Origin of the sequence: Paenibacillus sp. J5C2022, from assembly GCF_025567625.1 — a bacterium.
GTDB lineage: Bacteria > Bacillota > Bacilli > Paenibacillales > Paenibacillaceae > Pristimantibacillus.
This window is the reverse complement of the sequence record NZ_JAOQJC010000020.1, coordinates 57,672-115,342: the sequence shown is the minus strand read 5'-3', so window position 1 is coordinate 115,342 and position 57,671 is coordinate 57,672. Positions and strand designations below refer to the sequence as shown.

The following is a 57,671-nucleotide window of genomic DNA, read 5'->3' as shown; positions in this document are numbered from 1 at the left end:
GGAGCTGGCTGCCATCTGGCGGAATGCTTCCGTCATCTTGTCCAGCCCGTTCTTGCCCGAGAGAGTCAAGTCCACCATCTCGACGGACGCTTCTTCGCCTTGCACACTGGAATGCTGCACGCTGCTGATGCCTTGCTCAATCTCGTTCATTCGGGTAACCACAGAAGCAACGACGCGCATCTGCTCTTCCATCGCCTCTTGCTGAAGCTCCTGCGACAGCTTAAGCATATGGGACATCGTGAGCGCTCCAACCACCCTCTCCCCATGGGTGACGATAACGCAATCGTAGATCGTGTCGTCGCTCCTGCTCAGCGCCATGTCAATGACGGCTTGTGGCGGCATGGACGCATCCACGACAAGGGGGGAAGCATCCGCCAGATGCGTAACCGGCTTCTCATAATAGAGATCCGCGCTGAACCGGTGGCCCAGCTTCAAGTAAAATTTATTTCTCATCAACATACCGATCGGTCTTCGTCGTTCGTCGGCTATAACAATACACTCGCTATGTCCGTTCCGGCGAAATACAGCAATGGCTTCTCTGCAGGTCAGTTCGGCAGGGACTGCAGGAACCTCTTGCACATGCTCCCGCAGTCTCCCGTTCATGGATGTCGTCGCTATCGTGTCCCGAGCTGCCGCATCGATCGAACTCTGCTCCCTTGCTCTCTCCACAATCGTTGCAGCCACCAGCCCACACCCTTCCAATTGATTTTCCATTCCTATCTAATTGTTACTATAGGACCTAAGAATCATCCCAGTGGCAACGCAATGTAAACGCAATGTTAAAATGTGAAGGAGCGGATTATGCTATAATGAAACCATCTTGTCGAGACAACCGGGCAGCCGCAAAGAAAGGGGCAAGTGCGCTTGGATTTCAGAGCATTTCCCACATTGACGGAATTGGACGAGCGCTTGCCCGTCTATCTGGTCAGCGTCGGTCACTGGGACCATCAAGAGACCACGTATCGGGAGAACGGCCATCCCGATTATCAATGGCTGCAGACCGTATCCGGAAGGGGCAAGCTTCAGGCTGGAGACAGGGAATGGACGATCTCACCCGGCCAAGGATTCTGCCTCTATCCGCACGAGCCCCATGCGTACTTCGCTGTAGAAGGGGATTGGGACGTCTATTGGATCAGCTTCCGGGGCAGTCTCGCTTCTCCGCTGCTGCAGCGGGCAGGTCTGGCAGGCACAGGCATTCATCATGTGTCGGAGCCGGAACGGATTGCCTCGCTAATCGGCGATATCTATAATATGACGCAAGCCGGCAAGGACTATGGCGGGATCGACTATTCCCAGCTCCTCTACACGCTGCTGCTGGAGTTGTTGAAGACGACCGGCCCCGGCTCTCAGGCGGCGGAATGGGGTTACGCGAAGCTTAGACCCGTATTGCAATATATGGAACGTCACTATGACCAGCCGGTCACGATCAAGGAGCTGGCTGACCATATCGCGGTCACGCCGCAATACTTGTGCCAGTTGTTCAAGCGGGCGCTTCATATGCGGCCGATGGAATATATGAACCGGGAACGAATTAACCGGAGCAAGGAATTGATGTTCCGTGAGGGCGGCATTCGGCTGTACGAGGTGGCAGAACGCGTCGGCTTCGAGTCTGCCAGCTACTACAGCTCCGTCTTCAAGCGCCTGGAGGGGATGAGCCCGGATCAATTCAAGCGAATACACGGATTGAAGTAATGGGCTTGGATGGAGGGAAGCAGGAATGGAAGCTTACAACGAGAAGGTGCGCTACGAGAATCCGCTATTGTCTCTGCGCACATTTCGCTCGAGACGCAATCAGTCCGACTATATTCATTGGCATTATCACAAGCAGCTGGAACTGCTGCTCGTGCTGCATGGCAAGCTGGAGCTCTGCCTGATGGACGAAGTGTTCCTGCTTAAGCCGGGCGACATCGTCATCGTCGGGGCGCATGAGCTGCATCGCGACCGCAGCTTTAACGAGCTGGATTATATTGTGCTTCAGTTCGATCTGGAGCAGTTCTTCGATCATGGCTCCATCCCTTATATGCGCTACTTCTCGGAGACCCATACGCCGCTCAGCAAGGCGAATTACATCTATCGGGACAACGAGGAGGCGCGGCGCGGGACCGCCGCATGCATGCAGCAGATTTTGAACGAGGCTACGCACAAGGAGAGGGGCTACGAGCTCGCGGTCAGCATTCTGATCAAGCAAATTCTGCTGATTCTGCTTCGCAACGACCACCGCAAGGTTCTGATGGAGCAGGACAGCTTCGATACCGTTCGCTTGAAGCCCGTGCTGGACTATGTGGAGAATCATTTGACAGATCGTATCCAGGTGGAGGAAGTGTGCCGCATCGCCAATATGAGCTATTATTATTTCGTCAAGTACTTCAAGAAGGCGATCGGCATGTCCTTCACGGAATATGTCAACTACCGGAAGGTGAAGTGGGCGGAACGCATACTGCTGACGAAGGATCTCAGCATCTCGCAGGTCGGCGAAGAGATTGGCATGCCGAATATGGCCCACTTCTACAAGATGTTCAAAAAATACAACGACTGCTCGCCCAAGCAGTTCCAGCGCAAAATGCTGTCCTGGCAGCCCAAATAAAAGAAGCTCTCAAGTCCGTCACTTCGGACTTGAGAGCTTCTTCGGCATCACGAGCTTGTAGCCGACGCCTCGGATGGATTCAATCTGAACGGACTGCTGGCCGAGCTCCAGCTTCTTGCGCAATGAGCTGACATGCACATCGACCGTACGCTGTCCTCCGATGTAATCGAATCCCCACACGACATTCATCAGATCGTCGCGGGTAATGACCATGCCTGGACGCTGCACCAGATACAGCAGCACCTCGAACTCCTTCGGCCGCAGCGGAATCGGTTCGCCGTGGACGATCACCTCGTATTTCTCCGGATAGATGGATAATTCTCCCGCCGTAATGACCTTCTCGTTCGTCACGACAGGCTCCGCCTCATCCTGCTGGGTGCGTCGCAGCACGGCCGACACGCGAGCCAGCAGCTCCGCAACGCCGAACGGCTTCGTAATGTAGTCATCGGCGCCGTGCTTCAATCCCTGCACGACCTCCTCTTCCGCATTGCGAGCCGTCAGAATAATCACCGGTGTGCGCACCCCGTTCTGGCGCAGCCGGTTCAACACTTCAAATCCGTTCATGCCGGGCAGCATAATATCCAAAACGATCAGGTCGAAGTTGCGCTGCAATGCAGCCTGCAGCCCTTCTCCGCCGTGATCAATGACGGTCGTCTCGTAGCCTTCCTGGCTAAGATTGTAGGATAGCAGTCTCGCTAATGTGGGCTCATCTTCAACGACTAAAATTTTATGCGACATGATGACCTCCAACTGATAAGAGGCAATTCGTACGAATAGCCTCTCGCGGTTTCTATAAGTAAAGCCAACAATAGTTTACCATGGATTCATGAAGAATAGGTAAACCTTTTTAATGCCAGTCCCCAATTCCACATTCCGGATGAAGCTGGCCGATCGTTACAGTCTACTGAATGACCGGTAAATCAATCGTAAAGGTCGTACCTACGCCAACTGTACTCTCTACGGTAATCGTTCCTTTGTGCAGCTCTACCAGATGCTTCACGATGGACAAGCCAAGACCCGTTCCGCCTGAGCTGCGTGAGCGCGCCTTATCCACCCGATAGAAGCGCTCGAAGATGCGCGGCAGGTCCTTCTTCGGGATGCCGATTCCGGTATCGGATATTTTCATCCGGATCAGGTCGTCGTTGAGCGCATGAATATCGATCGATACGCGCCCGCCCTCCATCGTATAATTGATGCCGTTGGACAGCAGATTCATGATGATTTGCCTTAGCCGATCTTCGTCCGCTTCTACGAACAGGCCGGACTCCACTTTTTGATGCAGTTGAATCCCTTTCCGGTTCGCTTCGGCTTCCAGCAAGGTCAATGTTTTGTCCACGAAGCCTTCAAGCTCCACAGGCGAGAAGAGCAGCGGCACACGGCGCGATTCGATCTTGGACAATTCCAGTATGTCTCCGATCAGACGGTTCAGCCGGTCGCTCTCATCATAGATGATTTTCAGGAAAGAGCTGGCCGTCTCTTCATCTTTCACCGCGCCGCCAAGCAGCGTCTCCGCGAAGCCTTTGACAGCGGCAATCGGCGTCTTGAGCTCATGCGATACGTTGGCGACGAATTCGCTTCTCATCCGCTCCAACCGGCGAATCGCCGAGACGTCCTGAAGCACGAGCAGTATGCCGCTGAACTCCTGTCCGCCTTGGCTGATGGGCACAAGATTCAACTCCAGCAGCCGTTCCTCGGGATAATAGAAGGTAACCTCTTCCTTCAGATGCTGTCTCGTCTGGAACGCTTCTTTAATAATCTGCGACAGCTCGTATTGCTGCTTCGCATCCGAGTAGTGCCGGCCGACCAACTCGCGCGCCGAGAAGCCCAGCACCTCCTCCGCTCTCCGGTTCATCAGCAATACTGTGCCGCTGGCATCGATCATGACGACGCCGTTAATCATATTGGCAAGGACGCTTTGCAGTTGGCTCTCATTTTGCTTGATGCGTCCCATCTGCACTTGCAAGCTGTCCGCCATCGCGTTGATCGCCGTGCCCAGCTCCCCGATCTCGTCCTGCTTCGTTACTTTGACACGCGCCCGGTAATCCATATTTTTGATCCGCTTCGCTACCTTCGTAATCTGCTCCAGCGGTCTGGTCATGCTGAGAGCGATGCGATAGCTGATCAGAGCGGCAATGACGAACAGAATGAGCAAGCCGCCCGCCAGCACCATCGTCAGTCGCGCAACCGAACGGTCAACCTCGTCCAGTGTAACGGCGAGTCTAATAATGTACGGCTTCTCCGTCGGAATTTGCTCGATCGGTATCGCTACATACATCATGCTCTGATTGACCGTGTCGCTCTTCCGGATGGAGCGGCCTACACCGTTCTTGATAGCTCCTTGCACTTCTTCCCTCTCGTAATGGTTGTCCATCTTGCCGGCATCGTAATCCGAATCTCCGATGACGACACCGTCATTGCGGATGAACGTAACCCTCGCTTCAGTGAAATGCTTGAGCTCGGCAGCTTCTTGCGTATAATAGTCGAGCACAGACTGGCTGTCGCCTGTACGCCACTCCATCTTCGCCGCAATGAACTGCATCTCGCGCACCATATTGTCCTGCAGCGCATTAATATGATTCTCTTTGAACGTCTTCATCATGAACAATCCGGAAGCGGTAACGGACAAAGCGATCATGGCAATAATAATGACCGTTAGTCGGGTTCGAAAGCTGTTCAAGTGTATCACCCCTTATCCTGCAACAACGTCTATCGTACATTTCGGCTCATTCTTTGGCTAGTGTTCCTATTGTGAAGTTTTTGTAAAACATAATGATGCAATGTTGCCAGCGGCTGCTGAATGAGAATCGACAGCACGACGGGGACAGCAGCCAATGGACTGAAGTAGCCGAGTGCAAGCACCGTACCCAGCGAAATGTTGCGCATCCCCGCCGCGAACGATACGGTCACCAGCTGTTCGCGATCGACACGCAGCATCCTTGCCGGCAAATAGCCGAGTGCATAACAGATGCCGACCAGCGCGATAACGAGCGGCACGAGCGTAAGCATATCCCCCTTCAGCTCGTGCATGTACGGCGCAATCGCCGATGCATTAAGCGTAACGACGGCAGCGAAGCACAGCTTGGACACGGGAGCCGTATACGGCTTTACCTTGGCCTGTATTTTCCCGCCGGTTAGTTCATAGAGTGCGATTCCGACGATCGTAGGAAGCACGATCAGTATCGTCAAGTCCAGCATAAGCGGTCCCGCTTCCACTTCAACCGCCGTATCGAACAGGAAGGCGATTCCCGCCGGCACAACCAGCGGGCTGAGCATGGAATCCAGGACGACCATCGCCAGTATGAGGGGAACGCTGCCGCCCGACATGCCGACCCAGAGCACCGTCGATACCCCCAGCGGAATGATCGTGAACAATACCAGCCCGATCACATATGGCGAATCCGTACCGAACAGCAGAACGCCCATCCAGTAAGCGATGAACGGCGATACGATATGCGCAATGAGAAATGTCAGCCCCATTATGCCTGGCTTCTTCATGACCTCTCTCAACTGCCCCAGCCCGCATCCGATCGCCATCGTCAATGTCACGTAGGCGAACAGGAACGGTATCCAATCGACGAATCGCTGGAGTACCGGAGCTGACAGAAATCCGGCTACCAGCGAGCAAGGGATGATCAGAAACATCCATTTTTCGAACCAGTCATTGAACGCAAGCCCAAACCTTCTCATCATCATCCCCCCCTCTCTACAGCCCAATTTATACGATAATTCATACAAAATTCGTCCCTATAAGGTTAACTTTCATTTTTTGTACGGTTTTTCATACAAACGCAGCTGATTTGTCCTAGAATCCGAGCATTTTGTACGTTTTTTCGTTCAAATGCAGCTGTTCCACAGCAAAACGCGATCATTTTATACGATTTATCATACAAACGTTAATATGAAGCATCTGTAGTCGTTCGCAACAATAAATAATATAATAGCATGAAGCATCGTTTTGTTCATAGCGTTTTTAAGATGGGGAGGAAGGCCGTATGAATAATAGCAGATTTACAAGCGCCATAATCGGCATGCAATATGTATCCCGCTGGAATGAATATTGCCCACGCTACAAGGATAACGCGGCAAGCCATAGCTTTCGCTGCGCTTCCATTGCCATACTCATCGGAATAATTGAAGAGAACGTGTGCGGCAACGAGCTGGACAAGCTTGATCTGATCGGCCGCGCCTTGCTCCACGACCTTAACGAGACAGTGACAGGCTCCATAAAGCATGTGACGAAGAAAGAAGCGACATTAGTCGGACATATCCGAAGGCTGGAGAACGAGGTAAGCAGAGATATCGTATCCCGGCTATCACGATCGCTGCGGCCTCACTTCACCCAATTCATCGTCCATGCGGAAGATGACAGCTATATTGGCGGTCTGGTCAAAGCCATCGATTCATTCGATGCGATGCTGTTCTGCATGAGAGAACACCAGCTGGACGGCAATCCCTACTTCCGAACAAAATATGAATCGCTCCGAACGGAGTTAGCCGCCTCCGCTTACTCCTCCATCAGGTGGCTGTTGCAGGCGTCGGAAGATAATGAAGGCGTACGCCAGTTCCTTGACCATATCCTCAATCTTGATCTGATCGAGCGGTGGGGAGGCAGCTTCAATCTTATACCGGATAACGACGCTACCCATTCCTTCCGAGTGGCGGCCATGTCCCTGTTCAATGGCTTGCTGGAGAAGGAGCGCTTCGGCAGAGAAACTATCGATCTGTATCGGCTGCTTGGCAAAGCCATTCTGCATGATATCGTAGAAGGCGTAAGCGGCGATGTGGCTTCACCGATCAAGAAGTCCTCGGCGATCGTTCAGGAAGCCTTCAAGCAATATGAGGAGCAAGTGGCGCAGCAGATTGTGTCCGCTCTTCCGGACATGTTCCATCCGCAGCTGACGGATTTCATCGTTCATGCGAAGGACGATACATATGAAGGGGAATTAGTGGACATTGCCGATAAAATCGATGCGCTCATCAAGAGCAATCTGGAGATGCGCAACAACCCTCACTATGCCGAGAAATATTACCAGCAGCTGCTTCATATCCAGCACCATTACGAGAACCCTTGCGTCATCTTCTTCCTCGCTTACATCTTGCACGACCTTACCTTCGACAACTTCGTCCGATGAATAAGCCACAAAAAAAGGATGCTGAATGGTGAGCTATCGTCTAGCCTCACCTCTCGCATCCTTACTTTGTTTTCAGCTGTTCTCACCTATGCTCTAGCGTATGCCACATACACTCCTTCAGCTCAAACCGGCCTTTTCGCTTCTTCAATGTATGCCGCATACACTCTTTCAGCTCAAACCGGCCTTTTCGCTTCTTCCATGTATGCCGCATACACTCCTTCAGCTCAAACCGGCCTTTTCGCTTCTTCAATGTATGCTACATACACTCCTTCAGCTCAAACCGGCCTTTTCGCTTCTTCCATGTATGCCGCATACACTCTTTCAGCTCAAACCGGCCTTTTCGCTTCTTCCATGTATGCCACATACACTCCTTCAGCTCAAACCGGCCTTTTCGCTTCTTCAATGTATGCCACATACACTCTTTCAGCTCAAACCGGCCTTTTCGCTTCTTCAATGTATGCTACATACACTCCTTCAGCTCAAACCGGCCTTTTCGCTTCTTCAATGTATGCCGCATACACTCTTTCAGCTCAAACCGGCCTTTTCGCTTCTTCAATGTATGCCACATACACTCCTTCAGCTCAAACCGGCATGCTCGCACTTACTCCGCACTCCAGCCGAACGGGTATGCCGGCGATATCTCCAACGGCAGCTTGCCAGCCGGCTTCAAGTCGCCCAGCAGCACCTTCGCGGCCGATGACAAAGCTAGCGGCCTGCACTCATAAGTGGCCACATAAGCTTTCGCTTCGGGATAGAGCAGCAGATCGAGCGGATTGCGGACAGATACCGCGACAACGCGGTCTCCCGCAAGCTTCATCGCCGCGCGCGCCATCTCACGCTCCACTGCATGCTTGGAGGCATCGTACGTGATGACGACGATCTGTCCGAATTCCTCCGCATCGGCCAGCGCTCCCTCATCGCTCATGCTCCGCTCCACGACATTGGCGCCGTATTGCGCCAGGAAGCCTCCCAGCGTACCGTCTCCGGCGAGCATCTCGTCCGCCACGGATACCGGAACGATATCCGGCCACAATACCAGCGTGCGCTCCTCTCGCTTCAGCGGCAGCAGTGCGCCTTCGTTCTTCACCAATGTGACAGACGACTCGCTCCACTTGGCTGCGACGGCTCCGTGCTCCGGCGTACCGATCGCCGCTTCCACCTCGTCCCAAGGCGCTATCGGCTCCTGCAGCTGAAGCTTCCCCTTCAATTGCATAATGCGGCGAAGCGCTTCATCAATTCGCCCTTCCGGCAGGTCTCCGCTCTCTACGGCGGCGATAACCGCCTCCAGCGCAGCGCGCTGCTTCCCGATCGTATGGCTGACCAGCACCATATCTGCGCCAGCGGCAATGGCCTTCACCGCGCCTTGACCGGGACCGTAATGCTCGTCAATCGCGCTCATCTCCAGACAGTCCGTTACAACGACGCCTTCATATCCCAATTGTTCCCGCAGCAGTCCCGTCAGTACCGGCTTCGACAAGGTGGAAGGCACTCCGGACGGGTCGATGACAGGCAGGCATACATGCGCCGTCATGACGAGATCCGCCCCCGCCGCTGCAGCCGCTCGGAATGGAACGAGCTCCACCGCTTCCAGCCGTTCCATGCTATGCGGCAGCACCGGCAGCGCATGATGCGAATCGACCGAGGTGTCGCCATGTCCGGGGAAGTGCTTCACCGTTGCTGCTACGCCTTCTGACTGGTATCCCTTCACCGCCGCAGCGCCCAGTTCGGCGACGACATCTGCCCGATCGCTGTACGAACGCACATTGATGACCGGATTGTCCGGGTTGTTGTTCACATCGATACACGGCGCATAATTCATCGTGATGCCGAGCTTGCGCAGCTCCTCGCCGCATATTTTCGCTGTTTCGTAGGCCGCTTCCGCCGTACCCGTCGCGCCTAGCGCCATGTTGCCAGGCATTAATGTAACGCCGTCTACCAGACGTGCGACCATTCCGCCTTCCTGATCGATCGCGATGAAGAGCGGCGGCCTGCCTGCTTGATTCGCGAGCTCCTGCAATTTCACCGACAATCCATGCACTTGCCTGGCATCCTTCACATTGCGCGTGAAGTAGATGGTTCCCCCGACACCGTATTCCGCTATCAGTTCCGCTATGGCGTTCTCAGGCTCATGACCATGGAAGCCGAACACGAACAATTGTCCTACCTTTTCCTTTAAGCTCCATTGCTCCAACTTGCGATTTTCCATCACCATGTTCCTCCCCATCCTATATAAATTCAGTTGTTTCCTCGCTCCAGCTGATGCGACTGCGCTTGCAACCTCGCACTCAGCTGTCTTCCACTCTACTGCCGATGCCTCATCGCCTGCAGCTTCGCACTCCCGCACGTTCAGCCTACTCCCCATCCCCTTGCTGGTGCTTCGCGCGATAATCGCTGGGATTGTCGCCCGTGTACTTCATGAATACCTTCGTGAAGTAGCGCCGTTCCGCATAACCGATCTCCTTGGCAATCGACGTGATGCTCATCTGCGTATTGGCAAGCAGCTCCTTCGCCTTCTCCATCCGGTTGCGGGTAATGTATTCGATGAAAGTAACGCCGTACGTCTGCTTGAACAGCAGGCTGAAGTAAGAAGTGCTGAGCCCGACATGCATCGCCGTCTCGTCCAGACTAATATCGCGGAACATATTGCGATCGAGGTATGTCTTCGCTTCCAGCATCGTATTCTCCGACTGCTTCTTCTTGTCCATCGACTTGTCGGAGACAGCCGTCGTCACCCCCCGGATCAGCTCCATCAAGTCCTTGATGCTGAAGCGCCGGTCCAGCTTGCGCCATAGAGACTCCTCCTGCTCCTTCGTGAATACCGCCATCTCCTTCAACTCCCTCATCAAGTGCAGCAGGAAGAAGTGAAGTAACGGCTCCACCTTGGATATATGCTGATCGTTCATACATTGCAGTTGCTTGGAGAGGTCGTCGCATTCCCGCTCGACCGATTCGTGATCGCCCCGCTTCACGCTATCGATGATCCTACCCAGCGCTCCCCAGAACAGCTGATCCGTCTGATCGCTCTGCCCGACGGCATCCGGATAGAAAGTGACGGGCGCATGCACGGGCGTCAGCTGCATGCATAGCTGAAGCTTGCGGTAGGCTTTCGCCAGATTGCTCACCTCGACGAACCCCCGGTAAATGCCCGCATTCAACGACAATTTAATATGCTCCTTCACCGCGGAAAGCAGCGTATCCGCACACTCCTTCACTTTGGCGTAATCGAACTCCGATCCGTCCGCAGGTTCGATAAGTACGCACCATTCCCCGTCGCGCATGCCGATTACAGCGTGCTGAAGCCCTTCCACCTGCAGCTTCTCGCGCAAGACATTGGACACTGCGAAATTCCATAACTTCCTTTCCTTGTCCGACCATTCCCTCCAATCCTTCGTATGCTCCGAGCTGACATCGAAGTCAAGCAGGATCATACTGAATTGCTTCATCTTCAAATGCGACTCGTCATGAATGAACAGCCAGTGGCCTTCCGAAAACTCCGTGTAATCCATCATCAGGTCGTACAGCAGCTTTTCACTGGCCAGATCCATGATTTTTTCCAGCTTCTTATTCTCTTTGCTCTGCTGCTTCGCTTTCTCTCGCTGAGCGGCCATTACTCTGGCAATTACGCCCGTCAATTCATCATACGGGATCGGCTTCAGAATATAATCCTTCACGCCGTACTGAATCGCTGTTCGCGTGTAAGCGAAGTCCTGATATCCGGACAGCATAATAATATCGCAAGGGAACTCCCGCTCTCTCACCTCCCTAACGAGCTCAAGTCCGTCCATGACAGGCATACGAATATCGCACAGCAGCAGCTGAATGGACTCCTTCTCCATCAAGGCGAGCGCATCCACCCCGTTTTTAGCTGTAGCCGCAACTTCCAGACCTAGCATTTCCCAGGGAATAACCTTCTCCAAATTTCTTGTGATGTGTGCTTCATCATCAACCAAGAGCACTTTATCCCTCATAGTTCCTCACCTCTTCTTATGGGAATGACCAGCCGTATCGTTGTCCCCTCATCTGCGCAGCTGCATATCATCATCCCATAACGCGGACCGTAGTGAATTTTCAACCGATCCGCCACATTGCGCAAGCCCAAGCCTCTTCGCTCGCCAAGTTGCGCCGCATCCTTCTCCGGACCGGAAGATGACGCTTCCCTCGATAGACAGCGCAGAACATCTTCGTGAATGCCATGACCGTTGTCGCGCACGAATATGACGATTCGTCCGTCGTCCATCTTCACGATGATATCAATTTTGCCTTCTCCGTCCCTATAACCGTCGAAGCCGTGCTGAATACTGTTTTCAACGAGCGGCTGGAGCGTCAGCTTCAGTATCGGCGACGGAAGAGCGTCATCGCTCACAGCAATGTCATATGAGAAAAGCTCTTCGAAGCGGTACTTTTGAATTTCCAGATAGCTTCGGACATGCTCAATCTCTTGCTGAACGCTTATTTCCTCCGACTGATGCATGCTTGTCCGGAGCAGATTGCTCAGCCTTCTCACCATAAGCATAATTTTATGCCCTTCGTTCTGAGCAGCCAGCGCATTAATGGATTCCAGCGTATTGAACAGGAAGTGGGGCTTGATCTGCGCTTGCATCAGCATCATCTCGGCATGCTGCTTCCGTTCTTGCTCTTGCCTTACTTCGCGGAGCAAGCCGCCGATTCGCTCCACCATGCTGTTGAAGCTTTTCGCCAGCAGCACCGTCTCATCCTTGCCGCGCATCGTTATGCGCGTCTCCAGCGCGCCTTGCTCGACCAGCCTCATTTTGCGCACTACTTTAATAATGGATCGGGCTACCCGATTGACAAAGAACACATTGAACAGCACCGCAGACAGCAGCCCCAGCACTGTAATCATGCTGATCCACTGTACGAAGCGCATATTCTCATTCGTCAACGCGTTCCATGGCTGCACGGACATCATAATCCAGCCGTTACGGTCTAACTGATAAGAGGAGACGAGCGAGTCCACCCCGTCGAATTTCATTCTTGTGCTATCGTATTCCACCGTGAAGCGCGGCAACTTCTCCGTATAGAGGGACAGGAATTTCCCGTCCAATTCCTTGTTGCTGTCCAGCATCGCCAGACCGTCCTTATTCACGATGAAATATCGGGCTCCCGGCGCCGTCGCATCGGGATGCTGGAATCCCTTCAGCATGCTTAGAATCTCATCCGACTTATACTGGACGACCATCAATCCGATATCGTTCAACGACTCCAAATCCTTGACGACGCGCAGCATAGTGAACAAGGGCGGCACTACGCCGGTAAGATCCCTGTGCTCATAAGGTCCGATCCAGATGGGCCGCCCTTGCATCGCGATGACATCGTCGTATAGCGAATGGCGCTGCAACTCCTCGAAGGTAAGCGGCCTGAACGTGGTAGGATCGTTGCGATTGGCACGCAGCATCTTGCCGTCGGGACCGTACAAGACAACGTAGCTGACAGCCGGATGCTGGAACAGGATGCCGCTCATCGCCTTCTCCGCCTGGGCGAGACGGATCATCCAGCCGGGATCGTCCTTGCCTCTTCCTATAATTTTAAGCGTCTCCTGAATCTCCGAGCTAATGACGTTGCCATTGGACAGACTGTCCAGCTCACGGAAGAAGTAACGGATATTGCCGCCAACCGCCTTCAACGATATTTCAGATTGCGCACTGTACTTTCTTTCCAGTAATGATTCAGAGTTGACGAACGAGAAAATGCCGAGACCGATCATCGGGATTATAATGAGAATGATAAAGGCAAGCATAAGCTTCGGTCTCAAATTCATGTCTATGCTCCCCCTATTCCTTATCCGGCGACGGCCCGCTTTCCAATGTAAATTGCTTCATGGCGGCATTCGCCCTGTCCTGTACCTTCTGAATGTCCCGCGCCACCTCTTCAGGCGAGCTTACGCCCCCGATCAGCTCTTGCAAGCCCACGCCAATCTGAGCGCCCACGACAGGCTGCACGATAGCATCGTAAGCGGGCCACTTGCCGGACGCTTCCGACATCTCGGTCAGGATCTCGTTCATAAGCGGCGTAACGCCGGACATATCCTCCAGCTTGAAGGAAGGAAGCAGCTTCCCTTCCTGCAGCGCCCACTTCTGGATGTCCTCCGTAAAGTAATTGGCGATGAACAGCTTCACCGCTTCGATCTGATCCTCCGACAGCTGCGAAGAGAAGCCCACTCCGTTCGAGAATGAAGCGTTGATGGAATGCTGATCGCCCTCTCCTCCCGGAATGGAAGGGAACAAGAAGAAGCCGATGCCCTCTCTCGTCACATGGGAATGAGAGGTTGCGAAGTAATGCGCATCCCACGAACCGGTGTAGACCATTGCCGCCTTGCCGTAGGCCAGCTGCGTCCCCTGATCCGCATACGTCAGCGATAGCGCCTCCTTCGTGAAGGCCTCTCTCTCTATCAGCTCGGCGTAGGCTTGAAAGCCCCGAATGAATGCCGGATCGGTCCACTTGGTCTCGCCCGTGACGAGCCCGTAGAACGCCTCGATGCCTACATGCCGCTCCATGATGACGTTCCATATCATCCCCGCCACCCAAGCGTCCTTCGCCGTCAATCCGAACGGCGTATAACCTGCAGCCTTCAGTTGCTCCGCCGCGTCCAACAGCTCGTCCCACGTTCGCGGTATGTCCAGTCCCAGCTTCTTGAAGATCAGCTTATTATAGAAGATGCCCTCGCTGTACCCTCCGTGGGGAATGCCATAGATGCGCCCGTCAATGATGAATTCTTCCAGACTTTCGAATTTGTCGACAAGATCCAGCTCCTGCAATATATCGGTCAGATCAAGCATGCGCCCCGCTTTCACATAGAGCTGCAGATCGGCGCCGCCGAACACTTCGAATATGTCCGGGGGATTGCCTACGACCATTTCCTGCTTCAGCTTCGTGTCCCTGTTGACGATTTCATCTATACCCTCCAGCTTGAAGGTAATCCAATCGTTCTCCGACTCTGTCTTGGCCAGTACGTCTTCCAATATCCGCAGCCGCGTCCTGTTCGTTTCTTTAATCTGCGTATGACGCAGCGAGAGTGTCACCTTCCTGTAACTGTCCCTCTCTTCATCGTCCGCCCGGCCTGTGCCACCGCAAGCGCTCAGTACCGATGCAAGCATAATCAGCTTCAAGCTTAACAGCAAGCTTCTTCGAAGCATAGAACCGCCTCCCAGCGAGCGTGTACGCTTCCTGTTATTCATCTCCATCCTATTATAACCAAGAACGCTTACAATGCAGTAGGTCAAAAAAATAACGAAAAAGGGGGACAATTCTCTTGTCCTCCCCTGAATTGACAGCCTGGCGGGCATACCGTTTTCTGTCGCCGCGCCCGCCTTCACTCCCTCATATGAATCGTCATTCGCCTCACGACCGCATAAAATTGCTTCCACTTCTCATTCGCGCCCGCGGGAGGCGCTTGGTCGCCGCCCTCAGCCTCTACGCGATCGTTGACCGTCGCATTCGCTTCATGTATGACACCCTTCCTGTCGCCGCTGCCCGATCTCCCATCCTTGTCGTCACGCACCAGCTCCTGGCCGGCTCCGCTTCCACTCTCCCGCAAAGCCGCTTCAGCTTCTCTCATTCGCGCCCTCCTTTACCCCTTCAGCCATGTCTCCCGCAGAGCGAACAGCTCTCTAAGCTCTTCTGTGCCCATCTCCGTAATCCAGTTCTCGGATTGGCCCACGATCTGGTCGTTCAACGATTGCTTGCCTTCGATCATCTCGTCAATCTTCTCCTCCAGCGTGCCGAGCGTAATGAACTTGTGCACCTGCACCTGTCTCGTCTGACCGATACGGAAGGCCCGGTCGGTCGCCTGATTCTCTACGGCGGGATTCCACCAGCGATCGAAGTGGATCACGTGATTGGCCGCAGTCAGATTAAGACCGATTCCTCCCGCCTTAAGCGACAAGACGAAGGCGCCAGGCTCCTCTTGCTTCTGGAATGCCTCGATCATCTCGTCGCGCTTCCCCTTCGGCACACCTCCATGCAGGTAAGGCACATCCCTGTCGAACTGACGCTCCAGATGATTGCGCAGTTGCTCGCCCATCTCCACATACTGCGTGAAGATCAGACATCTCTCGCCTTCGGCGACGATCTCGTCGCACAGCTCCAACAGCCGCGCCATCTTGCCGGAGCGCTTCGCCTCCCAGCTTCGCGCCCCCTTCTCCTGCAGCAGCAGCGCGGGATGTCCGCACACTTGCTTCAGCTTTGTCAAGGTTGCCAGTATAAGGCCTCGCCGCTGCATAGGCGGCAGCTCAGCCAACTTCTCCATCAGATCCGATACTATATTCTCGTACAACGCTCCCTGCTCTGCCGTCAATGCAATGTAGCTCTTGGACTCGATCTTGTCGGGCAGCGCCAGTTGAATCGCGGGATCTTTCTTCACCCGTCTGAGCATGAATGGCTGAACCCAGCGCTGCAGCCCTTTAATCAGCGCCTCATCCTTGGTCCGCTCAATCGGGGCTACCACCGCTCTGCGGAACTCGTTCAGACTGCCCAGATAACCGGGATTGGTGAAGTCATAGATCGACCATAACTCCGTCAACCGATTTTCCATCGGCGTGCCGGTCATCGCGATCCGGTGGCGGGCCGACAATCGCCGGATAGCGGCGGACTGCTTCGTATAGACATTTTTAACATTCTGCGCCTCGTCCAGACAGAGCGTATTCCAGTCAATGCCCCGAATGTCCTCCTGATCCAGCAACGCCAGCGCATACGAGGTAATAACCAGATCCGCATCCGAGACGTCGGCTCTAAGCTCGTCTCCTCTGCTGCGCTTGCTGCCGTAGTGCAGATGGACGCGAAGATGGGGAGTGAATCTCTCCAGTTCCTTCTCCCAGTTGCCGATGACCGAAGTGGGGCAGATAAGCAAGGACGGCCCGCCTCCTGCATCGCCTTCAGCGCCTTGTTCCTTCAGCATGCTGAGATAGGCCATGAATTGGATCGTCTTGCCGAGTCCCATATCGTCGGCCAGTATGCCGCCTAACCCGTATCTGCGCAAGAAGAGCAGCCAGGACATACCCTGCTGCTGATAAGGGCGCAGCTCGCCGCGGAACGATGCGGGAGGCTCCATCAGGGGGATTCCGGATATGTTCTGCAGCTGTGTTATCCATGAGGCGAGATGCTCGTTCAGCTCTACCTCAGCCTTCAGCTCCGCTTCCAGATCCCCTTCCAGATCCAGCTCTCCTCCGCCTTGCAAGTGCATCTGCAGCACTTCCCGGAAGGACAGCCCCTGACGCTTGCCGACCCGCTTCAGCCACTTCCGGATGAGCGCGACGTCATGCGGGTCCAGATGCACCCATTGTCCTCCTACTTGCACAAGTCTGCGGTTCTGGCTCACGAGCTCCATGAACTCCGCTTCGGTCACGTCTATTCCGCCCAGGGCGAGCTTCCAATCGAACTGGACGATGCCGTCCAAGCCGAACAGCGGCTGCGCCGCCGAACCTACGGACGACTTCATTCTCGCCTTCACCCGAAGCTTCCGGGATCGGACTGCCTCCCACCATGCCGGCAGCATGACAGGACAGCCGGACTCCAGCAGCGTCACGCTGCCATGCTCCAGCAGCTGCCACGCTTGCTCGTCGTCCAGCCCCTGCTTCATGACACCCGGCGCCGCTTCATCTTCCAGATAAGGCACAGCCGCCAGCCAACGGCTCTGTTCCTTGTCCAGCTTCTCCGGGACATAAGGCATCCAATCCTCCGGTATGACTTCTCCTTCAAGAGGATGCCCTTGCCCATCGAGCGGAATCCACGCTCCGCCCGCTCTGCTCTGAAGGACGGGCTGTACCGGCCAGACGCCCTCCTCCCCACGCTCCGACAGCTGCAGCGCGACCTTGAACGGAAGCGTATCCTGTTGAAATCCGATCGCAATCAGCCAATCCTCCTCGCTAGCCGCCTTGTGCCGGACGACGCTCTCTCCGGCATCTTGCACGACTTCCCGCCATGCCCGTCCGCAATCTTCCTCCTTCTCGATCCATTCTTCCACGACATCGCCAAGCCACAGCTCGATATGCCGATCTCCTTGTCTGTCCGCCGCTTCAAGCAGCGATTCCCATTCCAGCCTTCTCTCCAGACTTGATTCGGGATACTCCATCCTCCAGCAGCGACTCTCCTCGTTCCAGCGCCTCCAGTCGGGTGCGAACCAGCCGTTCAACAATGATTCGCGAATGCTCCGCGCGATGCGCATCAGCACGAGCAGCCTCTCCGACCAGCGAATATGCATCAATGCGACAGGCGCAGGGTCGGATAAGTAATCCATCGCCTGCAGTGGCGACAGCCGCAGAGCCGTTCTCTCACCAATCCGCACTTCCTCGATATCCGCCCCGTACCAGGAAGCGCGATGCCAGGCGAACAGCAGCGATCGCAGCTTGCCCTCGGGCTCCTTCCGTCCCGTAGGCGAGAGCAGCATTCCCCGCTGCTCTCCTTCTCCGTTCCATACACCGTCAATGTTCAGCTCCCGGATATCTGCGGTTCTTCTCATCTGTCCAACTTCTCCTTCCACAGCTCCTCCTGGAACGCTCTTAACCGCTGATACTTGGTCAATATGCCGGTTCGATACCGCTCCCATCTCTGCTGCTGCCCCAGCATGCCGTACAGCCCCTCCAACTGCTTCATCCCCTTCACCGCAGTCCGATAGCCTTGTCTGTTCCTGGAGGCGATCGCCGACTCCACCGACTGATGATAGAGCGGCAGCAGCACTTCAGGCGCCGTCTCCGCCAATTGCCGCAACTCCGCCCTGCTTATTTCCTCCGTTCTCGTACCTACAAGCAGTTGAAGCTCCGCCCATTCCCTGTAGTTTCTCCGCTTCATCCAATGCTCCGACAGCTCCTGATAAGAGTAAGGGAGCAGTTCAAGCATATATTCTCTCCATTCGGGAAGCTCCGGCTTCCGCTCGTCGGCCTTGCGGCATAATGCAACGAATGGCCCGATCATGCGGGGATTGCGCGAGGCTGCCACCTGCTCATGAACATAGTCCATCCAACTGCTGGCCTCCTCCCACCGGCCGTCATCCATTCGTCTGGCGACAAGCGGATAGACCCACTTCTGAATTTTCTGGAACGGGTTGCGGCTGAATTGCTCCCTCGCCGCCCTATCGTCCCCATGAAGGAAGAAGAGATTCGCAAGCGCGCTATGCAGGAAGTGCTCATTATGCTCCGGATGAAGATTATCCAGACCGGATTGCAGCTTGTTCATCTGCTGATCGTACCATTGCTCCCGTACATGAAGCTTCTCATTCACCGCCATATAGAGCTCTTCCCAGTCCATCATCTGCCGTTCGTGCCGCAGCGCGCGATCGAATAACAGACCGGCGATAGCCTCCATCCATTCCAGCTCGCGCTCTCCCATCACGTCCGGCTGCAATTCATCCAGCAAGCCTTGCATGTGAAGCATCCAAGGCTCCGCCGTCCTCGCGAAGGATACTTCATGATAATAGCGGCTATAGCTGTCTACCGTCGTCAGCGCGCGTTCCGCCTGATCCAGCACGAACCAATCGCACAGCATCCAGTGCAGTCTCTTCATGGGCGGCTGCCAGTCCTTCGTCTCCGACTTCAAGCTGGTGAGGAGAGGACCGAGCAGATGAATCGAATGGCGGCATCTTTTCCACCATTCTCCATAGGCCGATTCCATCCATTGCCGCCAGAGATCGCATGTTGCTTCACGCCCAGGCTGTCCGTCCCCCGCTTCTGCAGCAGCGGCCTCCGGCGCCTTCTCGGACTTCTCGGTCGCTTCGCTGGCAGGGAACAAGCCTAACAGATGAAAGTAAATGCCTTCTACACTGTTATCGGACGCCCCTTCCAGCTCCCTGCAATATTGAAAGAATACAGCCGCCATATGCTTGCACGCTCCCCCGTACGGACAGCTGCAACTGCTGTAACGGTGCTGATCGGCATCCATAACGACAGCGTAACGTTCCGATCCCTTCACGATGCCCGTTAACGTATCCTCCACCGGCGTTTTGACGCTAATGACCCGGCCTTCTTTATAGTAATGCCATCCCCGCTTCAAGATCGCGGTTGGCATATGATCCTGGAGCTGACGCTCGAATCGTGCTTGCAGCTTGTCATTCAGATGCATATTCCCCATTGTTCCGCTTCCTTCCCGAGCGATTCAATCTGTCTATGGCTACGATGGCGGCAGCCGCTCCCAATCCCGATAGCGTAAGCACGATCGTACCGAGATTGAACATCTGCTTCCTGACCTGCTTCTGCAGGAGAGCATAATCGGACACGACCGACAATACATAACTGTCCATTGGCCCTCCGTTCTCGTCCGTAATGTGAATGCCCTTCTCCTTCACATTCACCGGTACAAATAGCTTGTATACTGGACGTCCTTGCGCATGTCCGCTGAACGCTACCGTCTCTCCGGATTGATGGGCTTGCTGCACCGACCGCTCATCACGCTCCGTCTTGTATGTATACCCTCCGTACAATACCGGCCGCTGCACCAGATTCTCCTTCGGCTCGCCCAGATCGTTCTCTGCGACGACGCCTTCCGGGAACGTTCCGGGATTGATGACCGCCACCTCCAGCAACGACGGCGATGCTGCGATCAGCTCGTCGATAAGCCGCTGGACACCGGTTATCTCGTTGTATTCGTCCATTCTCTGGAATCCGATATAGGGGTCTACAATATAGTTCGTCATTCCGTCGTGATAGTACCCCCATTTATATATTTTATCCAAATCGGTTGACGACACTTCATAAGGCCCGCTCCAGAAATTGTCGAGCGTCTGGCCAAGCCAGTCCACAGTAGTCTGCCGGTTCCGGAACAGCTCCTTGAATATGTCGTGCCAAGGGTCCCATTGCTTCGTGCTTCTCCCCAGCTGAGTAGAATCGGATGAACGGTACAGCACGATATCGTCCTCCGTCTGCTTCAGCAATGTAAGATGGGCGATGTCCAGCTTCTTGCTCAATTCCGCCAGCTGTTCGTTCGTCACCTTCTCCACATCGGGATCAAGCGCGTATTGGGCGGCGATGGCGGCAGTCCGCAGCTCCCTTCCCATCTGATCCTCGAACATGTCCGCGCCAAGGCGGGATTGCTCCACAGCCACTTCCATTTGCTTGGCCCATGTATGCAGCTCCTGACGGTGCTGCTCCTCCAATGCACTCTTCGATTGATAATAGTAAACGCCGTTATTGACGACGATGAAAGCAAGCAGAATGCTTGCGGCGTATAACGTTTTTTTGCGCTTCATGCGATCCCTCTTGCCCCTCCGTTGGTATAGTTTCCAAGCGCCGAAAAAGCGCATATTTCCATCATACCATAACAGCGGTGCCAATGATGGAGCGACTGACAATTCATTCCGCTTCACAGCGAATAAAACCGCATGGGAGAAAGGATAATAAGGGAATACGATTATACATACCGAGAGGAAGAGAATGATGACTGAGGGTCAACATAGCGAGCTGACGAATCGCCAGGGACATCCTGTCACCGACAATCAAAATTTGCGCACAATCGGCAATCGCGGTCCGTCAACGATGGAGAACTATCACTTCATCGAGAAAATATCCCACTTCGACAGGGAGCGCGTGCCGGAGAGAGTCGTTCATGCCCGGGGAGCCGGCGCGCACGGCTACTTCGAAGCGTACGGCAAGCTGGGAGAGGAGCCGATTGCAAAATATACGAGGGCGAAACTGTTCCAGCAAGCCGGCAAGCGCACTCCTGTGTTCGTCCGATTCTCCAGCGTTGTGCACGGCGGCCATTCGCCGGAGACGCTGCGCGATCCCAGAGGCTTCGCCACCAAGTTCTATACCGATGACGGCAACTGGGATCTGGTCGGCAACAATCTGAAAATATTCTTCATTCGCGATGCGATGAAATTCCCCGATATGGTACACGCCTTCAAGCCCGATCCCGTGACGAATGTGCAAAGCATGGAGCGGTTCTTCGACTTCGTATCGCTGACACCGGAAGCTACTCATATGATCACCTTCCTCTTCTCTCCATGGGGCATTCCGGCCAACTACCGGCAGATGCAAGGCTCCGGGGTCAATACATACAAGTGGGTCAATGCGGAAGGGAAAGGCGTACTGGTCAAGTATCATTGGGAGCCGCTGCAGGGCATTCGGAATCTGACGCAGAAGGAAGCGGAGATGATTCAGGCCAAGAACTTCAATCATGCTACGCAGGACTTGTATGAGGCGATTGAATCGGAACAATTCCCGGAATGGGAGCTGAAGGTGCAGTGGATGAGCGACGACGAGCATCCGGATCTGGACTTCGATCCGCTGGATGCGACCAAGATGTGGGACGACGTGCGGTTCCCCATGCTGCCCGTAGGCAAGATGGTGCTGAACCGCAATCCGGATAATTACTTCGCGGAAGTGGAGCAAGCGGCGTTCGGAACGGGGGTGCTGGTCGACGGGCTGGACTTCTCCGACGACAAGCTGCTGCAGGGTCGTACATTCTCCTATTCCGACACGCAGCGCTACCGGGTCGGAAGCAACTATCTGCAGCTGCCAATCAATGCGCCGAAGAAGCCGGTCGCTACGAATCAGCGGGACGGCGCAATGGCGTTCTACGTCGATATGGGGGAGGGACAGAGTCCGCATATCAATTACGAGCCATCATCCCTGGGAGGCTTATCGGAAGCGGACAGGCCGGGGCAGCCCCATGAGCCGTTCTATTCCGACAAGCTGACGCGCCAGCCGATCGATCGTCAGAACAACTTCGGGCAAGCGGGCGACACCTACCGGAAGCTGGAGGAGTGGGAGCGCGAAGACCTGATCGCCAATCTGGCGGACGCCTTGACGACTTGCTCCGCAGGCATACAGGAGCGGATGATTGCCCACTTCACGGAAGCGGATGCCGACTATGGCAGAAGAGTGGCGGAAGCTATTCAGGCGCACGGCCATAGCGGCGCGGTCCGAGAACATATCGGGACGAAAGCCGCTAGAGAAGGAATGGAGCTGTCCGCAGAGCTCGGCCATTCCACGGACGGGTACTGACCGGAAGCAGGCCGATCGCTAGCCTGCCGCCTCCAGTTCTCTCCGTCTGCGCTTCCTGGCCGGTATCCTCACCTCGACGCAGGTGCCTACGCCCAGCCGGCTGAAGATGGAGACGCCGTACCCACTGCCGTAATGCAGCTGGATGCGCTGATGAATGTTACGTATGCCGTAGCCCGACTCGTTCGTATCGGACGAATTGAGCAGTTCCTCCGCTCTGCCCTTCGGCATACCGAGACCGTCATCAATAATTTGGTATACGATATCGCCCTCCGTCAAGCGGACTGCGATGCGGACATGTATGCGATCGCCGCACCAGGCATGCTTCAACACATTCTCGATGAAGGGCTGGATGATAAGCTTTAACGTCTCGTATGGCCATATGTCGGGATCGACGTCGAAGGTAACCTCCAATCGCTGTCCGTACTTCACCTTCTGAATGTCGACGTACGCTTCCGCCTGCTCCATCTCGGAGGCGACTGGAATTAGCGAACGGCCGGAATTCAGCGTCAGCCTGTAGAACTTCGCGAGAGACATCACCATGCCGTGCAGCTTCTCGTTCTCTCCGAACTTGGCTAGGCGGCTGATAGACGACAGCGTATTGTACAGGAAGTGGGGATTGATCTGCGTCTGCAGCATTTCAAGCTCCGCTTCCTTCTTCTGAAGCTGCGTCAGGTACACTTTATTTATAAGGGATTCCACATCCTCTCCCATCTCGTTGAGCGCATTGGAGATTTGCGAGAATTCGTCGTTCCCTTTGTAGTTCATGCGCTTCTTCAAGTTCCCTTCGCGGAACGCATTAAGCACCGACACGATCTTGGTGATCCGCTTGGAGAAGTACCGGGAGATGAACACACCGGTGAAGGTGAACAGAATGAAGCACAGCACGCATATGGCGATGATGAATGTCTGTATCCGCTTGGCCTCCTGCTCGATAATCGTCATCGGAACATGGGCGGTTATCGTCCAGCCTTCGCCGGGCATCTTCTCTTCCAATGTGACGAATGTCTTCATATCGACGGCCGAACTCCATTCGTGCGGCGCCCCGTTGTAGCCGGAGCTGTACAGGAGCTGTCCATACTGATCCCTGACCAGCAGCCTAGCCCCTTCCCCGATCTTCCCCGCATCGACGCTTTCGAACAATTCCGCTATGGACATGCTGAACCGCATAATGCCGATCTCTTTAATATCCAGCGGATTCTCCGAATCGATCAATCGCCGGACCATGGAGATACGGGATTCCTCCCGGTCTTCTTCAATCTGCTTCCATTCCATCGTCTGACCGTACTCTTCTTCCGGAAGCATCTTGTACCAGCGCCTGTCCTCGATTCGTTTCAGGTGATAGATGTTGAATTCATGCTCCTTCCTGTCATTCGACGAGCTGATATGGTACCTCTCGCTTATGGTCTCATTATGGAAGTATACCGACAGTCTGAAGGGAATGCCGACGGATTTCATCGCATCTTCCAGTCTGGGGATAATCTCCTGCCTCATACGGCGATAATTATCGCCCCGTTCCGCATCGGCGCGCAGAATCTGAGCCAGCATATAGTTATCGTATAACGTATCCGAGCTTCTCTTTATATCGTCGGTTTTGTAAGCGACGTTGTCGCGAATTTGGATGAGCGTACTGCTCAGATTCAGAGCGGTCTGCTTCCTCATGGACGCGTCGTACATCCGGTGGGAGATGTAGCCGTTGACGGTGACAAGCAGCAGTACGAACAGCATATAGGAGAGCATCAGCTTGTAACCGATCGGCAAGTAGCGGCGTCTGACCGTCGTATCGTTCATGTCCTTCTGCGAACCTTTCATTGGCGCCCCCTTATTGCATTTCCCTCTTGCGGTACTCAAGCGGCGTTATGCCGAATTTCTCCTTGAACTGTCTGCTGAAGTAAGGCAGATAACGGTACCCTACTTCATCGGCCACCTCGTATATTTTCTTCCCCGGCTGGCGCAGCAGCTCACAAGCCCGCTCCATACGAAGCTGCACCAGCATCTCGCTGAACGTCTGACCGGACTTCTCCTTGATCAGAAATCCAAGATAGCTGGGCGAGAAGGAGAAGTGCTGAGCGACGTCCTTCAGTGTAATGTTCTCGCTTAGCCGCTCCTCCATCCACTTGGCAATGCTTCGCACGAACTTGCCTTCCTTGCCGTTGCGCTTCAGATGCAGCCGCTCCGACAGCTGGAACAGATGATAGATCAGCCAGCCTCGAATATCGTCCACCGTCTCGAACGTCATCAGAATGTCCAGATCGCCCATCCCGATGTCGAGCAGCTTGAACAGATCCTCATCCATCTTGCTCAAGTGCTGCTCCAGCTTCCAGATCATATAACTGGACACATTATGTACCGTATATTTGGACCACAAGCTCTTCATGGAGCCCAGCACATTGTCGATCTCGTCGTAGATACCGACCAGGTCATAGGTTGTAACCGCATTCAACAGCGCATTCATGCGAATATCCAGCGTACGGAAGTCAAGCATCTCCGGCTCCGCCCGTACGTTCTCATACTGGATGATCGTCCCCTTGCCAAGGAACATCTTCCCTTGCACCGCTTCCACCGCCTGATAATAAGACCGCGACAACTGATTGGCATGCCTAACCGGTTCGCCCAGCCCGATTGTCACCGTAACGGGCAGTTGCTCGATACAGGCACTGTAGATCCGTTCAACCTTGGTCATGGCATGTGCCGATGGCAGCAGGAATGCCATGCGCTGTGCAGATAATCGGCAAGACGGTACCCGGCCTGCCTGCTGAAGCGCATCATGCATGCACTTCAGGAATTGGGGCGTTATCGGCTGTTTCGGCGTTCCTTCCTTCTCCTGTCGCCACGGCATCCCGTCAAGCTCGGCGACCGCGACCCGCATAGGCCATTCCATCGCATCCAGCCGGCAGGACGTAGGCAGGTCTGCCAGCGTCTTCTCGTCCGCTTCGCCATCTCCCTCCAGCAAGCGGATCATATAATCGTTCTGCACGAGCGGAATGAGCTGCTGATACGCCTCTTCGACTTGCTGCTGCTTCCGTTCCTCATCCAGATCCTTCTTCACCTTCAACAACGTCGCGATCAGCTCGCTGTCGTCCATCGGCTTCAGAACATAATTATAAGCTTTCAAGGACAATGCCTGCTGTACATAACTGAATTCCTGATAGCCGCTGACGAATATGATGCGTATCGCCGGCTTGCGCTCCATAGCGACCTTGGCCAGTTCCAGTCCTGACATATAAGGCATATTGACGTCGCTAACCAGTATGTCGATGGGCGAGTCGTTCAGCACCTCGCATGCGGACAGCGCGTTGTTGACGCAGCCCCTTACCTCCATGCCGAGCTGGGACCAAGGAATGAACTGCCGCATGCCTTCCAGATCGAGCTCTTCATCGTCAACCAGCAACACATTGTACATACGATCCCCTCCAACTATCTCTGTGTCACCTTGCACCTTGCGGCTCCACCGTCTCCAACGCTTCCAGATTGGAATGCCACTTCTCCGTAATGTAATCCAGATACAGCTGAAAGCCGATATCCATCGACGATTCATGCGCATCATCCAGTATCGCCAGCACCTCTTCGTCCGATTGCGCGTACAGGGCATACGCACGCGCATCCAGCCAGATGTCCTTCACCCTCTCCAGAATGACGCCTTCCGTCGAATTGGGCATCGGGAACAGATTAATGAACGGCGTAGCATCGCCTTGCGATTGCCAAGTCACTTCCTTCTGCCAATAGGTCGTCCAGTTGCGCTGGTTAGGAGGCAACGTCTCCTCGTAAGCCAGTTTGGTCTCATCAAGGAACTTCGTATTGCCGACCCAGATCATCTTCCCCGATAACGACTGGATGCGCGTCAGCTCCTCGGTATCGTTGCCGTACCGGCTGGTGAAGTTCGGAGTGAACCCGTCCTCCTGGAAGCCATCCCAGAAGCCAGTCGGCCCCGGCGGTCCCCAGAACTGTACAGCGGAGCCGAACGGACCGGTCATCCAGTCCAGCATTGCGAACAGAGCTTCGGGATTTTCTGCAGCCGTCGTGATAGCCGTTACATTCCAGCCCAGCACGTTGTAAGTGCCAGGGTAGATCTTCTCCGGGTCCAATCCGTCCTTGTAGATGGGAGGTATGCAGATATAGCCGGCATCGGGATTGTTCCTAGACAACTCTGCGTTCGCTATGCTCGCCAAGCGGAGCGGATCGGCGCTCGCATGCACAGCCACTTCGCCGTTCCTCAGCTTCTCCAGCACCTGATCCTCCGTCTGAAGCATGGCATTGGTCGTCATGAGCCCTTCTCGCATCAGCTTGGCGACATATAGCGCCGATTCCCGGAATCCTTCATCCTTGTAAATGGAAGTCATCTTGTCTCCGTTCACGACAGCGTAATAGCGGGTAAAGCTGAAGTTATTCTCCTTGAAGGCGGAGAACAGCTGATCGATGCCGTGGCCTTCGCTGGCGATGCCCGTCTCGAACGGAATGACATCGGGGTAACGCCGCTTCACTTCCTTCAGATAGCTGTACAGATCGTCCGTCGTCTCCAGCTTGGGTGAGCCAAGCTTGCTGTAAATTTCCCTGTTCACGACATAACCGGCGTTCCCATACGGCTTATCCGTATAGTAATTGGGGAAATAATAAATGTTGCCGTCCTCGGCCTGCAGCATCTTCAGCACTTTGGGACTTGCCCACTGCTTCAGGTTGGGATACTTCTCGATATACGTATTAAGCGGCACAAGCATACCGGCCTCGCGCATGCGCTCCAGATCGGAGTCCCGCTCACCCCAGATGAGGTCCGGCAAATCACCGCTTGCAATCATCTGCTGCAGCTTGTGATCGGCATTGCCTTCATGGCCGATCTGCGTAATATGAATGTTCAACTGGTCCCGAATCCATCTGGAGGACGGATCGGCCCCCCACTTCGGCATTTCATAATAGCTGTAATGCCCGTAGAAGGTCAGATGCAGCGGCTCCTTGCCGAGCAAATACAACCCGTTGCTGTCCCGTGGCACCTCCGTATTCGTCGTGACGGACGTCACCTCGGGATACTCTACTTTTCCCGTTTCGCTGCAGGCTGCCAGCATAATGGCTATAAGCATAATCATGCCGATCTTATTCATCCTTCTTCTTCGCACAGAATCCCCTCCATGCCGCTTCCATCTTCTAGAGGTTGTTCAAAAAGCCCACTTTTGATCACGCACTTTTAGGCAATACAACTCTATCATATCGAATATGCTCTCTCTAATCACTACCTATTTTGTGAAAACATGGAGGTATCCCAAGGAGTCGCACTCCTTGGGATAGAACTAATGTTCTTATTCTCTTTCTATTCGTTTCCGCTCAATGTTTTCAGGTTCTCCTGCCACTTCGCTGAGCGCCATTCCAGAAGCTTGTCATATCCGGCATCTTTCAGCGCCTGGCTTCCCTTATCCAATATTTTATCTACTTCCTCATCGCTGCTTGCAGTAGCGGAGTTGGTGTAATACTCCAGAAATATTTCATCGACCGACGTTTTAATAATGCCTTCATCGGAGTCCGGCGCCGGGTCAAGCCCGACGAATTCCGTTACATTCGCTTGCGAAGGCAAAGTTATGGTTTGCATATACTTCGTTGTCCAATCCTGCTCTTCGAATGGCAAAGTCTTCATGTACTTGTATTTGGCAGGATTAATGTACGCCGTATTGCCGACCAGCATAATTTGAGAGTTGTCGGGATCAAACTTTGAAACTTTCTCTTGGTCGTAATTTTCCGTGAAGTTCGGCAGTCCGTCCTCGTCGAAGCCATCCCAATACAAACCTTCCGGTCCGAAGAACTGTACGTTCATCCCTTCAGGACTTGTCATGAAATCAAGGAAAGCAAAGAGCGCTTCCGGATCTTCCGCTGCCGTCGTAATGTATGCTGCGTTCCAGCCAAAGGAAGTGTATGTGCCTGCTTTAATCTTGTCTTGATCAAGACCCGGCTTATGAATGGGCTTGATCATGAAGTATCCGCTATCCGGATCGTTCTTGATCATCTCGTAGTGAGCTGTTGAAGTGAATTGCGCCGGATTGGCGGCAGCATATACCGCGACGCGTCCAGACATAATCTTCTCTTCCACCTGATCCCGCGTCTGGTTGAATGCTTCCTGCGAGATCAGCTTCTCGCGGTACAGCTTGGCAATATACTTCTGCGCTTCACGGAATATGGGATCATCCAGCAGATTGGTCAGCTTATCGCCTTTCGGCACGGACAATATGCTCCGGTTCAAGTATGAATACAAGGCTTCCTTGTCTTCTCCGAATGCCGTATACAGTACGCCTAGTCCATTCGCGTCTTGAGCGCGGTCCGGCTCGAACGGAACAATGCTGTCACCGTACTTTTCCTTCACAGCCTGCAAATACGCATACAGATCGTCTGTTGTATTCAATGGCGGCTTGCCGAGCTCTTCATAAATTTTCTTGTTGACCACATAACCTGCGCTGCCGTTAGGCTGAGACGTGTACCAATTCGGGAACTGATACAACTTGCCGTCTTCATGGCGAAGCATGTTCAGATCATCGCCCATCCATTCCTTCAGATTGGGATACTTGTCCAAATACTCGTCGAATGCAACCAGCTTGCCCGCTTCTCTCAAGCGATCCATCTCAGGATGGAAGCGGTCGGTCCAGATCAGATCCGGCAGCTCGCCCGTTGACATCATCGTCGCAAGCTTCGCCACATGCTGTCCGCCTGCTTTCACGACGTCTACCTCCACTTGCTTTTCTTCCTTCAGCCATTTGCCGAAGGGTGTCGTCTCCCAATCGGGAAAGTCGTTCGGATAATGAGCATAAGCGGAAAATTTGAACGGCTTCTCGCCAAGCACCCACTTGTCGCTTGCAGGATCTTCTTTCTTGTCGCCATTGCCTGACGTCTTATTCTCCTGCGGCTCCTTCGTCGGTGTCGGCTCTGATTCATTGCCGTTATTGCCGCTGCAGCCGACAAGTACGGTTGCCATCATCAATACCACTGCGACGGCGAGCATGAACGGCTTCTTCAATTTCTTCATACTGGCTTAATCCCCTCTCCACAAAGTATTAATATATGTTCAGCGCGATAAAACGCCTGAAACCGATGTTAAATGAGCAACGCCTGCTCCTATTCCTTCAACGATCCGATCATGACGCCCTTGACGAAGTACTTCTGCAGGAACGGATATACCGCAATGATCGGCAGCGTCACGACCATCATCATCGCCATCGTCAGCGATTTGGAAGTAAACTGCTGGCTCCGCTGCATATTGGTCACCGAAGCCGTATCCATTACGCCGACCATATCCGTCACAATGTTGGCGTTCAGCGTTTCCCGCAGAATGGTCTGTATCGGAATCAGCTCCCGATCCGTAATGTAGATGCTTGGAAGGAACCAGTCATTCCAATGCGCCACCGCTGTGAACAAGGACAACGTTGCAATGACCGGGCCGGATAAGGGCAAGATAATGCGAATATATATCCCCCATATGCTGCAGCCGTCAATCTGAGCGGATTCCTCCAGTCCGACAGGGAGGCTCTTGAAGAACGTCCGGAAGATGATCATATTCCACACGCTGATCAAGGCAGGGATAATGAATACGGCGAACGTATTCATCATGCCGAGTGAGCGTATAAGCAGGAAGGTCGGAATCAATCCGCCTCCGAAATACATCGTGAATACGAAGAAAATCATATAAAACTTTCGACCCATCAAATGGCTTTTCGACATCCCGTAGGCGAGCATGGAAGTCATAATAATGGCGGAAATGGTGCCAACGACTGTACGCGCAATCGAGACGGCAAACCCGTTGAGCAATTTGTCATCGCCCAGAATGATTTTATAGTTTTCCAGCGTAAATTCCCTTGGCCAGAACACGATTCCGCCTTTCGAAGTATCGATCCCGACATTTAATGAGACGACTAGCGAGTTCCAAAACGGATATAATGCGCTGAATGAAAGCAAGATTAATGCAATATAGATAATGCTGATCATGACCCGGTCACTGAAGCCAATTCGTTTCAACCGATACCGCCTCCTCAATTCCTGTACGTACTACCACAAGCTGTTCCCCGATCTTCGCGCCAAGTAATTCGCTATCGTCAGCAGGATAATGCCGACAACCGCCCTGAACAAGCCGATAGCAACACCATACGAATAGCGGTGGGAGCCAAGTCCGACCCGATACACATACACATCGATGACATCCGATACCGGTCTGAGTCCCGGATTCGTCGCCAGAATCAGAATATCTTCAAAGCCTGCATTGAGAAGGTTTCCAATCGCCAGAATCATGAAAATAATGACTACCGGCATAATTGACGGCAAAGTAATCAGGTAGATCTGCTTGAACTTGCTCGCCCCGTCGATGTCGGCCGCTTCATACAGATGCTGGTCAACCCCCGCAATTGCCGCCAGGAAGACGATTGAGTTGAAGCCGATGTCCTTCCATACATTCGTCGTGACCAGAATGGACCAGAAGTATTTCTGCTCGCCCAGATAATTGATCGGTTCGTCGATAAACCCTAGTCCTTGCAGCAGCATATTGACACTGCCGTTCTCCGTAGACAGCATCGCCATTACCATCCCGCCGACAATCGCCCAGGACAGGAAGTAAGGCAGATAAGTGATCGTCTGTACGACGCGCTTGAAGATCAGATGTCGTATTTCATTCAACAGCAAGGCCAGAATAATCGGCGCCGGAAATCCCACAATAAATTTCAGCAAACTGATGATGATCGTATTCCGAATGAGCCGTTCGAACTCCGGGGCGTTAAAGAAACGCTCAAAATGCTTGAACCCTACCCAATCGTTCTCGAAAATCCGCGCTCCGGTGAATAGATCGTAATCCATGAAAGCGGTAATAACGCCGTACATCGGAATATAAGAGAAAATAAAAACGAGAATAATGCCGGGAAATACCATCAACTGCACGTCCCATTGCTTGATAAACCGTTTGAATGCGTTCTCTTTCCGTTTCTTCAGCAGCGGCTGGTAAGACTGATCAATATTCGCTTGCTGCATACTCATCCTCCCGTTGTCTCATTTGTCTTCATTGTAGTGCTTGCAGCCATGCCAAACGATATAATAGCGAATCGTTTTTTTACACATATGCATGTTGTTGCAACGGGAAATGATACTAAATCACGATTTCACAAGAAAAAGACAGCATATCGCTATGCCGCCTCTGGAGAATACACCTATTAGTATTTTGCAAGGGCTGGATTACTCGCATTGCTGTTGACTCTCAATACAACTTCATCTCATACAACAACTCAAACATTTGAAGCAGGAATTTGGAATAGTCGAATGGCTTTCCCCGTTTTAAATCCTTTATCATTTGCTTCACGTTGCTCCACTTCGCAAGCATTTCTGCACTTGTCATTCTATCTTCATGTTCTAGTATCTGTTTCAGCATCGGCAAATGCCTGGATAATACTTCTTCCAGCGTGATGAATTCGTCTGAGGATGTCGATCGACTCTTCCTCTGTTGAGCTACTTTGTCCAATTGTTTCTTCAATCTATTTTGCAACAATTCCTGCTGATGCGTTTTTTCGATTTTATTCATTTGCGAGGATGAAAGAGGAAGGCCGAGATCCAACTGGGTTTGGATATCCCCAGGCAGAAGCAAGCCAAGATATTCTGACGGCAGCTCCCAGCCTTGCTGATGCTTTAGGAGTATATCGTCACGTTCAAGATCTATTTTATGAAAGCCGTTCGTAATATCCTTAATGAGCTCCGGCGACATCAGCGTGTAATTTCCCAAGCATGTCTCGCCAAGACGATACGTTTTTTTCTCCTTACGGTGATGTACGATATAACAGAATCGGAGCGGCATCCCGCACTCGCACTTGTAAGGGCGATTGCCGTAGCCGCCATCCAATATTTCTTTCAGTTCCCAGTCGTTCAACTGTTCCCATATTTCATCGATTGATGTATGGGCATCCAGCACGATCCCTTTTTTCCATGCCAGCTTCTCCAGCCATTTGCTTTTTTTGCTTTGCTTCAAGTAGCCTTGCAAGTAGCTTCCTTGCTCGGCATTCAATAATTGGAATAACTGGTCAACTTCTCTTTCAGTTAAAGGAGCAGGCATACGCGTCCCTCCGATCAGAGCCAGGTTATGTGACGAATTGTACCATATGATGACATGCCGCTCCAATAATGGTGTCGCATCACAAGAAAAAGACAGCATATCGCTATGCCGCCTCCCAAATGAATCATATATTAGCATGTAGAAAGGGCTAATGCCCTGACAAACGAGAATGGAGAGACCCAACTTACTAAATTTGCAACTCCCCAAGCTTAATCAGCTCGACAACCGCTTGCGAACGACCTTTAACGTTCAGCTTTTGCATGACATTCGAAATATGGTTGCGAACGGTTTTCTCGCTGATGAACAGCTGTTGTGCAATATCCCTTGTAGTTTTGTCTTGTACCAGCAGCTCGAATACCTCTCGTTCACGATGCGTCAGTATAAACTTGCTCTTGTGGTCGCTACCCTTCAAAGTTTGTCACCCCTCCTTGCCCGGGTTTTTATGGTTTAACAAGGTTAAGGGATACAGTCAAATTATCATATGAAGGGGATGCGCGGATGGTGCTGTCGCACGAGAAAATGGGCACTCCGCATATAGTCTAATCACAATATCTCCCATGTATTAGACGGCAAAGCGACAGTAAGTCGCGACGAGTGGCTAACGAACGCAGTGGCCGCTATTTCGCGAATTGGGGCAGCGTTTGATTTCTTACGGACGCCAATGAGCTTATTTCAAAGAAATGAGCGCAAAACATGCCGATTCCCTCGAAATAAGCTCCATGGCATCCGTTAAAGTAGCAGATGTGCGAAAACAAGGGGAAATAGCGTCCAAGGCGACCGTTAGAGTGACTACTTCTGTTATATTGTCCCACTTGCCCACCAAGCCGCATTGCACCGCAGCCGCTCCTGCATGACAACTAACTTACAGGGATCGTCGACCATTTAGCGACGACATCTAGCCTCGCTAATCTAGCCACTCGCTCTAGTCACGCCATCTAGCCTCACTACTTTAGGCCGCGCCATCTAGCCTGCTCGCCACTTCAGCCTCGCCCTTCTAGCCGCTCATTTCCGCGTGAACGATGAGGCGATGTGTCGGGTCAACGACGGGGTCGCAAGTAATCAGCGTCAGCTTCTTGTCCCGATTGTTGTAATTCAACACCGATACATCGGACGGTTCCACTATTGATGTACCCGTAACGGTGTACGTGTACGTACCCTGCTTTGTCTCGATCGTCACTTTGTCCCCCTTCTTCACCTCGTTCAACCGGTTGAACAGCTTGCCCTTGGCCCGCATGCGGTGCGCGGCAACGGCTGCGTTGCCCACCTCTCCGAAGCCGGCCGTTTCCTTCAAGTGCGCCGCGGCGGCTCTCAGATTTTTCTCCGTCGCCCCCTCCAGCACGGGCAAATTCAGCTTAATGCTTGGAATTTTTATTCGGGCAATGACGTTCTGCTGGCTTTTCTTGCTCGTATTGGCAGTTGTCGTAGGGGACGGCGCATTGCTCTGAGCATCTCCCGAAGTGGCTGTCGGCTCGATCGATTCCACAGCGGAAGCTTCCGGCTCCAAGGACGCTGAAGCCTCCGATTCATCAATCGCGTCTCCATCAAACACATCCTCGCCATTTCCCATATCCGCGAACAAATCCGTCAAGCCGTCGTATTGCGATTGCGCGGTGCCGCCCGCTTCCAACTCCTCCTCCCATTCGGCCATCAATTGATCGCCTTGCCGGTCATAATACCACTGGCTTGCCTTCGGATAGAGGATAATAAGTACACCCGCTGCAATGAATAGATAAGCCGCGAACTTTCGCATCGGCTTCACCCCTTTATGCCGCTTTCACGGCTTCTTTTTCACTCCGAAAAACCCAACGCTTGCTGCCATAGAAATTTATCGCCACGATTATGCCTGTTACGCCTGCTTTGCTCCACAGCTGAGGCCACCCGGCGACGTCCGTCGCGATGGCGATCAAACCTACCGACGCACCCAGCATCAGTACATTCCATACGACGAATCTTAGCTTCCTGAACAGACTCTCTCTTCGAGGAACGTCTGTTTCCGAACGGAATGTGAACGCACTGTTCATCACATAACTGCACACCATTCCCGCCAGGTATGCAATGGCCTGAGCAGCCGCATAATGGACGGACAACCACACCAGAATGACAAATACGACAAAATCGACAGCTGTATTCAGCAGCCCTATCGCACAAAACGAAATGAACTGCTTGATCCCCCCGCTACGGGGCATGATGCTTCAGCCGCTCCGCTTCAATCGGCGATGACTCCTCGGCTTCCGAAGCATTCGCAGAATATCCGTGGCGATCGCGGACGATATAAAGCGGTCTGCCTTTCGACTCGTCATAAATACGGCCTATGTACTCCCCCATCACGCCGAGCAAGATCAGGATAATCCCGTTGAACAACAGGCTGAGCGCCATGAGCGAAGCCCACCCCGCCTCCGTCGTCTCGGTGAACAAACGCTGGAAGACGACGATCAGCAGATAGATGAAGCTGCCAAGCGACAGCATGAATCCAAGGTACGCTGCGATTCGCAGCGGTTTGTACGAAAATGACGTAATGCCGTCCATGGCGAAGCGCAGCATTTTGCGCAGCGGATATTTCGTCTCGCCCGCGAACCGTTCTTCCCGCACATACTCCACACTTGTCTGACGGAAGCCGATCCAGCTGATCAGGCCACGTACGAAGCGGTTCTTCTCCTTCAGACCGCGCAGCACATCGCACACCTTCCGGTCGATCAGCCGGAAGTCGCCGGTATCGATCGGAATGTCCACCGTCGTCATACTCCTGAGCAACCGGTAGAACGCCATCGCCGTCAGCTTCTTGAATACGGTCTCGCCTTTCCGCTTCAACCGCTGTCCATATACGACCTCATAACCTTCCTTCCACTTGGCGATCATATCCAGGATGACTTCCGGCGGGTCCTGCAGATCCGCATCGATGATGACGATGGCCTCGCCCTGGGCATGATCCATGCCGGCCGTAATGGCAATCTGGTGGCCGAAGTTGCGGGAGAAATCGATCAGGCGCACATGCAGATCGAATTCGCATATCATTCTGACCAGCTCCACTGTCCGATCCTTGCTTCCATCGTTCACGAAGAGCAGCTCGTAGCTCTCCCCCGTCCGGCCCATCACTTCCTTCAGCCTCTCGTAGGTATGCTCGATGACCGCTTCCTCATTGTACATAGGCACTATAATACTATAAGTCGTCGTTGGTAAGCTCATCTTATCCCTCCTTGCCTGCTACAGAATTAGAATACCCAGCTTGGGAACCAGCGCAATACGTCGTTCACATACGATGCCGGAACCGTCATGCCGGACAACGCCGGGTAGAACATCAGGAACAGCACGGCAGCGGCGACCACGTACGCTACTCTTACATAACCGACCGGCCGCCATTTTTCTTCCGCTACTTTAAAAATATAGACCACGCTCAAGATGAAGAACGGAACCATCGCAAAATAATGATACAGAAACGTCTCTCGCGGCACGAGCATCCATGGCACGTATTGGGCCAGAAAGGCGATCCACACCATATACATTGCCTTGTCCTTGCGCTTCAGACTAAGCGGAATCGTCGCCAGAATAGCCGCAATGCCGGTCCACCAGATGAGCGGGTTGCCCATCGCCACAATCGTCGACTTCATGCCTTCGGCCAGTCCCGCACCGGAATAATACCAGACCGGGCGCTTCATGAACGGCCACTCCCACCAATAAGAGGAATAGGGATGGGAAGATACAAGCCCGCTATGATACTTGAACATGTTCACCTGATAATCCACAAGCGCCTTCAGTGTATAGCCATCCTTCATCACCGACAGAATCGGAATGTAGGACAAGGCGTAGATGCCAAGCGGGATAACGATATAGAAGACAAGACATACCGCAAGCGTCACCGCCGTATACAGCGGGAACACCTTCACGATGCGCTGCAGTGCGGCAGACTCGCCCCCGCCGCCTTCCCGCCGCTTCAGCGTCCGCTTCGCCGCGGCATATTCCTTGTACCGGTCCGCCAGCGAGAGAGCCAGCATGACCGCCAAGCCGGCTCCGCCGTAGAGCACGATCCACTTCGAGGCGACGCCCAGCCCGAAGAACAGGCCGGCCAATCCCAGCGGCAGCAGCGTTGCAATGAACCGGTCGCGGTAGAAGTTAAGCGACTTGTACTTGCTCATGAAATAGAACATCAGCATAATGAAGAACACGCCGTAAACGTCTATAGTTGCAATTCGTGTCTGAGTGAAATGCATAAAATCGAACGCAAGCAGCGCCGTGGCGGTGGCCGCCCATATCGTTCTCCGGAACAGATGCAGCGCCGTCACATAGATGACGGGAAGCATCAGGACGCCAATCAACGTGCCGGCTATCCGCCAGCCGAACGGACTGAACCCGAACAGCTTGATGCCCAGCGCAATGATGAGCTTGCCCAGCGGCGGATGCGTGCTTTCGTAGGCTACGATGCCCTCCAGATTCTCATAAGCGGTGCGGGCATGGTAGATTTCATCGAAATAACTGCCGTACTTGAAAGAGTTCTGACGAACCATCAGCTCCTGCTCATCGAACAGGGCTTCCACCGACCCGCGCTTGGCGGAGCCCGCTTCCTCACTATGGATTCCGGCAATGGACAGAGGCTGTTCAGCGCCTTTCTCATAGATGCCGATCTCATGAATCGAGAAGCCTGAGGTTACCGCGGTCAGCCTCACAAAACGCGCCTCTAGATCGACGGCTTGCTTGTTCCAGGCGAACACGGCGACGTGCGTGCTGTCCACTTCCAAGGGATCGCTCCACTGCCCGGGCGTGTTCGCGAATTCATAGCGGAACTTCCCGGTGCCCACTCCCCCGAAGCTGACGATCCGCTCCAGTTGCTTCGGCTCGCCCAGATCCACGTAGAAGCTGCTGCCGGATTGCGCCGGCTGCCACACAGTCGCAGGAGCTTTCGCAGAGCCAAGACCGTACAGCGCCACGATGAGATAGATTAGCGTAATGCCTCCCATCCCTATCCAATCGCTTCGGTTCAGCTTCGCTCCCGTCGTCCTTCCGCTTCTTGACACGGTCGTCAACCCGGCAAGCAGCTCGCTATCTGCTTCCGTCCGCACTGCGGGCGTCATTGGCTCTATACGGCTAGTATTCCCACGTCCATATCTATCATAACCGACATAGAGCATGTATAAGAGGAGAGCGATGTTGGCGATCGCGCATACGAGCACGACCCCGTCCGCGGACACGTCCGTCGTGAAAGAGCTGTGGGCAAGCACATAGCTCATATTGATGAAATTAGTCATGGAGAAGCCATAGAACAGATGCAGCATCCGCCGATCCCGGGCTTGCAGGAATGCGAATAGGCTGAGCAGTATGACCGGGAACATATACCGTTCATGCATTTTGGTCACCAGAATGAACACGACCGCAATAAGCACCATCGCCAGGAAGAAGGTACGGTCTTCCGCAAGCTTCCGCCGGTTGACGAAGGCGTAATAGACGGCAAGAGCTACGGCAGCCGCAATAAATACGGCGCCCCACTGCGAATACGTCAGCAGCAGCCACTTCTCCTCGATCGGCGTCCAGTTGGCGCCAAGCAGCGAATACAGATTAAAGGCGTTGACAGTCGCATAGGGATACGATGACAACGTGCCCTTATACAGACCGATCAGCCCTGCCAGTCCGCCGTTGCTCCAGAAGAAGGGCAACGCCAGCAGAATGAACGTTCCGAAGCCGTAGTAAGCGCTGATGAGCACCGTCCGCCACTGCTTGTTGAACCATAGCGCCAATAAGATCACCGGCATGAAAATGAACGCCTGCGGCTTGATAAGCGCAGCAACGGCATACCAGATCGAACCGCTGCGGAAGCGTTGCTCGGAGAAGTCCGACAATGCCGCCACAAGAGCCAGAGCGAATACGGCATCCACTTGTCCCCATGCCGCCGAATCCAGTACAATGGCCGGATTGAAGCAATAGACGAGGGCCAGGAACAGCCCCGTGCGTTCGTCTCCCCGTCTGCAAGCCGCCCGGTAAAGCAGCAGCGCTGCGGCAAGGTCTGCCGCGATGGCGGGCAATTTATACAGCAGAATAACGGCCGCTGAGCCGTCCGCAAGACCCAACATCTCTTTCACAAGGCCGAGCATATAAAGCACATAAATATAACCCGGCGGGTAATCGACGAAAATATCGGGATGATAGAAGCCGGAGATCCCGTGCTGTACAGCCATATCCGACCAATACATGAACAGCGCCATATCGTTGGCATAGCCGTCGCCTTGCACGGCAATAATCACCCGCATAATGAACGCAGCCGCGAGGCTTCCGTACAGCAGCATCGGAATAAGGGCGCGACGGGACGCAAGCCCGTTCTCTTGCCGCAGCAGCTTGCCGTGCAACGCGGCATACAGCAAGGCGAACAGCGCACCGTACACCATCGCCGACAGAATCGACACCTTGCCGTTATTCTGCTCACCTCTATCGCCGCTGTCCAGCGAATGCAGCTTGAATGCCGTCGCGCCTTCCGGCACTCGCTTCACCTCTTCGACGTTCAGCGCGTCGAACGCCGCCAAGCCTGCGTTCAATTGACTGTAGCCGCCCAGACTTGCGCCGACCTTCATCTCTTCAAGACCGGCTCCCGTCTTGACGTAATATTCCATATATACCCACTGTCCGCCGGTATCATGCACTTGCGGATAAGCCAAGGCGTAGCCGTCCACGTACAGATGTGCTCCGTATGTGCCGTTAGGCAGTCCTTCAGTTCGTATGTAGCCGGAGATGCGATACGTCGTCCTTTCTTTCACGGACAACGATTGAATCCAGCGGGCATGGTTTTCTCCCTTGCTATGAATTTCGACATAGGCCTCCCCGGACATCGCGCCTTCCCGCTTCACGGAGAATGCCGTTACGCCTTCCTCCTTAATCCAGGCATCCGTCGTCCACCCCTTGGGACTACCCTCTTCCAATTGTTCGAAGTCGCCGTTGACAAGCAGGTTGGCCGAAGCATGCAGCCACGCTCCCGGCAATACGAGCAGCAGCATAAGCAGAACGGGTATGACCCCGATAACTTTCTTTATCATGGTCCGATCAATCTCCTTCATTTTCCCAGTACACTACCACTTTATCGGATGCCCTGATGACGGTCAACATAATTATAGAGCCTGATTGGATGACAGGCCCTCTCCATCGCTTTGCTTCCGGAATATGATAATGGAGTCAGCTATAACAGAACTGAACAATTGGCGATGCAGACTTGCCGAGAGGCTTGAGGAGTACAAGCGTCGCAGGTGTACAATTCTCGCAAGAAGGAGGAACACCGTCATGACTAATTCCATCCATGCCGACAGTCTTTACGATCAGCTCATCTTGCGATTCCCTCCGGATAAGCCGGGTTGGGGAGCGGAGCTTATATTCGCAGGCGGTTCCCATCAGCCTATGACTTACGGACTCATTCTTTCTTCGGAAGCAGTATACTATAGCGGCCAAGGAGATAGCGCCGCTCCATCCGCAGGCTTGCAGAGCGCCCGCCAATGCGCGGACTGGCTCATTCGCCATGCCGATCTGGACGGAGACGGGCTGGCAGGCTGGGGCTTGCCCCATCCCTTCGACGCATTCGCCGACGGAAGCGTCAATCCCGCCAATCACCCCTATACGATCACGACTGCTATCGTGCTGGAAGGGTTCCTGGACGCGCTCTCATGGCCCGGTCTGCTCACGGCCGAACAAGCCTCCGCCGCGCAGCTGCTCCTTGTGGACGCTTGCTGCAGGTGGTGCCGGGATGTGTGGACGGATCGGGCGGACGGAGGATATTACTGGTACAGCCCGTTCCCGGGAGACGCTGTCTTCACCCCCAACGTATCCTCCATGATGCTCGGCATCGTAAGCCGCCTGCTGAGCATGGAACAAGCTTGGCTCAAGCCCGATCAACGCACGTTGCTGGTGCAGCGTGCCGACTCGGCAGCGCAAGCGCTCGTCGCTCACATGAAGCGGGTCGACGGGCATATCAGCTGGCCTTATGCGATACAACGGCAGCACCCTTCGGCCAATAAGCCCAACGACTTGATCCATCATGTCTATACACTGTGGGGGCTGGAGACTTACCGCGCCAATCGCGCAGCCGTCGCCATCCCTTGGACGACCGGCGAAGCGGTCCGTTCACTGGACAATTATATAGATGCTTGCCGCTTCTATGAGTTCGACCGCTCGGTCCGTCAAGCCATGCCGAAGCTGCGAGACAGGGGAGCCCGGCTATGGGGCGCAGGCACAGCGATCGCATTCGCCGCCAGGAACGGGTCCGGGGCAGAAGCCGCGGAGCTTCTTGCCGCCGCTATGAGGCAGTATGGTCCTGTCGGCCAGCTCAGAACGTTGCCGGACAAGAGCAGCGTCACCTTCTATCCCCGCCATGCCGCCCACTTGCTCTGGGGACTGGCGCATATGGCTTCCCGCTAACTATCGCGGCCAGCAAGCAGGCGCCTCCTCACACCAATAGAGGCAGCCCCTCGTCATCTGCAATGACTGACGGGCTGCCCCTGCCTTCTCAACACTCTACTCTCTGCTCTTCTCCAGATTCTTCAGAACTTCAGAGCTTCAGAACTTCAGAACTTCAGAGCTTCGATTCTCCGCCACTCCAGAACTCCGATTCCCCGCCACTCCAGAACGCGGGAGCGCCGGCATTCCTTCCAGAGCGCCTCCCCATACCGCCCCAGCCTTTTCGTACGCCGCACAACCAGATGGATTTTATGTCATTATTTCCTGTTGAAATGAACGTTACGCTTCAGTTAAATGGATTTCCTGCAGCTATTTCAGTAAAAATTGCATCAATTGAATAATTTCAATGATAGCAATGACAATAAATCCATTTAGATGCCATCACCCATCGTTAAAGGCAGATACAATGTCATGAAATACAGTTAGTTAGCCAAAACAAACAGACTTTCCAGCACCTTCGACACTTCACTCCTGCCGCTACCGCATTCCATTCCTTCCAGCACGCCTGCCGCTACGGCATTCCATTCCTACCAGCACGACTGCCGCCCCCCGCATTCCATTCCTTCCAGCACTCCTACCGCGCCGGCACGGCGTTGAGCCGGCCTCGCGCCGCCCCCTAGCTCTTCCCCAGCAGGAACGACTCTATCTCCGCCACGAATTGCTTCGCGCGAACCGCATTGCTGTGATGCTGATGGATGAACCCATATCCTGCATCGGTCAACCGCTGCCTCTCCTCGACGTTATTCGCGTAATGAAGCGCCCTCTCCCGAATATTGTTCCGGTTGCAGGAGGCGTAATGCAAGCCGTCTCTGAAGCCCAGCTCCTCCAGATCGTCGTTAGGCTCCGCCAGCATCAGAGTACGGCAGCCCGGCAGTTCGAAAAACTTGGCGACCGGAATCTGGCGGAAGCTTCCGCAAGTGAAGGACATCTGCGATCTGTTCAGTGCGCTCGCATATTTCTCATTGATCAACATACCGGGATATAGACGAACCGTATGGCCGGGATGCTGGAATTGGCGGAAGCCCTCCACCTCATCCATCTCCTCGATGACCGCTTCCCGGAACGGATAACGCTCATTGACAATGCCAACCAGCGAATAGCGAATATCCTTCTCCAATCCGTAATCGCGGATGACGGCGGGATTGACGCTGAAGGGCAGCCAGCGGAATCGGCTCTTGCACGTCGGGAAAACGTCAAGAAACGGATGCTTGCTGGCCGAGAAGATCAGGTCCGGCTTTCCTTTCCGATCGAAGTACTCGTGTCTCAGCGGCGGATGGAAGTGAATGTCCAGCACGTAGCAGCCTGTAGGTATATTGACGGCGGAGAGCCCGGTTATATCCGGGGCGAACGCGTAATGCCATTCGATGTCGTAATGAAAAATAAAATCAGGCCGCTCTGGAATATGAGTCAATATGTCCCGAATGTCACCGTTATCATGCCAGTACATCACGTTGGCTTCCTGCTCAATGGCGGTCAGCATATCGAATTTATGCTGGTGCTTCGGCATCGACTCGGCAAATTTCTTCACGAGGAACAACAAATTCAAGCGACGGCTCATGCGTCTTCCCCCTCCCGCTTCGGAGCCTCCAGCCATTGCTCCCTCGGCACCTCTCTCAAGTATCGCGCAGGTACGCCCGCTACGATCCGCTTCGCTTCCACATCTCGCGTAACTACGCTGCCGGCCGCCGCCGCTCCTTCCTCATGAATGACGACGCCCGGCAGGATGACGGCTCCCGCTCCCGCCCGGCCGCCCCGCTTCACCGTGACGCCCTTGAACGATCGGAATCTGTGCTTGCCCCGCGCCATCGCGTTATCGTTCGTCGTGACGACATACGGTGCGATGAACACATCGTCCTCTAGAGCGGAATAGGCGCACAGATAGCTTCCGGTCTCCAGCTTGCAGCGGACGCCTACCGTGCATGCATTCTCAATGGCTACGCCGCGACCTACAATCGTCTCTTCGCCGATAGCAACCTTCTCGCGCACTGTCGCCAGATCGGCTACGAATACATCTCGCGCAAGCTCCGCTCCGCGATAGATGATGGAGCCTGTTCCGATCGTGCAGCCGTCTCCAATAATCGTCGGCGGCAGCGACGGATCGATGGCGGTCGTCGCCGAACGCTTTGCCTTCATGGGCAGCTTGCCGATCACGGCGTGATCGTGAATCCGCACATGATCCCCGATAACGGAACCGTCGTGAATGACCACGTGATGTCCAATCGCGACATTGCTCCCGATTCGTACCCCTTCCCCTATGACGACATACTTGCCTCTTCCCGTCAAGATACGCTTCCTCCCGTCACTTCGTGCAGCTTATCCATAATATATATCTGCTGTTCTTCCGGGAGCTGCGGCGAGATGGGCAGCGACAAGGAATGCTCGCAAGTACGCTCTGTCACCGGGAAATCGCCTTTGCGATAGCCAAGCCCCCGCAGCGCCTCCTGCAGATGAAGCGGACAAGGGTAGTAATGCCCCGTCGAAATGCCGAACTTCCTCATTTCCGCTGCCACGTTGGCACGGTCGGGACATTGCGTCGCATACAAGTGGTACACATGCCGGGAATCAGGTGAAGCATAGGGCGGAACAATGCCGGTCCCTGCAAGATGTCTGTCATAATAAGCCGCAATTCCTCTTCGTCGCTCATTCCACTCCTGCAGCTTGGCAAGCTTGACGCGCAGCACAGCGGCATGCAGCGGGTCCAGTCTGCTGTTGCAGCCCGTCGTCTCATGAAAGTACTTCTTCCTGCTCCCATGGTGAGCCAGCAGATGAACGCGGTCCGCAAGCTTCGCGTCGCCTGTGACCACGATGCCGCCGTCACCATAGCCGCCCAGATTCTTCGTCGGGAAGAAAGAGATGCAGCTGATGTCCGCCGTCCCGCCTACAGGTCGTCCCTTGTAAGCGGCGCCGAGCGCCTGGCAGGCATCTTCGATCAGCAGCAACCCGTGCCGATCGGCCAGCGCGCGGAATGCGTCCATATCTGCGGGCTGGCCGAATAAATGAACAGGCATGATCGCCTTAGTTCTAGGAGTAATGCAAGCGGCCGCAGCCTCCGGCGACAGATTGTACGTCCTCTCGTCGATGTCGGCGAATACGGGGATTGCTCCCCGCCTTACGATGGACTCCGCCGTTGCGAAGAAGGTGAACGGCGTCGTCACGACCTCGTCGCCGGCTCCGATTCCCGCGGCTTCCAGTGCGAGCAGCAGCGCATCCGTCCCGTTGCCGACGGATACGGCGTGATTTGCACCTGTCACTGCCGTAATCTCCTGCTCGAATGCTTCGACCTCAGGCCCGCCTATATAGACACCGCTATGGAGCACACGGCTGATCGCCTCGTCGATCTCCGTCCTCAGCTCCATATACTGCGCGCGCAAGTCAATTAACGGAATTTTCATAGCTGTCACTCCATCCATGCCATATCGCTCATATTGAAATTGCCCAGCGGAAGCTCAATCACCTTGCCCGTTGCCATTGACTGGTAGATCGCAAGCACGATCTCGACAGCGGCTATCGATGAATCGGCAGCCGCAAGTGGATGGCTCCCTGTGCGAATAGCCTTCACTAGATCACTATAAAGCGGAGTATGTGAGATACGGTCATCAAGCTCCGGTAAAGCTGTATCCGAACACGCTTCATGAAATGCCCACCTCTTCAATTCATTCAGTCGGTCGCCTTCCAGCAGCACCGCTCCTTTATTCCCGAACAAGCCGATGGAGGTTCCCAAGGAATGAGGATAAGTGCCGTTGGACGCTTCCACGATACCAACAGCACCGCTGTGGAATCGCAGCACCGCGGCACCCATGTTCTCCACGGCGATATCTTGCCCGTACACGCCTCCTTGCGCGTAGACCGAGGCAACCGGACCCATCAGCCATTGCAGCAGATCGACATAATGAATGCACTGGTTCATGAACAAGCCGCCTCCCCGCTGCCACTCCTCCCGCCATGACGCTTCGGCGTAGTATGCTTCGGAACGGTGCCACCTCATCGATACGACGCCGTGAGCCAGCGTGCCGAATTTGTTGCCGGTCACGGCTCGCTTTATCGCCACGATCTGCGGCAAATATCTGGCCTGGAACGAGACAGCGAGCGTCAGATGCCGCGCTTCGGCTTCCCGTACGATCTCCCTGGCTTCGTCCAGCGTCAATGCGAGCGGCTTCTCAACCAGCACATGCTTGCCCGCTCGCAGCGCCTGACGGACGAGCGGGGCATGGGAATCGCTGCTGGTCGCAATCGTGACGAGATCGATCCCGTCAGACGCAAGCATCTCCTCAACAGAGGAATACTGCCGCACTGCGGGATAATGCGGGTGTCTTATACGCCGGCCGAATTGCTCCAGCCGCTCGGCGGAGATATCGCATATAGCGGTCAATTCGGCTTCCTCCCGCAGCTTCGTCAATGCCATGACATGCTTCTCGGCGATCCGCCCGCAGCCAACCAATCCTATGCGCAGCAACGCCAACGCGGTCACACTCCTTCCTGCAGGTCGCTGTCCTCTATCTTCCTCGCATATCAGTATATGAATATAACAGCGGAGCGATATGGACGATGGACTGAAGTCAAGCCAATTTAGGTGAATGGGGGAAAGAATTAGAATCCGGAGGGATGCTCCCGGCATACATTTAAGCGAGGGCAACATGCGAATTGAAGCGAGAAGCAAGCATCGAGGAGCGTATATCGCGATGCGAGGAGTGAGTAGAGGAGTGGAGCGAATGAAAGTGGCGTCCGTTGTTGGCGCAAGGCCCCAATTCGTGAAGGCCGCATGCTTGAGCAAGGCGCTGCGCGCAGCCGGGGAAGAGATACTGATTCATACCGGTCAGCATTACGACCATGCGATGTCCGATGTTTTTTTCCAGCAGCTCGGCATCCCTGAGCCGGAATACCAGCTGTCGGCCGGCTCCGACACGCATGCCCGGCAGACGGCGCGCATGCTGGCGGACATTGAAGCGGTGCTGTTGAAGGAGAAGCCGGATATGGTGCTCGTGTATGGCGATACCAATTCGACCGTAGCCGCGAGTCTGGCCGCAGCCAAGCTGGGCATCCCCATCGCACATGTCGAAGCGGGGCTTCGCAGCTTCAACCGGCAGATGCCGGAGGAAATTAACCGTGTCGTCACCGATCACTTGTCATCCTTGCTGTTCTGCCCGACGGACGAAGCCGTAGCCCATCTTGTTCGGGAGGGCATTCGTGATCATGTCTACCAGGTGGGAGATATTATGTACGACGGCGTGCTCGCCTTCCGCTCCGCCGCGCTGGCTGAGTCCGCTATGCCGGGGAAGCTTGGCTTGCAGCCCGGTCAGTACGTGCTGGCTACGATTCATCGAGCGGAGAATACCGATTCCCCCGGAAGGCTTGCCGCCATCCTGGGCGCGGTCGCCCGCCTTGGCCGCACCGTCGTAATGCCGCTGCATCCCCGAACTGCCGGTTATGTGAAGAAGTGGGGACTGGAGCGTCTGTTGAACGCGCCGAATATTAAGCAATGCTCTCCCCTTCCCTATCTGGATATGCTCTGTCTGCTGCATCATGCGGAAGCGGTGTTGACGGACTCTGGCGGTCTGCAGAAGGAAGCCTATATGCTGCAAGTGCCGTGCGTCACGCTGAGAAGCGAGACGGAATGGGGAGGAACCGTCGCCGCAGGCTGGAACAGGCTTGCGCCTCCGGACAGCGAGGATGCCATAGTTGCCGCCTATCAAGCTATTGAGGCGCCCCATGAATCCCCGCCCATCTTCGGAGACGGCCATACAGCTGAAGCGATCGTCCGGCATATCGTTCATTTCCTGGGGCGTACTTCACAATGAATGATAAATATCCCGCAACCGCTGTTCCATCCGATTCCAGCTGTACGTGCTGTGCATCGCTTCCTTGGCGTTGCGTCCCAGCCTGTGAAGCAGCTCGCGATCGCGGTAGAGCAAGGCGAACTGCTCCGCGTAGTCGTCGGCGGAAGGATTCCGCTTCGGAATGACGATGCCGCACTGATAGCGGTTAATGAGATCGCCCATCGCCTGCGCGGCGTTGACCACGATGGGGACACCGCTGTTCATCAGGCTGAACAGCTTGTTCGGCAGCGCGTGAATCCGGTTGGAAACGCCCAGATCGAAGTAGATATAGCCGGCGTCGACCCCGCTCCACAACTTGCCCAACTGCTGGAATGGCGCCCATCCGTAGTCGATGCGGGGATGATCGCACAGCACCTTCTCCATATTCACTTTCCCCTGGCCGTAGGGAAGTACTACTTTGCCAAGCACCTTGAACCGGACGTTAATGCCTTCCTGAGCAAGCCTGTCGGCGATAGCCATGATGCGAACGGGATCGCCTTTCTCCTTCGTAAGCATCCCCTCATATCCGATCGTGAATGCCTTCTCGTCCGATGCTGCGGCAGGAGCCGTCTCCGCTACTTCATTCTCGTACAAAGGGGAATTGTAGATGATAGACACGGTTACATGGGGATAGCGCTGCCTGTACAGCTCGCCGATGCTGTCCGACACGGTAATCATGTGATCGGTCTCCAGCATAAGCCGCCTGAGCAATGGCGAATCGCCTTCCAGCTCGTGCGCATCGAAGATGACCTTCGCCCGCTTCCCTTGCCGCTGCAACAGCCGCTTGGCCATCACCGCCTCATACAGCGTCCATGGTTCATGTGCATGGTACACATCGCCTTCCTCCAGCAGCGCCCCCGACAGCAGCCCGTCCCATGAGAGCGGACTGTCAGGCGTCTCCCCCTGGAGCTCCGTCAGCATTCGGCTTTCCCAAGCGGCTGCTTCCTTATCCGTAACGGAGCGCTTGGCGGCAAAGGTCGCGAACGTCACACCGTCGAGCTGGAATCGTATGCCACGGTACAGTGCTCCGCCTACCGGCCTGCGGTTGATGTCAAGCAGATTGCCATTGTACCGGGGAGCCATCAAGCAGACATCGTAGCCCATTGCCGCCAGACTGCGCGCCTGCTTTTGGTACACCCGCACATCCTGAAAGGAGTGTTTTCTGATCAATTTTACGATTTTCATCATTCTTGCCTCCTCTTCCTATTGTATGAGGATGCGTGTCTGACCGATTGGACCCCTTCTTAACTGTCTCGAATAGAATGAGTGCAGCGGAACAATTCATGGAATGGAGCGTGGCGAATATGTCTGACTCACATTCGGCTTCCCCGGCGCAGTCCTGCCGACACTTCGACGTCATCATCGTCTCCGACTTCAGCCTGCCGGGCGGCACTACCGCCTCCAATGTCGAGGAGGTGTATGCGCAGCTTGGAGCGGGCCTGACTACCGGACTTGTCCCCCTCTACTTCAATCCGCGCGCAAAGTATCGGATGAATCCTGCCATTCAGTCCCTGATCGACGGAAGACGCGTCGCGCTTCTTCGTCATGACGAGCAAGCTGCATGCGAAGTAATGATTATCCGGCATCCCCGCATTCTTCAAGCCAAGCAGGAGGTGCCGCGCATAACGGCGGACCGCATTCATCTGATCGTCAATCAGACACCGAAGCGAAGTTATGGCAAGGGCGGAGAGACGGTCTACGAGATCGGAACCTGCGATCGGCGAGTGCAGGAATACTTCTGCCAGAAGCCGCTCTGGCATCCCATCGGGCCGCAAATTCGGGACACGCTGCAGAAGAACCATGCGAATGCGTTGACGAACATCCGGCTGTCGCCAAGCGATTGGGTCAATATTATTGATGTCTCCCAATGGCGGCGCCCCGGAAGACCCGCTCCGCATGACAAGATTCGCATCGGCAGGCATGCCCGGGACCGCTTCGAGAAGTGGCCGTCGAGCAAGCGGGAATTGTTGGCCGTCTATCCTGATGCGCCGGATTACGAGATCCGGATATTGGGCGGCGCCGATATCCCGAAGCGCATTATGGGCGGTCTGCCTGCCAATTGGAAGGTGGCTCCCTACGGCGCGCAGGCGCCCCGCGCATTCCTTCAGGAGCTCGACGTCTTCGTCTATTACATTCATCCCAATTGCATTGAAGGGTTCGGCCGGGTCATCTTCGAGGCAATGGCTAGCGGAGTGCCCGTCATCGTGCCGGACGACTACCAGTCCCTGTTCGGCGAGGCTGCGACCTATGCGAAGCCCGATGAAGTGCGGGAAGCCATTCGCATTCTGATGGAAGATGGCGATCATTATGAAAAACAAGTTGAGCGAGCACTGGCACACGTGGAGCGAAAGTTCGGCTACAGCGCTCATCTGGAACGCCTTTCCATCGCGAAGGAGGAAGCGTGAGAACATGCTTCCTCCCGACCCGTCAGACGAAATCGGCGGCTAGCCGATAATGGCGGTATAAGCGAGGATGCTGCTGCATCCAATCCAGCTGCATCCTCAGCATTTTATCGTAAGAAGGCACTTCGTAGGAGCAATCCGATCGCGTGCCGAGCAGACTCTTGTCATGATGAAGCTTGTCGCACGAGCGGATGGTTACTTCTCCCTTGACGCGGAATATCCGGTTCATCATGCGCAGCAGCTCATCCTTCGACACTTTGCTTCCGGAGGCCAGATGGATGACACCGTCAAGCGCAGCAGAACTCTCCACGCACCAGATGGCGAACCGGGCTAACTCAAGCGTCGTTACACCATTCCAATACACTCTGGAGTAGCCCTGCACCTCTCCCGTCTGCGACATGAACCAGTGGAACAAGCCAATACCCCGGTCATGCAGCTCCGGTCCGATAATGGAAGTGCGAATCGTCAGATGACCCGGCCGGTTCACTTCTCCCAGACTCTTCGTCTTGGCATAGACGGAGGAACCGTCTTGCACTCTGCTCTCCTCATATGGGCCGCCTATTCCGGAGAAGACGCAATCGGTGCTAATATGCAGCAGCCGGTAATTCAGCTCATCTCCCCAATCGGCCAGTCGGTGCGGCAGCAGACTGTTCACGAGAATCGCCTCCTGAAGCCTGTTGCTCGCTGCATCGTTCAATAACCCGGCCGCATTGATGACAACGTCGGGCTTCAGCCGTTCCAGCACCGTCCGCCCCCCTTCAAAGTCGCGCAGGTCAAGCGGAATCGCTTCCTCCTCCTTTCCGCTGCGCTGCGTGTAATAGACCTCATGACCTCGCGATGCCAGAAAAAGGCGGAGCACATGGCCGGCCATGCCTCCCCCGCCCAACACGACAATTTTCTTCACGATCCCGTTCCTCCTCTATCGTCTTGTCAGCAGAACCGCTCCAGTATTTCCTGTATCTCCGATTGCCCGATAAGCTCGGAAGCTCTGTTCACCTTGAAGCGGTTAAGCACGTTCGTGCCATGCACCACAACGACGAAGTTGCGGTCTTGCAATAGTACATGCTTATGCTTGATTGCGTCATGATGCTTCTTCAGAGCATGGCGCACACCCGACAAGTAGTCCGCAGAGCGATAGACGAGCGTATAGAACGACGGCGAATGGTAGGAGACGATCGCCATCCGGTGCTTGTTGGAATCGTACAGATAGCCGTGCTGAGTAATGATCGCTTTCGTATCGTACTCAAGCTTCGCGCTTCGCACCCGCTGGAAGAAGTCCTTGCGCAGCATGTTGTCAGAGTCCAAGCGGACGATGTACAGCTTGTCGGCCCCGCGCGCCGCTTCATTCTGAAGCTCCTGCCTTGTGGAGTAAGGAACGAATTGAATATGCGGCGGCAGCGGCTCGTAATCGCTCAGCGCTTCACGAATAAGCGGTTCCGTCTCATCCTTGTAATAGAAGTACACCGTGAAATCGCTCATCGTCTGCCCTTTCAAGCAGGGAATCGTATATTTCATGGAGATCGCCATCCGATAATCGATCCATGATTTCTGATAGATCTGTTTGCTGTACTCCAGACTGTTGAATTGAATATCTACGATCATATTGACGTCCTTCATTGATAGAAACCTCCTTTGGCGAGCATCTGATCAATCTCTTCTTTCGACATATGACCGGTGGCAGAGTTGTATGACGTGAAATTCACTTTCGGCAAGCCTTTATATTTATGCAAGTGCTCGTCGCCGGGATGCATCGGAAGGATGACATAATACCGGTTGCTGAAGATTCGCGCCCTGCTCGCCTCATGAGCGGAGAGCAGCTCTTCATGCAGCTTCTCCCCGGGACGGATGCCGACCTCTTCAAGCTTTAGATGCCCGGCATCGTAATGTGCCTGCATCGTCGCGGCGAGGTCGCGAATGTTGCAAGCCGGCATGCGCATGACATATATTTCACCGCCAATCGCCTCCGTCGCCGCCTTATGGAGCAGCTCGATTGCTTCGTTCACCGTCAGAAGGAACCGCGTCATGTCGAAGGAGGTAATCGGAATCGTCTGTCCGCTTCGGATACGGTCCCTGAAGAACGGGACGACGCTCCCGCGCGTGCCGAGCACATTGCCGCCCCTTATGCATATGAAGCGGGTCGTGGTGCTTCTCTCGTCGGCAATCAGCATCAGCCGCTCTCCCAGCAGCTTCGTCATGCCATAGAAATTGACGGGATTGACCGCTTTATCCGTCGATACGTCCATCACCTTCTTCACCCCTCGGTCCAGGCTGGCCCGGATGACATTGTCCGTCCCGGCCACGTTGGTCTTCAGTGCCTCTTCGGGCTGATGCTCGCATATCGGCACGTGCTTGAGCGCAGCCAGATGAAAGACGTAATCGACGCCTTCGCAGGCCCGCCATACCGCATCGTAATCGCGTACATCGCCAATAAGGAACTTCAATGCGGGATCATGGTCGAAGTCTCTGGCCATCTGCACTTGACTGAACTCACCCCGGGACAGAATGCGCACCTCCTTCGGCTTCTCCATCAGAAGCTTGCGCGTCAGCACTTGTCCCCAGGAGCCCGTCCCACCCGTAATCAAAATGATGCTGTTCTTAAACATCGTGCAGCCCTCCCAGCACCATATTGACGACCTTCTCCGATACCCGCAGGTCCATATACTCCCTCGGACAATCCCACTTCCCCATCGTCGCCATCATCAGCCTCACGGCACGAAGCATATTGCCGGCGCGCAAGCCGGACAGCACGTTGCTGCCGCACATAATCGTCTCCGGTCTCTCCGTGCTGTCGCGTATCGTTACGGCCGGAACGCCCATCAGACAGCTTTCCTCCTGCACGGTGCCGCTGTCCGTTATGACGCAGCGGGCATGGCGCTGAAGCTTCACGAAGTCGAAAGAAGCCGAACGGCTCGCATAGCTTGAGGAGCGGATGCGTATTGCCGATGCCGAATTGCTGAAGCCTGCTGGCAAGGCGCGGATGTACGCTGCACACGACAGGCAGCTGCAGCTCCTCCGCAATCTCATTCAGCCCGTCGATCATGCCTTGCAGACGCTCCCTGTCGTCCACATTCTCGGAACGATGCGCCGTCAGCACAAGATACTTCTTCTCCTTCAAGGCCATTCGCTGCAGAATATCGCTCTGCGCGATGCCGTCACGATAATGCTGAAGCACCTCGCGGATGGGATTGCCCGATACCCACACGCGGTGCTTCTCCACGCCTTCCCGCAATAAATTATCCCTGGATATTTCCGTATAGGGCAGATTAAAGCTGGAGATAGCGTCGATTACTTTGCGATTCAACTCCTCCGGCACCTTCCGGTCGAAGCAGCGGTTGCCTGCCTCCATATGGTAGACCGGAACGCCGGCGCGCTCGCACAGCAAGGCGCACAACGCGCTGTTGGTGTCTCCAAGCAGCAATATCCGATCGGGGGATTCCTTCTTGAGCAGCGCCTCGACCTCTCTGAACATGACACCCAACTGCTCGCCGAGCGAATAGCCGCTCAGCCGAATGCTATAGTCCGGCTTGCGCAAGCCCAACTGCTCGAAAAAGACGTCGTTCAGACAGTGCTGATGATTCTGTCCGGTATGCACAACAATGTGCTTGGCAGCCCGATTATCCAGCTTGGGCATAATGAGGCTGAGACGGATGATTTCCGGTCTCGTGCCCAGAATCGTCATAATTCGCATCTGTTCCGTCTCCTTTCCTATTACCTTGTACAGCTGTACTTGCTCAAGTCCTGCCGGCTCCCAGACGAATGAGGCCTGTGCGGGCCGCCATGCCTTTCGTTACATTCCGGGTATCGTACAGCAGTACGGCATGCTCCATCAGCAGTTCCAGCGGAATATTGCTGTGATCCGTGGCGATCACGACGGCATCCATCTCTCTCACATGGGCTTCGGTAAGCTCGATGCTGCGAAGCGTCGTCGAACTGACGGTGATATCCGGCACGAACGGGTCGTGATAATAGACATTGGCCCCCTCGAGACGAAGCAGCTCGATTAGGTCGATAGCGGCGGACTCGCGGCAATCGGCAATATCCTTCTTGTACGCCACCCCATACACCATAATATTGGCGCTCAAGTAGGTTTTCGGAGACAAGGCTTGCTTCAGCTGCTGCACAATATAATGAGGCATCCGGTGATTGACCGCATTGGACAACTGAATGAATTCGGAATTCATTTCGTGCTGCTTCACTTTCCACAGCAAGTAGGAGGGGTCCACGGGAATACAGTGGCCGCCGATGCCGGGACCGGGGGAGAACTTCTGGAAGCCGAACGGCTTCGTGCCCGCCGCCTCGATCACTTCCCATATATCAAGATCAAGCCGGTCACAGAGCATTGCCATTTCATTGATGAACGAAATGTTGACAAGCCGGTACGTATTTTCCAGTATTTTCGCCATCTCGGCGGCATCCGTGCTGGATACGGGGTGGATCGAAGGGAAGACGCTGCCGTACAACTCCGATACTTTCTTCAGGCACCGCTCGGTCACTCCGCTTACAATCTTCGGTATTTTCTCCAGAGGATATTGCTTATTGCCGGGGTCTACCCGTTCCGGAGAGTAGGCGGCATAATAGTCGCTCCCCGCCTTCAGTCCACGCTTGCTCATCATCGGCAGCAGCACCTCCCGCGTCGTCCCGGGATAAGTAGAGCTCTCCAGCACAATTAGCAGACCCCGCTTCATCTCCGGAACGAGCATCGCAATCGCACCTGTCAGATAGCTGAGATCCGGTGTTCCATAAGGCGTAAGCGGCGTAGGCACGCAGATGATAACGGCTTCCGCGGCCTCTATTGCGCTATATTGAGCAGTAGGGAGAAATCGATGGCTGCTCATCGCTTCCTTCACCGTCTCGTCCTCAATCTCATGAATGTAGCTGATGCCTTTATGCAGCTTGTCGATCTTGCCTGTATCGGGATCAATGCCCAGCACGCGAAAGCCCGACTTCACGAATAGCAAGGCCAGAGGCAAGCCGACATAACCCAATCCCAATATCGCTACCGTCCGCTGGTCCTCCGAATCCCTTATTGCTTGTTCAATATCCATCGTCTCTCTACCTCGCCTTCTTTCCAGCCAATTTTGCCAATAGCTAGAATACTATATGACGAGACAAGCGCATTGGAATGGACGATTGAGCATGGAATTATACGTGACAATGGAAAGAGCTCCCGGTTCGGCCTTAGCCGCTCCAGGAGCTCCGTTCTTGCATGGTTGCGAGATATAGACGCTTCTTCTAATCCAACAATCTGCCTTTGCTCTTCGTCTTGTCGCTTGTCATCTCGTCATCTACCGCCACCGGGAACACTCGCTCGGCCATGGCGTTGAACTCGGCGATATACTTCTGCACCGGCTGACCCAGTTGGACATCGTTGAAGTACGCTGTCATACGTCCCACGAATTCCGGATTGGCGGATACATACACATGCTCCACGGCCGGCCTGTTCTCTTTCACCACCGACTTGACTTTGTACATCAATTCCGGCGTCAGCATCTCCTCGGCTGTCGACAAGCTGCTTATTCGACGGCTTTCAACGATCCGATCCCGGTCCATCTTGCCCATCTCGGAGCGGCTCAGTCCCTTTAGCTCTCCCGACCGATCGGCCAGTGACAAGGCTACATAGGCATTGTTGTCGGCAAGCATGACATACGCCGATTTCACTTCTACAATTCCCCTTATTTTATCCCCAATGGACTGACTCATTTCCAAGCGATAATTTTTATGAGATCCCACCAGATTATTATTCATCTGCATCCGCCCGTTAATTCGGTTCATCTCATTCATGCCGTCGTTGGCGAATCGCTTGTCCCGGATTATGTTGCCGTTAGCATCGAATTTCAATTGATTTGTACGAATATTTTTCCTGCCGAGATCCCCTACATTAGACATACACCCGCTAAGCAGAATACTTATTGCAACTCCTGCTGATAATGCTTTCCATGTATTGCGCATTTCAGAACCTCCATTCCTGATGCTCAATGATTACTCATCATTATCGTGTGCCGCAATGACAATCGCTATTCTTGCTATTGACAATTGCCAGTTATTCCTCTTATAGTATTGGTATCAACTATTAGTATCAGGTACTAATAACGAACGAAAGGATGTGCTCTTCTCGATGACAGCACCTGCCCACAGAGTAAAATCGCAAGCGGCGATAACTGCAATCGGAAGCTATGTACCAAGCCGAATATTGACCAATGAAGATCTGGAGAAGATGGTGGACACGTCACACGAATGGATCGTTCAGCGCACAGGCATTCACGAGCGAAGAATAGCCGCGGAAAACGAGTATACGAGCGACTTGATCTTCCGTGCAATTGACAACATGACAAGCCGCTACGGCACGCAGCTTCACGATGCCGATTATGTGATCGTCGCCACCTCCACTCCCGATACAGTATTCCCCAGCATGGCTGCGAGAGTATGCGGCTACATCGGCGCTAAGGCGTGCGGCAGCGTCGATCTCCAGGCGGCATGCGCGGGATTCACCGCAGGCCTGCAGCTGGCGAACGCGCTGCTGTTGACCGGCATACACCGCAAAGTACTCGTCGTTGGAGCCGACGCTCTCTCGCGCATTACCGACTACACCGACCGGACGACCTGCATCCTGTTCGGCGATGGAGCGGGGGCGGTATTGCTGGAGCACTCCGGGAATGAAGACGGGGATATATGGTCTTCCTATTCCAGCACGGACGGCTCCGGCGGCCATCATGTCTACCTGAGCAATGGGGCAGCCTATATAGGGGAGCATGAAATTATACCGAACGGCAAGCTGGTGCAGAACGGCAGAGAAGTGTACCGCTGGGCCGTCAGCCATGTATCGGAAGGCATTAAGACGTTATTGGAAGAAAGCGGGCTTAGCCCCGGAGAGATCAGCTGGTTCGCTCCGCACAATGCCAATGCGCGCATTATTGAAGCTTTGGCGGAACGGGTCGGATTCACGGAGGAGCAGGCCTTGTCCAGCATCGCCCGATACGGCAATACGTCCGCCGCATCCATCCCGCTGGCCGTCGACGATGCTGTACGATCCGGGAAGCTGAAGAAGGGAGATATCGTGCTGATGCACGGCTTCGGGGGCGGGTTGACCCAAGCGGGCGTCATCGTAAGATGGTCGCTCTGACACATGGCGAAGGGCTGTCCTGCAAGGTCATATGTCGACCTCAAGGACAGCCCCATGCCGCTATGGCTTGTTAATAGGAACCGAAGAAATGATCTGCGTGCCGATGCCGAAGTCGATGCCTATCTTGCCGATCCGCTTCGCAATCTGATGCGACAGCACGACTGCGTTAACCCCGCAGGAGCATAACACGACATCGTACGTATTCTTGCGTTCCTCCAGAATGGCTAGCGTCTCTTCCATCATCTCGTACCGTTCGAAGGGCAATGTGAATGCCACGTTCAGATTGTAAGGCGGCCTGATCAAGCGCTGCTTCATGCCTCCTGCCCATCTGGACACTAGCGCGAGTCGCGCTCCTTCCTCATGAAGCATATCCCAGAACGGACTATACCGGATAAAATCCCGATTGACGATCGCACTGCACAGATAATCGGGCTTCAACTTGAAATAGTTGAATATCTGATTCGTCATCACCCGCTTATGACTGTGATGAGCCATTATGGTACGGTCCCCATTCGTCAGCACGCCGACAATATCGGCTTCTTTAATCGCCTCCACCATCCGGTCGCGAATCTCGATATTGGGAAGCTTGACCCCTTTCCTGCCCTTGTTGGCTTCCTTCACCCATGTCTGATGCAATACCTGCTCCATTGTATAGACGGAATCCTGCGATAGAACAAAGTTCTCTCCATCCCCGATCCGGACGAGAGCGAACGGCCGCTTGTCCGCAACTGCCGCTCTTATGCGGGCAATGACTTCATCCTTGTCCAGCAGCTCCTCGTTCGGAATATCCGCAATCATGCTCTTCCCTCCTGCGAGTCAAATTTCTACAGGTTGTATTATCATCCCAGTATATGTGTTGACATCGCAGATTGGTTCGGACGGCTGTCACGCTCCGTGAATCGTTCCGGCAGAAATCCGGCTATCGACTCACTCTCCCGACCGTCCAGCAAATCCCCTACGATCATCGCCGTGACAGGGCTAAGCAATATGCCGTTGCGATAATGACCGGCAGCCATAATGACATCCCGGTTGCCCCTGACGGGACCCAGCAGCGGTCTGCCATCCACCGTCGCCGGCCGCAAGCCCGCCCAGCGATGCAAGGGCTGCTGCTGCGACAAATGCGGGAACCATCTCCCGCTGCTGCGAATAAGCCGGCTGATGCCCTTATCCGTCACATCGCTCCGGAACCCCGCCACATCCTCGGACGCT

44 protein-coding genes and 1 pseudogene (2 of these 45 cut by a window edge) are annotated in these 57,671 nt (G+C 54.4%); 8 read left to right on the top strand and 37 right to left on the bottom strand.

Features of this window, described 5'->3' with window-relative positions:
- Positions 1–684 carry the 5' portion of a methyl-accepting chemotaxis protein gene (locus M6D81_RS17240; protein ID WP_262678155.1) on the bottom strand. 495 nt of this gene lie to the left of the window's left edge, so the window shows 684 of its 1,179 coding nt (coding positions 1–684); its start codon is at positions 682–684; the stop codon falls past the left edge of the window.
- Between the two features lie 180 nt (positions 685–864).
- Here M6D81_RS17240 and M6D81_RS17235 point away from each other — a divergent pair, with 180 nt between their 5' ends.
- A complete protein-coding gene (locus M6D81_RS17235; protein WP_262678154.1) occupies positions 865–1,692 on the top strand; it encodes an AraC family transcriptional regulator in 828 nt (275 codons plus the stop codon).
- 25 nt (positions 1,693–1,717) lie between these two features.
- On the top strand, positions 1,718–2,584 hold the full coding sequence (locus tag M6D81_RS17230) for a helix-turn-helix domain-containing protein (RefSeq protein ID WP_262678153.1): 867 nt from the start codon (positions 1,718–1,720) through the stop codon (positions 2,582–2,584).
- A gap of 18 nt (positions 2,585–2,602) precedes the next feature.
- Here M6D81_RS17230 and M6D81_RS17225 read toward each other — a convergent pair whose 3' ends face one another.
- From M6D81_RS17225 to M6D81_RS17215, 3 genes are all read right to left on the bottom strand, one after another.
- The gene (locus M6D81_RS17225; protein WP_262678152.1) at positions 2,603–3,322 is read right to left on the bottom strand and encodes a response regulator transcription factor; all 720 of its coding nucleotides are present in this window, start codon (positions 3,320–3,322) and stop codon (positions 2,603–2,605) included.
- A gap of 163 nt (positions 3,323–3,485) precedes the next feature.
- Positions 3,486–5,261 carry a two-component system histidine kinase PnpS gene (gene pnpS, locus M6D81_RS17220; protein WP_262678151.1) on the bottom strand — a complete coding sequence of 592 codons (1,776 nt, stop codon included), beginning with the start codon at positions 5,259–5,261 and terminating at the stop codon, positions 3,486–3,488.
- A gap of 29 nt (positions 5,262–5,290) precedes the next feature.
- A complete protein-coding gene (locus M6D81_RS17215) occupies positions 5,291–6,274 on the bottom strand; it encodes a bile acid:sodium symporter family protein (RefSeq protein WP_262678150.1) in 984 nt (327 codons plus the stop codon).
- 302 nt (positions 6,275–6,576) lie between these two features.
- On the opposite strand from M6D81_RS17215, the gene M6D81_RS17210 reads away from it, so the two are divergent.
- The gene (locus M6D81_RS17210; RefSeq protein WP_262678149.1) at positions 6,577–7,716 is read left to right on the top strand and encodes a YfbR-like 5'-deoxynucleotidase; all 1,140 of its coding nucleotides are present in this window, start codon (positions 6,577–6,579) and stop codon (positions 7,714–7,716) included.
- Between the two features lie 601 nt (positions 7,717–8,317).
- On the opposite strand, the gene M6D81_RS17205 is transcribed toward M6D81_RS17210, so the two are convergent.
- The 8 genes from M6D81_RS17205 to M6D81_RS17170 form a co-directional block, all read right to left on the bottom strand.
- On the bottom strand, positions 8,318–9,922 hold the full coding sequence (locus M6D81_RS17205; protein ID WP_262678148.1) for a glycoside hydrolase family 3 protein: 1,605 nt from the start codon (positions 9,920–9,922) through the stop codon (positions 8,318–8,320).
- A 145-nt stretch (positions 9,923–10,067) separates the two neighbouring features.
- The gene (locus M6D81_RS17200) at positions 10,068–11,684 is read right to left on the bottom strand and encodes a response regulator transcription factor (protein ID WP_262678147.1); all 1,617 of its coding nucleotides are present in this window, start codon (positions 11,682–11,684) and stop codon (positions 10,068–10,070) included.
- Positions 11,681–13,492: a cache domain-containing sensor histidine kinase gene (locus M6D81_RS17195; protein WP_262678146.1), complete on the bottom strand. Its 1,812-nt coding sequence runs from the start codon at positions 13,490–13,492 to the stop codon at positions 11,681–11,683. The genes M6D81_RS17200 and M6D81_RS17195 overlap by 4 nt, the downstream gene beginning before the upstream one ends.
- 13 nt (positions 13,493–13,505) lie before the next feature.
- The gene (locus M6D81_RS17190; protein WP_262678145.1) at positions 13,506–14,867 is read right to left on the bottom strand and encodes an extracellular solute-binding protein; all 1,362 of its coding nucleotides are present in this window, start codon (positions 14,865–14,867) and stop codon (positions 13,506–13,508) included.
- Between the two features lie 176 nt (positions 14,868–15,043).
- Entirely contained in the window at positions 15,044–15,289 is a 246-nt protein-coding gene (locus M6D81_RS17185; protein WP_262678144.1) for a hypothetical protein, read from the bottom strand.
- A gap of 12 nt (positions 15,290–15,301) precedes the next feature.
- Positions 15,302–18,187, bottom strand: coding sequence for a DEAD/DEAH box helicase (locus tag M6D81_RS17180; protein WP_262678143.1), 2,886 nt, complete (start codon positions 18,185–18,187; stop codon positions 15,302–15,304).
- Positions 18,184–19,791, bottom strand: coding sequence for an SWIM zinc finger family protein (locus M6D81_RS17175; RefSeq protein WP_262678142.1), 1,608 nt, complete (start codon positions 19,789–19,791; stop codon positions 18,184–18,186). Before M6D81_RS17175 ends, M6D81_RS17180 begins: the two co-directional genes overlap by 4 nt.
- Complete coding sequence (locus tag M6D81_RS17170) at positions 19,769–20,905, bottom strand: hypothetical protein (RefSeq protein ID WP_262678141.1); 1,137 nt, start codon at positions 20,903–20,905, stop codon at positions 19,769–19,771. Before M6D81_RS17170 ends, M6D81_RS17175 begins: the two co-directional genes overlap by 23 nt.
- A gap of 184 nt (positions 20,906–21,089) precedes the next feature.
- Between M6D81_RS17170 and M6D81_RS17165 the strand changes: the two genes are divergently transcribed.
- Positions 21,090–22,661 carry a catalase gene (locus tag M6D81_RS17165; protein ID WP_262678140.1) on the top strand — a complete coding sequence of 524 codons (1,572 nt, stop codon included), beginning with the start codon at positions 21,090–21,092 and terminating at the stop codon, positions 22,659–22,661.
- A gap of 18 nt (positions 22,662–22,679) precedes the next feature.
- Here M6D81_RS17165 and M6D81_RS17160 read toward each other — a convergent pair whose 3' ends face one another.
- The 12 genes from M6D81_RS17160 to M6D81_RS17105 all read right to left on the bottom strand — a co-directional run bounded on the left by M6D81_RS17160 (position 22,680) and on the right by M6D81_RS17105 (position 39,719).
- Positions 22,680–24,470, bottom strand: a complete 1,791-nt coding sequence (locus M6D81_RS17160) for a cache domain-containing sensor histidine kinase (RefSeq protein ID WP_262678139.1) — start codon at positions 24,468–24,470, stop codon at positions 22,680–22,682.
- Positions 24,471–24,480: 10 nt separating this feature from the next.
- Positions 24,481–26,061: a response regulator gene (locus M6D81_RS17155; protein ID WP_262678138.1), complete on the bottom strand. Its 1,581-nt coding sequence runs from the start codon at positions 26,059–26,061 to the stop codon at positions 24,481–24,483.
- A gap of 25 nt (positions 26,062–26,086) precedes the next feature.
- Positions 26,087–27,766 (bottom strand): extracellular solute-binding protein, encoded by a 1,680-nt coding sequence (locus M6D81_RS17150; RefSeq protein WP_262678137.1) that lies wholly within the window; start codon positions 27,764–27,766, stop codon positions 26,087–26,089.
- A gap of 191 nt (positions 27,767–27,957) precedes the next feature.
- Positions 27,958–29,655, bottom strand: coding sequence for a type 2 periplasmic-binding domain-containing protein (locus M6D81_RS17145; protein WP_262678136.1), 1,698 nt, complete (start codon positions 29,653–29,655; stop codon positions 27,958–27,960).
- Between the two features lie 89 nt (positions 29,656–29,744).
- The gene (locus tag M6D81_RS17140) at positions 29,745–30,641 is read right to left on the bottom strand and encodes a carbohydrate ABC transporter permease (RefSeq protein ID WP_262678135.1); all 897 of its coding nucleotides are present in this window, start codon (positions 30,639–30,641) and stop codon (positions 29,745–29,747) included.
- 30 nt (positions 30,642–30,671) lie between these two features.
- Positions 30,672–31,640 (bottom strand): ABC transporter permease, encoded by a 969-nt coding sequence (locus M6D81_RS17135; protein WP_262678134.1) that lies wholly within the window; start codon positions 31,638–31,640, stop codon positions 30,672–30,674.
- Between the two features lie 223 nt (positions 31,641–31,863).
- Positions 31,864–32,808, bottom strand: coding sequence for a hypothetical protein (locus M6D81_RS17130; RefSeq protein ID WP_262678133.1), 945 nt, complete (start codon positions 32,806–32,808; stop codon positions 31,864–31,866).
- An 88-nt stretch (positions 32,809–32,896) separates the two neighbouring features.
- Entirely contained in the window at positions 32,897–33,121 is a 225-nt protein-coding gene (locus tag M6D81_RS17125; protein ID WP_262678132.1) for a helix-turn-helix domain-containing protein, read from the bottom strand.
- A gap of 582 nt (positions 33,122–33,703) precedes the next feature.
- A complete protein-coding gene (locus M6D81_RS17120) occupies positions 33,704–34,459 on the bottom strand; it encodes a class D sortase (protein WP_262678131.1) in 756 nt (251 codons plus the stop codon).
- A 13-nt stretch (positions 34,460–34,472) separates the two neighbouring features.
- Entirely contained in the window at positions 34,473–34,895 is a 423-nt protein-coding gene (locus tag M6D81_RS17115; protein WP_262678130.1) for a GtrA family protein, read from the bottom strand.
- Complete coding sequence (locus M6D81_RS17110; RefSeq protein WP_262678129.1) at positions 34,885–35,892, bottom strand: glycosyltransferase family 2 protein; 1,008 nt, start codon at positions 35,890–35,892, stop codon at positions 34,885–34,887. Before M6D81_RS17110 ends, M6D81_RS17115 begins: the two co-directional genes overlap by 11 nt.
- Positions 35,893–35,918: 26 nt before the next feature.
- Positions 35,919–39,719: a phospholipid carrier-dependent glycosyltransferase gene (locus M6D81_RS17105; RefSeq protein WP_262678128.1), complete on the bottom strand. Its 3,801-nt coding sequence runs from the start codon at positions 39,717–39,719 to the stop codon at positions 35,919–35,921.
- Between the two features lie 241 nt (positions 39,720–39,960).
- On the opposite strand from M6D81_RS17105, the gene M6D81_RS17100 reads away from it, so the two are divergent.
- Positions 39,961–41,088, top strand: coding sequence for a hypothetical protein (locus tag M6D81_RS17100; protein WP_262678127.1), 1,128 nt, complete (start codon positions 39,961–39,963; stop codon positions 41,086–41,088).
- 655 nt (positions 41,089–41,743) lie between these two features.
- On the opposite strand, the gene M6D81_RS17095 is transcribed toward M6D81_RS17100, so the two are convergent.
- From M6D81_RS17095 to M6D81_RS17080, 4 genes are read right to left on the bottom strand one after another with little or no spacing between them, the layout of a single operon-like run.
- Entirely contained in the window at positions 41,744–42,685 is a 942-nt protein-coding gene (locus tag M6D81_RS17095) for a glycosyltransferase family protein (RefSeq protein WP_262678126.1), read from the bottom strand.
- Complete coding sequence (locus M6D81_RS17090) at positions 42,682–43,410, bottom strand: N-acetyltransferase (RefSeq protein WP_317259140.1); 729 nt, start codon at positions 43,408–43,410, stop codon at positions 42,682–42,684. Before M6D81_RS17090 ends, M6D81_RS17095 begins: the two co-directional genes overlap by 4 nt.
- A complete protein-coding gene (locus M6D81_RS17085; protein WP_262678125.1) occupies positions 43,407–44,519 on the bottom strand; it encodes a DegT/DnrJ/EryC1/StrS family aminotransferase in 1,113 nt (370 codons plus the stop codon). Before M6D81_RS17085 ends, M6D81_RS17090 begins: the two co-directional genes overlap by 4 nt.
- A gap of 5 nt (positions 44,520–44,524) precedes the next feature.
- A complete protein-coding gene (locus M6D81_RS17080; protein ID WP_262678124.1) occupies positions 44,525–45,586 on the bottom strand; it encodes a Gfo/Idh/MocA family protein in 1,062 nt (353 codons plus the stop codon).
- A gap of 220 nt (positions 45,587–45,806) precedes the next feature.
- Between M6D81_RS17080 and wecB (M6D81_RS17075) the strand changes: the two genes are divergently transcribed.
- Positions 45,807–46,922 carry a non-hydrolyzing UDP-N-acetylglucosamine 2-epimerase gene (gene wecB, locus M6D81_RS17075; RefSeq protein WP_262678123.1) on the top strand — a complete coding sequence of 372 codons (1,116 nt, stop codon included), beginning with the start codon at positions 45,807–45,809 and terminating at the stop codon, positions 46,920–46,922.
- Here wecB (M6D81_RS17075) and M6D81_RS17070 read toward each other — a convergent pair.
- Positions 46,914–48,128, bottom strand: a complete 1,215-nt coding sequence (locus M6D81_RS17070) for a glycosyltransferase (protein WP_262678122.1) — start codon at positions 48,126–48,128, stop codon at positions 46,914–46,916. The genes wecB (M6D81_RS17075) and M6D81_RS17070 overlap by 9 nt on opposite strands.
- 116 nt (positions 48,129–48,244) lie before the next feature.
- Between M6D81_RS17070 and M6D81_RS17065 the strand changes: the two genes are divergently transcribed.
- Positions 48,245–49,345: a glycosyltransferase gene (locus M6D81_RS17065; protein WP_262678121.1), complete on the top strand. Its 1,101-nt coding sequence runs from the start codon at positions 48,245–48,247 to the stop codon at positions 49,343–49,345.
- A 22-nt stretch (positions 49,346–49,367) separates the two neighbouring features.
- Here M6D81_RS17065 and M6D81_RS17060 read toward each other — a convergent pair whose 3' ends face one another.
- The 6 genes and pseudogenes from M6D81_RS17060 to M6D81_RS17035 all read right to left on the bottom strand — a co-directional run bounded on the left by M6D81_RS17060 (position 49,368) and on the right by M6D81_RS17035 (position 55,291).
- On the bottom strand, positions 49,368–50,246 hold the full coding sequence (locus M6D81_RS17060) for a dTDP-4-dehydrorhamnose reductase family protein (protein WP_262678120.1): 879 nt from the start codon (positions 50,244–50,246) through the stop codon (positions 49,368–49,370).
- A 26-nt stretch (positions 50,247–50,272) separates the two neighbouring features.
- Entirely contained in the window at positions 50,273–50,959 is a 687-nt protein-coding gene (locus M6D81_RS17055; RefSeq protein ID WP_262678119.1) for a putative rhamnosyl transferase, read from the bottom strand.
- Positions 50,956–51,945, bottom strand: a complete 990-nt coding sequence (locus tag M6D81_RS17050) for a polysaccharide biosynthesis protein (protein WP_262678118.1) — start codon at positions 51,943–51,945, stop codon at positions 50,956–50,958. Before M6D81_RS17050 ends, M6D81_RS17055 begins: the two co-directional genes overlap by 4 nt.
- Positions 51,938–53,030, bottom strand: a pseudogene (gene wecB, locus M6D81_RS17045) (non-hydrolyzing UDP-N-acetylglucosamine 2-epimerase). The gene M6D81_RS17050 and the pseudogene wecB (M6D81_RS17045) overlap by 8 nt, the downstream one beginning before the upstream one ends.
- Positions 53,031–53,073: 43 nt before the next feature.
- Entirely contained in the window at positions 53,074–54,387 is a 1,314-nt protein-coding gene (locus M6D81_RS17040) for a nucleotide sugar dehydrogenase (RefSeq protein WP_262678117.1), read from the bottom strand.
- A 187-nt stretch (positions 54,388–54,574) separates the two neighbouring features.
- Entirely contained in the window at positions 54,575–55,291 is a 717-nt protein-coding gene (locus M6D81_RS17035; RefSeq protein WP_262678116.1) for a YhcN/YlaJ family sporulation lipoprotein, read from the bottom strand.
- Between the two features lie 166 nt (positions 55,292–55,457).
- Here M6D81_RS17035 and M6D81_RS17030 point away from each other — a divergent pair, with 166 nt between their 5' ends.
- Positions 55,458–56,462, top strand: coding sequence for a ketoacyl-ACP synthase III (locus M6D81_RS17030; protein WP_262678115.1), 1,005 nt, complete (start codon positions 55,458–55,460; stop codon positions 56,460–56,462).
- A gap of 60 nt (positions 56,463–56,522) precedes the next feature.
- Here the strand turns inward: M6D81_RS17030 and M6D81_RS17025 are convergent, their stop codons facing one another.
- Positions 56,523–57,260, bottom strand: coding sequence for a GT-D fold domain-containing glycosyltransferase (locus M6D81_RS17025; RefSeq protein WP_262678114.1), 738 nt, complete (start codon positions 57,258–57,260; stop codon positions 56,523–56,525).
- 41 nt (positions 57,261–57,301) lie between these two features.
- Positions 57,302–57,671, bottom strand: partial view of a glycine oxidase ThiO gene (gene thiO / locus M6D81_RS17020; protein ID WP_262678113.1) — the 3' portion only. The gene runs 797 nt beyond the window's last position; only the last 370 of its 1,167 coding nucleotides appear in the window; its start codon lies off the right edge, out of view; its stop codon occupies positions 57,302–57,304.

Bases quoted from the DNA above. Each gene is read 5' to 3' on its own strand.
- M6D81_RS17120 (WP_262678131.1), bottom strand. From the start codon at position 34,459: ATGCGAAAGTTCGCGGCTTATCTATTCATTGCAGCGGGTGTACTTATT.
- M6D81_RS17065 (WP_262678121.1), top strand. From the start codon at position 48,245: ATGTCTGACTCACATTCGGCTTCCCCGGCGCAGTCCTGCCGACACTTC.
- M6D81_RS17100 (WP_262678127.1), top strand. From the start codon at position 39,961: ATGACTAATTCCATCCATGCCGACAGTCTTTACGATCAGCTCATCTTG.
- M6D81_RS17180 (WP_262678143.1), bottom strand. From the start codon at position 18,187: ATGAGAAGAACCGCAGATATCCGGGAGCTGAACATTGACGGTGTATGG.
- M6D81_RS17145 (WP_262678136.1), bottom strand. From the start codon at position 29,655: ATGAAGAAATTGAAGAAGCCGTTCATGCTCGCCGTCGCAGTGGTATTG.
- M6D81_RS17225 (WP_262678152.1), bottom strand. From the start codon at position 3,322: ATGTCGCATAAAATTTTAGTCGTTGAAGATGAGCCCACATTAGCGAGA.
- M6D81_RS17110 (WP_262678129.1), bottom strand. From the start codon at position 35,892: ATGAGCTTACCAACGACGACTTATAGTATTATAGTGCCTATGTACAAT.
- M6D81_RS17105 (WP_262678128.1), bottom strand. From the start codon at position 39,719: ATGATAAAGAAAGTTATCGGGGTCATACCCGTTCTGCTTATGCTGCTG.
- M6D81_RS17030 (WP_262678115.1), top strand. From the start codon at position 55,458: ATGACAGCACCTGCCCACAGAGTAAAATCGCAAGCGGCGATAACTGCA.
- M6D81_RS17215 (WP_262678150.1), bottom strand. From the start codon at position 6,274: ATGATGAGAAGGTTTGGGCTTGCGTTCAATGACTGGTTCGAAAAATGG.
- M6D81_RS17095 (WP_262678126.1), bottom strand. From the start codon at position 42,685: ATGAGCCGTCGCTTGAATTTGTTGTTCCTCGTGAAGAAATTTGCCGAG.
- M6D81_RS17070 (WP_262678122.1), bottom strand. From the start codon at position 48,128: ATGATGAAAATCGTAAAATTGATCAGAAAACACTCCTTTCAGGATGTG.
- M6D81_RS17185 (WP_262678144.1), bottom strand. From the start codon at position 15,289: ATGAGAGAAGCTGAAGCGGCTTTGCGGGAGAGTGGAAGCGGAGCCGGC.
- M6D81_RS17085 (WP_262678125.1), bottom strand. From the start codon at position 44,519: ATGAAAATTCCGTTAATTGACTTGCGCGCGCAGTATATGGAGCTGAGG.
- M6D81_RS17115 (WP_262678130.1), bottom strand. From the start codon at position 34,895: ATGCCCCGTAGCGGGGGGATCAAGCAGTTCATTTCGTTTTGTGCGATA.
- M6D81_RS17155 (WP_262678138.1), bottom strand. From the start codon at position 26,061: ATGTACAATGTGTTGCTGGTTGACGATGAAGAGCTCGATCTGGAAGGC.
- M6D81_RS17050 (WP_262678118.1), bottom strand. From the start codon at position 51,945: ATGTTTAAGAACAGCATCATTTTGATTACGGGTGGGACGGGCTCCTGG.
- M6D81_RS17230 (WP_262678153.1), top strand. From the start codon at position 1,718: ATGGAAGCTTACAACGAGAAGGTGCGCTACGAGAATCCGCTATTGTCT.
- M6D81_RS17035 (WP_262678116.1), bottom strand. From the start codon at position 55,291: ATGCGCAATACATGGAAAGCATTATCAGCAGGAGTTGCAATAAGTATT.
- M6D81_RS17160 (WP_262678139.1), bottom strand. From the start codon at position 24,470: ATGAAAGGTTCGCAGAAGGACATGAACGATACGACGGTCAGACGCCGC.
- M6D81_RS17175 (WP_262678142.1), bottom strand. From the start codon at position 19,791: ATGGGGAATATGCATCTGAATGACAAGCTGCAAGCACGATTCGAGCGT.
- M6D81_RS17055 (WP_262678119.1), bottom strand. From the start codon at position 50,959: ATGAAGGACGTCAATATGATCGTAGATATTCAATTCAACAGTCTGGAG.
- M6D81_RS17210 (WP_262678149.1), top strand. From the start codon at position 6,577: ATGAATAATAGCAGATTTACAAGCGCCATAATCGGCATGCAATATGTA.
- M6D81_RS17205 (WP_262678148.1), bottom strand. From the start codon at position 9,922: ATGGAAAATCGCAAGTTGGAGCAATGGAGCTTAAAGGAAAAGGTAGGA.
- M6D81_RS17195 (WP_262678146.1), bottom strand. From the start codon at position 13,492: ATGAATTTGAGACCGAAGCTTATGCTTGCCTTTATCATTCTCATTATA.
- M6D81_RS17040 (WP_262678117.1), bottom strand. From the start codon at position 54,387: ATGGATATTGAACAAGCAATAAGGGATTCGGAGGACCAGCGGACGGTA.
- M6D81_RS17135 (WP_262678134.1), bottom strand. From the start codon at position 31,640: ATGCAGCAAGCGAATATTGATCAGTCTTACCAGCCGCTGCTGAAGAAA.
- M6D81_RS17130 (WP_262678133.1), bottom strand. From the start codon at position 32,808: ATGCTGTCTTTTTCTTGTGATGCGACACCATTATTGGAGCGGCATGTC.
- M6D81_RS17170 (WP_262678141.1), bottom strand. From the start codon at position 20,905: ATGAAGCGCAAAAAAACGTTATACGCCGCAAGCATTCTGCTTGCTTTC.
- M6D81_RS17165 (WP_262678140.1), top strand. From the start codon at position 21,090: ATGATGACTGAGGGTCAACATAGCGAGCTGACGAATCGCCAGGGACAT.
- wecB (WP_262678123.1), top strand. From the start codon at position 45,807: ATGCGAGGAGTGAGTAGAGGAGTGGAGCGAATGAAAGTGGCGTCCGTT.
- M6D81_RS17200 (WP_262678147.1), bottom strand. From the start codon at position 11,684: ATGAGGGATAAAGTGCTCTTGGTTGATGATGAAGCACACATCACAAGA.
- M6D81_RS17190 (WP_262678145.1), bottom strand. From the start codon at position 14,867: ATGCTTCGAAGAAGCTTGCTGTTAAGCTTGAAGCTGATTATGCTTGCA.
- M6D81_RS17025 (WP_262678114.1), bottom strand. From the start codon at position 57,260: ATGATTGCGGATATTCCGAACGAGGAGCTGCTGGACAAGGATGAAGTC.